This is a genomic window from Amycolatopsis sp. NPDC024027 (genome assembly GCF_040638975.1).
GTDB lineage: Bacteria > Actinomycetota > Actinomycetes > Mycobacteriales > Pseudonocardiaceae > Amycolatopsis.
On record NZ_JBEZYY010000003.1, the window covers coordinates 444,972 to 502,642 of the forward strand.

The window sequence follows — 57,671 nt, forward strand, 5'->3', positions numbered from 1 at the left end:
CTCGACCACGTCGAGGACGAGCGGCTGATCCACGAAGGACTCGACCTCGGCATCACGTCCGTCATGTTCGACGCCGCCGCGCTGCCCTACGCCGAAAACGTGACCAGGACGAAAGCGGTCGTCGAACGCTGCCACGCCGCGAACTGCCGCGTCGAGGCCGAACTCGGCGAGATCGGCGGCAAGAACGGCGCCCACGCACCCGGCGTGCGCACGGACCCCGGCGAGGCCCGCGAATTCGCCGCCGCGACGGGCGTGGACTCGCTGGCGGTGGCCGTCGGCTCGTCGCACGCCATGACCGACCGCAGTGCGGTGCTGGACGAGGGGCTGATCGCCGCGCTCGCGCGGAGCGTCCCGGTTCCACTGGTGCTGCACGGTTCCTCCGGCGTGACCGACGAGGGACTGCGCGGGGCGGTGGCGAGCGGCATCGTCAAGGTCAACATCGGCACGCGGCTGAACCAGGTGCTCACCGAAGCGGTGCGCTCCACGCTCGGGGAACACGCGACGATCACCGACCCCCGCCGCTACCTGGCTCCCGGCCGGGACGCGGTCCGCGACGAAGTGGCGAGGTTGCTCACCCTGCTCGCGAAATGAGCGGGCCGGGACCCGCGGCACCCTTGCTGCGCTGAAACTTTCCCCGCCGTGACCGGGTAACCGGGTGACGGCGGCCGCGTCGAGCGGATCGAAACAAGTGAGTGACCAGCGGTGATCCGCCGACGTGCCGGCGCGGTCGTTCCGCCGGTGCGCGGTCGTTGTTGAAGTCGCGGGGTCGTCTTGTCACGCTGAGGTGAAATGTCCGCGTGGCGCTGGAGGCGAGCATGCAACGAGGCGTGACACCGGCCCGGGCGACCGGAATCGTCGTGGCCATCCTGGCCACGCTGGCCGCGGCCGTGTTCACGGCTTGGCCCGCCCTCGCCCGGCCGGGGGGCAGCACGGCGGACAATCCGTACCAGCGAGGCCCCGATCCGACGGTGGCGATGATCGAATCGAGCACCGGTCCGTTCGCGACGGCGTCGGCGAGCGTGCCGGCGGGCCACGGGTTCAACGGCGGACGGGTGTACTACCCGACCGACACCAGCCTGGGGACCTGGGGTGCGCTGGCGATCGTGCCCGGCTATTCCGCGTTGTTCGCCGACGAGGAAGCGTGGATGGGGCCGTGGCTGTCCTCGTTCGGGTTCGTGGTGATCGGCGTGGAGACCAGCACCCGCACCGACAGCGCCGACGCCCGCGGTACCGAACTGCTGGCCGCGTTGGACTACCTGACGACGCAGAGCCCGGTGCGCGACCGGGTCGACCCGAACCGGCTGGCGGTGCTCGGCCACTCGGCGGGCGGGGCCGGGGCGGTGCTCGCGGCGGAAAACCGGCCCACGCTCAAGGCCGCGATCGGGCTCGCGCCCGGCTCGCCGGTGGGCAACCTGTCGCTGGCCACGGACCGGGTGCCGACGATGGTGCTCGGCGGGCAGAACGACAGCGTGGTCACACCGTCCTACCTCAGCGGTCTCTACGCCACCATGCCCGCCTCGACGCAGAGCGTTTTCGCCCAGATCGCGGGCGCCGACCACGTCTACTACACCCACCCCAACAACGTCGAGATGAAACTGCTGATCCCGTGGCTGAAAACCTTCCTGGACAGCGACACCCGGTACCCGGCTTTCCTGTGCCCGGCGCCACCCGACCCCCGCTCCATCTCGGTCTACACGCCCAAGTGCCCGTACGTGCCCGGCGGCAGCACGCCACCGGGGGACGGGACCACCGGCCCGCTGCACGCGGTGGGCGCGGCCAAGTGCCTTGCCGCGCCCTCGGCCGGCACCCCGGGCACGCAGGTGACCATCGGCGGGTGTGACGGACGGGCCGGGCAGACGTGGACGCGGACCGCCGCCGCCCAGCTGACCGTCACGCCGGCCGGCACGCCGCTGTGCCTGGACGCCTCCGGCCAGGGCACCAGTCCCGGGACCAAGGTGATCGTCTGGTCCTGCAACGGCCAGGCCAACCAGCAGTGGAACGTCAACCCCGACGGCACCGTCACCGCGGCGCGGTCCGGGCTGTGCCTGGACGTCACCGGTGGTTCCACCGCGGAGGGCGCCCCGGTCGAACTGTGGTCCTGCAACGGCGGCAGCAACCAGCGGTGGAGTCTCGGCTGACGCGGCCCCTGCACGGCCCGGCCCAGGCCAGTTTCCACCATCGGCGCCGGGCGGGGCTGAACACCCGCAACCGGTGCCCGCACGAGCCGCAGGCCACCGTGGCTTCGGCGGCGCCGTCTGCCGGCCGCGCCGCCGCTGCGCCGTTTCACGGTGACGCGGGGTCAGCGAGCCGATACGCGATTTCGTACACTGCCCGCGTGGGCATGGGGCGGGTCGTGGCCAACCGGTACCGGTTGGAGGAGGAGCTCGGCCGAGGTGGCATGGGCGTGGTCTGGCGAGCGGTCGATCTGGAGCTCGGCAGGCAGGTGACGCTCAAACGAGCGCTGGGGGAGGACGCCGGGCAGATCCGGCGCGAGGCGCGGATCGGGGCCGGCCTGCTGCACTCGAACGTGGTCACGGTGTTCGACACGGTCACCGACGGGGACGCTCAGTGGCTGGTCACGGAGTACCTGGCCGCCCGGAGCCTCGAAGAGCTCGTCGACGACGGGGGGCCGCTGCCCGAGGACCGCGTCCGGCGGATCGGCACGCAGCTCGCCGCGGCGCTGGCGGACATGCACGCCCGCGGCATCGTCCACCGCGACGTCAAACCGGGCAACGTCCTGGTGACCGCGGACGACGTCGCCAAGCTCACCGACCTGGGCATCGCCCGCTGGACCGAGGTCACCCGCACCGGCGGCGCCCAGCTCACGGGCACGCTCGGGTACGTCGCGCCGGAGGTGGCCGACGGCGCCGAAGCCGGGCCCGCCTCGGACGTCTTCTCGCTGGGGGCCACCCTCTACGCCGCGATCGAAGGCCGGTCGCCGTGGGGCTCGGGCGAGGACGGCCCGTTCGCGCAGATGCGCCGCGCCGCCGCCGGCCGCCCCGCGCCCGCCGAGCGCGCCGGATCGTTCGCGCCGGTGCTCGCCGCGCTGATGGCCCGGCACCCGGCCGACCGGCCCGGCGCCGCCGAGGTGGTCACCCTGCTCACGGCGGATGCGCCCGCGCCTCCACGTCGACCCGGTCGCCGCCTGCGCCGCCGGCTGCTCGCCGGGGCCGCGGTGGTGGCGGTGGCCGCGCTGGTGGCCGGGTTCGTCCTCGCGCGGCCGCTGTGGACGACCACCACCACCGCCGCCCCGGCCGGGCCGAACACCCTCGGCGCCGACCCGGCCGGGACGGACCCGTGCGCGGCGATCTCGCTCAACTCGCTCACCGGGTTCGGCCGGCCGTTCGTGGATCCCGAGGTGCTGAACTTCGGCACCTGCGTCGTCACGACCACGCTGGCCGGCAAGACCGCGCAGGTGCAGACCCGGCTCGACCTGACCGGCCCGCTGCGGTACCCGCCCCGGCCGCCGGTGCCCGGGAAGATGGGCGAAATCGAGTATCCGGAGATCCATGACGGCTCCTGCGAGCGCGCCATCTCGCTGGCCGACGCCAACCGGATCGTCGTCACCTCACGCGCCCTGGACGACGGCGCGAAGGACGCGCCGGTGTGCTCCTTCTCGGAGTCGGTGCTGTCCGGTGTGCTCGCCGCGCTCGCCAACGGGCCCCTGCCGCGGCGCGCCCAGCCGCTCCCGGACTGGTCGCTGGCCCACGTCGACGCCTGCGGCCTGCTCGACGCCGACACGTTGTCGCGGGTGCTGGGCCGGGCCAAGGAGCCGGATCGCGGGTTCGGCGGCTGGCACTGCACCTGGGAGCACGATCCGCGCACGATCAGCGTGGAGTTCAGCCGGGAGTGGCCGATCGAGAAGGACGAGGACGTGCCGGGCGACCGGATCCAGGTCGGGAACCGCACCGCCGTCGTCGCGCCGGTGCCGGGCGGCCACCCGGAGTGCGCCGTCATGGTGGTGCACCGCCTCTACACCCCGGCGCTGCCGGTGCTGAACGGCACCCCTCCGGATCGGGAGGAGGTCGTCAAGGTCTCCGTCGAGGACACCACGGCCGCCGGTGGGGACGCGCTGTGCGCGACCGCGCGCTCGCTGGCGGAGGTCCTCGTCCGGCGGCTGCCGTGAACCGGGGACCGGTCCCCGGCCGCCTCGGCTAGAAAGGGGCAGCCGGCCCGGATCCGCGGGCCGGAGGAGACGGGACGAGAAGTGGCGATACGGGTACTGGCCGGGGTGGCGCTCCTGGCGGCCATGGCCGGTCCGACGGCCGAGGGGGCCGCCGGACCGGTGCCCCGGACCTGGTGGGTCGGGCCGCACGGGGAGTACGCGGGAGTCCAGGCCGCGGCCGACCGGGCCCGTCCGGGGGACACGGTCGCGATCGAGGCCGGCACGTACCCGGGTGGGCTGACCATCCGTCGCGACGGCGCCCCGGGCCGCCCGATCCGGTTCACCGGCACCGGCGGTACCGCGGTGCTGACCGGGACCGGCGGCCCGGCCGGGCTGCTGGCCGTCGGCGGGCACGGCTGGCTGGAGTTCACCGACGTGACCGTGTCCGGCTCGACCGGCTTCGGGGTGTACGCCGAGGGCGCGCACGACCTCGTGTTCGACCGCTTCGGCGTCGACGGCTCCCGGGACGGCGGGCTGGTGCTGGTCGGCACGCGGCGGGTGCGCGTCGCGAACTGCGACATCCGCGGCACCAACTCCCGCGGCACCTCGGCCGACCACGAAGCGCTGACCGTCGCCTCGGGCTCGTCGGACGTCGAGGTGTCCGGCTGCCGCGTGCACGGCAACGGCGAGGAAGGCATCGACGTCAAGTACGACGAAGCCGCCCGCGTGCGGATCCACCACAACGTCGTCACCGGCAACCGAGGACCGGACGTCTACGTCGACTCATCGTCCACTGTGGACGTCTACGCCAACGTCGTCGGCGAGACCCGCGAGGCCACCAAGGCCGGGATCGGCCTCGCCGTCGAGGACTACTCGGAAAACCGCCTTCTCTCGGACATCCGGGTCTTCGACAACCTGTCCACCGGCAACGCGCAGGCCGGGCTGAGCCTCTGGGTCGAGTCGACCGGGACCATGCGCGACCTGAAGATCGTCAACAACACCTTCGCCGGCAACACCCGCGGCTCCCTGCTGATCGACGCGGACCGGTTCACCGGGACGAACACCTTGCGGAACAACGTGTTCGGTGACGGACCGGTCGACGCCGGGCCGTTCGTCGCCGACCACAACTTCGCCGGAAACCCGGGCTTCGCCGATCCGGCCCGCGGCGACTACCACCTCGCCGCGGGCTCGGCCGCGATCGACACGGGCAGCCCGCGGCACGCTCCCGCGTTCGACCTCGACGGCGTTGCCCGGCCCGCCGGCGCGGGCTTCGACATCGGCGCCTACGAACGGAGGTGGCCGTGACCACCCAACGCCTCGACCCGCACCGCCGGCGCAGCCTGCGCCACGGCGTCGCCGACACGGTACCGGGCACGTTGAGCGCGCTCACCGTCACCGGTGGCGTCGCCGTGCCGCCGTCGCCCGGGAGCCGGGTGACCTTCGGGCGCAACCGGCTGGAGGTGGACGTCTGCGTCGGCGAGGAAGACGTGCGGATCAGCCGGGTCCACGGGCTGCTCCTGCGCGAAGGGGACCGATGGTGGCTGCGCAACACCGGCCGCTCGCCGATCCGGCTGTCCGACAGCGTCCTGCTGCACCGCGACAGCGAACCGCTGCCGCTGGCCGGCGGCTACACCGCGCTGTTCCTGCGCGGTACTCGTGAGCACGTGCTGGAGCTGCTCGTCTCGGACGGCGAGACCGGTGTCGCCACGGGCCGCCCGACGCACCCGACGGCGCCGCCGAAACGGTGGCGGCTGTCCCGGGAGGAGCACCTCGTCCTGGCGGTGCTCGGGCAGCGTTACCTCGGCTACGACCCCCAGCCGCTGCCGCTGTCCCGGCAGCAGGCGGCCGCCGAGCTCGCCGACCGGCGGCCGCAGGAGAACTGGACGGTCAAGCGCGTCGAGCACCTCGTTTCCCGGGTCCGGCAACGGCTTTCCGACGCCGGGGTGCAGGGGCTGCGGCGGGAGGAGGTCGGGGAGCCGGTGGGGCTGACCCTGACCGTGAACCTGCTTCGCGAGCTGGTGTTGTCGACGACGCTGGTGCCGATGGACCTGGAATGGCTCGAGCTCCCCGATCCGCCGCTGTCCCCGGGATGACGGCGGCGGCAGTTTCCCGGCCGCCCGGCCTACTCGCGCCGCTGATCCGGCCGCCCGGCCCGGCCGAGCAGGTAACCGATGCCGCGGACCGTGTGGATCACCGGTGGTTCGCCGAGTTTGCCCCGCAACTGGAGGATGAGGACGTCCAGGACGTTGGTGGTGGGGGCGATGAGCTCGTCCCAGCCGGCGGCCAGCAGGTCGGCGCGGCGGACCGGTTCGCCCGGCGTGGCGAGCAGGCGCCGCAGGACGGCGAACTCCTTGCGGGTCAACGTGAGCAGGACGCCGCCGCGGCGCACCTCGTGGCGGCCGGTGTCCAGCTCGAGGTCGGAAAACCGCAGGACGGGGGCGGGGCCGGTGCCGCTGCGCCGGCACAAGCTCCGCACCCGGGCCAGGAACTCGGCCATCGCGAACGGCTTGACCAGGTAGTCGTCGCCCCAGGCCAGCCCGGCGATGCGGTCGGCCACGGTGTCCCGCGCGGTGAGGAACAGGACCGGCACGCCCCAGCCGTTCCGGCGGCGGCCCGTCACGTAGGCCAGCGAATCGCCGGCGGGCAGCATCCGGTCGAACACCACGCAGTCGTAGGCGTTGACGCTCACCGCTTCGTCGGCTTCGGGCAGGTCGGCGGCGACGTCCACCGCGAATCCGGCGCCTCGCAGGGATGCCTCCACGGCCACCCGGAGATTCTCGTCGTCTTCGGTGACCAGCACACGCATGCTGCGCAGCGTAGCGTGATCGGCCACTCAGCCCGCGTCGAGGAGCCAGCCACGATCGGCCGCCTTCACCCCGGCCTGGAACCGGCTTCGCGCGCCGAGCCGGTTCATGATGCCGGAGACCAGCCGGCGCACGGTGCGTACCGAGATACCCAGCCGCACCGCCGCCGACTCGTCGGTGTAGCCGGCCGTGAGCAGCGTGAGCAGCTGCCGTTCCCGATCGCTCAACTCGTCGTGGACACCCATGGCTCACGCGACCTTCCCGGGTTCGCGCCGCCGGATCGTCCACAGTGGAGCGATCGGTGGCGTGCCCGCGGTCGCCGCGGCTTCGCGCAGGGCAGCCGGAAGGCCGTGGCAGCGCCGTACGGTCGCGGCGACGACCGGCTCGTCCGCGACGGCGCCGCGTTCTCCGGCCGCCGCGCGGTACAGCGCCGCCGCCTCGGCCGGGGTCATCGGCCCGAGCCGGACGCGGACCGCGCCGTCGACGTGCAGGGTCTCGGACCGGCCGGTGATCAGCGCCGCGCTCGGGCCGGTCGCGGGCAGCAGCGGCTCCACCTGCGCGGGGTCCGCGACGTCGTCGAAGAGCAGCAGCACGCGCCGGAACGCGAGTTCGGATCGCCACAGCGCGGCCCGTTCGTCCGCGTCGGCCGGGACGAGCGCGGGCGGGATGCCGATGCCGTGCAGCAGCCTGGCCAGTACCGTCGCGACCGGCACCGGCGAGCCCGCCGCGTGCAGAGCGACGGAGAACTGGCCGTCGGGGAACCGTGCGGCCAGCCGGTGCGCCGCGTGCACGGCGAGGGCCGTCTTGCCGGCCCCGGCCGGGCCGGTCACCACGGCGACCCGCGGGTTGCCGGTGCACGCGCGGTCCAGGAGCTCGAGCTCCCGGGCGCGGCCGGTGAACAACGGCGTGTCGCGGGGCAGCTCGCGCCGGGGCGGCCGCTCGGCGGGGCGGGCGCCGCAGTGCATCGCCCGGAGCGCCTCCGCGAGCTCGGGCCCCGGCCGGACGCCCAGCTCGGCGGCCAGTACGCGGCGTGCCTCGTGGTACGCGGCGAGGGCCTGGGCCGGCCGTCCCAGCGCGTGCCACGCGCGGACCAGCCGCGCCCACGCGTCTTCCCGCAGCGGATCGTCGGCGGTGAGGGAACGCAGGGTCGTGACGGCGTCGGCCGTGCGGCCGAGCTCCAGCTGTGCCTCGGCGAGGCACGCCCACAGCTCACGCCGCAGGTCGTCGAGCCTCGCCACGGTGTCGCCGAGGTCGAGGTCCAATCCCTCGAACGGCCGCCCGCACCAGTGCCCCAGCGCTTCGGTGGCCAGTGCGAACGCCGTCTCCGCCGCACCCGCGGCCAGCGCGTGCCGGGCGCTCTCGGCCGCTTCGGCGGCGCAGTGGGCGTCGAGCTCGCCCGGAGCGACCCGCAGCCGGTAGGCGCCGGGCCTGCTCTCGATGCGCGCGCCGTCTTCGTGGCGGGGCAACAGCCGTCGCAGCCGCCACACGTAGGTCTTGAGGTTGGCCTCGGCCGACGCCGGCGCGCCCGGTTCCGGCCAGGTGGCTGCGATCAGCCGGTCCACCGCGATCCACGCATCGGGCTCCACGAGGAGTGCGGCGAGCACCGCGACGGGCTTGCCGCCGCCGAGCCGGCACACGAGACCGTCGTGACCCCGCACCTCGAGTGGTCCCAGGACCTGGAAGAGCACCATGCTCACACCCCCGCTCCGTCTGACGCCCACGATCGCGCGACGCACATGAGGTTCCGATGACAGCCGCGCGGGTGCTGGTGGTGGAGGACGACGAGGACCTGCGGGTGGCGGTGACCACCGAGCTGGCCGCGTCCGGACTGCGGGTCGGCCAGGCGGGTGACCTCGCCGGCGCGCACGCCGAGCTGGCGGCCGCGGACCACGACTGCGCCGTCTTCGACCGCATGCTGCCCGACGGCGACTCGATCGGCTACGTCCACCGGCGGCGCCTGGAGGGCTGGGCGGTGCCGGTGCTGTTCCTCACCGCCCGCGACAGCCTCGACGACCGGGTGGCCGGGTTCGACCACGGCGGCGACGACTACCTGGTGAAACCGTTCGCCGTGGCCGAACTGGCCGCACGGGTGAACGCGCTGTGCCGCCGGTCCGGCTCGGGACGGCCCTCCGTCCTGCGCCACGACGACCTGGAAATGGACTGCGCTCGCCGCGAGGTCCGCCGGGCCGGGACGCTGCTCACCTTGAGCGGCAAGGAGTTCGCCGTGCTCGAAGTCCTGCTGGCCCGGCCCGGGCAAGCTGTCGGGCGCGACGAGCTGATCGAACACTGCTGGGACAGCCGGACCGATCCGATGTCCAATGTGGTCGACGTCGTCGTCCGGCGGCTGCGCCTGAAGCTGCGCGAACCCGAGCTGATCCTCACCGTGCGCGGGCGCGGCTACCGGCTGGCCACCCGGTGAGGCGATCGGCGGCCGACCGGCTGCGCCACCTGCGCCGGGTGCTCACCTGGCTGTTCACCGGGCTCAACGCGGCCGGCCTCATCGTGTTCGCCTGGCTCGCGGTCCAGGCCGACGCGCAGCAGCGCGAGGTGCGCCTGGACGGCCGGACCAGCCGGGTCACCGCGGCGGTCACCCGGCTGGTCAAGGAGGGTGACGAGGTCGTGACCGGGCTGGTCGGCCAGGACCCGGTGAGCGGCCAGTGCCCGCAGTTCGTGGTCCTGCCCGCCGGCGCGGGCCGGTTCGCCGGCTTCACCAGCGCGCGGACGTGCGTCCCGGTGGACCCGGCCAAGCTGCGTGCCTGGGCCAACGAGGCGGTCCGGGGTGAAGCCGTCCTCACCGGCTACGGCAGCGGGACCGGCGGAGAGCTGGTCAGGATCGGCGCGGAACCGTTCCGCAACACCGCCGGCCAGTACGCCGGCGCGGTGGTTGTCGTCGCCGACGCCCGTGGCGAGGAGGCGGACCACGATCGGCTGGTGCTGCTCGTCGGCGGCGGTTGCGTGCTGCTCGTCGCGGCGCTGGGGGTCGCGGGGCACGTCCTGTCCGGGCGCGCGATCCGGCCCGCGACGGCCGCGCTGGAACAGCAGGAGGTCCTGCTCGCGGAAACCGCGCACGACCTGCGCACCCCGGTGGCGGCGCTGCGCGCGCTGGCCGAAACGGCCCTGCGGAACCCGGCCGAACGCGCGGACTTGCTGCCGCGCACGGTCCGGCTGGCCGGGCGGATGGGCAGCATCATCGACGGCCTGCTCGTGCGCGCCCGGCTCGCGGCGGGTGTCGAGTCACTGGCCATCCAGCCGGTCTGGCTCGATCAGCTGGTCACCGGCGTGGTGGACGAAACACCGAAGGAGGACGCCCAGGTGACGGTGACGGTGGCCCCGACGAAGGTGCTCGCCGACCCCGCGCTGGTCCAGCGGGCCATCGGGAACCTGCTGGACAACGCGATGCGCCACGGGCGGCGTCCCGGGGCGGAGGCGATCGTGCACATCACCGTGGCGGGCGGCCGGGTGACGGTGGCGGACCACGGGCCCGGGATCGACGCGGCGGTCGCCGAGGAGACGTTCGACCGGTTCACCAGCGGTGCCGGGTCGAGCGGGCTCGGGCTGTCCATCGTCCGCTGGGTCGCCCAGGCGCACGGCGGTGTCCTGCGCGTCTACAACGCCGAAGTGGGCGGCGCGATCTTCGAACTGAGTTTGCCGGAGGCATGAGTGTCACGTTCAGCGCGCACCCGAGCAGGAAATGTATTCGACCGGGCCGGTTCGTGTACCAGGATTTTCTACGATCGCCGGGTGGGTAAGAGGGGACTCCGCCGGCTTCCGATGACCGCGCTCGTCAGCGTCTGCGCGGTGCTGATCGGGGTGGCCGTGTCCGGGGGCGCTTCGCCGTTGCCGGGGCTGGAGCTCGCGCAGGCCGGGCACTGGATCGCCAGCCCGGCCCTCAACCTGGTGCTGTTCGTCAACGGTTCGGCCAAGAGCGTGGATGCCCAGGTGCCCGTGGCCGGCCTCGAACCGGGCAGCCAGGTGGTGCAGGGCCCGACGAGCGGGTACGTGATCGGCAAGTCCGCCATCATCGAATTCGGCAAGTCGGACCTGTCGGTCGACCGCACGCTGACCCCGCCGTCCGGCGAACGGCCGGCGCTCGTGGAAGCCTCCGGCGGCCCGTACCTGGTGTACCGGGAAGCCGGCCGGGTCGTCCGGCTCGGCAGCGGCTTCACCACGCTGCCCGCGGGTGGTCCGCTCGGTGCCCCGGTGGCCACCCCCGACGGCACGCTCTGGCTGAACCGCCTCGACTCCGGCGCGCTGTGCCGGCTGGCGAAGGACGCGGACACGGTGGCCTGCCGGGACGATCTCGGCGCGGGGCACACCGGCGGGCTCAGCGTCGCCGGCGACCGCGCGGTGTTCGTCGACACGACGACCGACACGATCCGGCAGGTGTCGGGGGACGCGCCGGGCGAACCGGTGGCGATCGGGACCGACCTTTCGCCGGCGGCGCAGATCGCTCCCGCCGACGCCGACGGCCGGATCGCCGTGCTGGAGCCGGAAAAGCGGCAGCTGTACCTGCTCGACGCCGGCGTGCCCGGTGCCGGGCGCGCGCCCGCGCAGCCGATCAAGGTCGGCCTGCCCGACGGCGTCTATTCGAACCCGGCGGCGAGTGCGTCCTCGGTGGTGCTCCTCGATCTGACCCGCCACCAGGTGCTCACCTACGGCGCGGACGGCAATCCGCGTCAGGCCACGGCGATCCCGCCGGAATCGGGCACCCCGCAGCTGGTGCGCGGCGACGACAAGCGCGTCTACGTGGACGGCGGGGAGGGCAAGCACGTCCTGGTCGTCGACCCCGACGGCCAGGTCAGCCAGGTGCCGGTCGCCGCCGACAAGGCTCCTGCCCCCGCCACCTCGGCACCACCGACGTCACCCCCGCCGCCGCCGGCCCAGCAGCCACCGGCCCAGCAACCGCCGAAGGCCAAACCCGACGTGCGGGCGGACGGTCCGAAGCAGCAGTCTCCGCCGGTGCGGAAGACCGACCCGCCGGTGACCCAGCAACAGAAGCCCCTCCCGCCGAGCCCGCCGGGCATCCCGGCCCGGCTCACCGCGCGGCTGCAGGGCGGTGATGCGCAGCTCAGCTGGGGCGCGGCGGCCGACAACCGGGCCGAGGTCACGGCGTACCACGTGGCGTGGCAGCCGTCGTCCGGCACCGGAGCGGGGTCCGCGGATCTGGGGGGCACCGCGCGGTCCGCGGTGATTCCCGGGCTGCGCGCGGGAATCACCTACACGGTCACCGTGGTCGCGGAGAACAGTGCCGGGCGCGGGACGCCGGCCACGGCGAAGGTGGCCGGCCCGGCGGTCCCGAAACCGACGATCACGGTGACCCGGGGGAAGACCGGGACCTACGAGCCGGACCCGGGGGAGTGTTCGGCACCGGACTGCGCCAAGATGCACGTGGTGGTGCGTGGATTCGCACCCAACACCGCGTTCCACTTCACGCCGCACTGCGGGTGCGAGTACTCGAACGGGGGCCGCTCGTTCACCACCGACTCGAACGGTGCGGTCACCTTCGAGGCGTTCGACTTCGGCGCGGTCGGCAAGCAGGCTTGGGTCACCTCGGACAACGGCGTCTCCTCCGCCAAGTACACCTGGCCGCCCGGCTGAGGCCCCGGGACGCCTACTGCGTGCAGCGGGCGTCGCGGATGCCCTGGGGTGCACTTTGGACCGACGTCGAGCCGTCGGTGCCCTGGACGACGAAGCAGTACTTCAGGGACGGCTCCACGTTCACGCGGTGATTCGTCTCGCGCTGCACGTATTCGGTGTGGTTCGGCTTGCCCTCCGGGGCGACGACGACGGCGTAGACGAGCTCCGGCGTGCTGCCGCGCCAGCTGAGGTCCACATAGGTGTCGTGGTCGGCGGGCGTCGCGAAGTCGATCCGCGCGGCCGCCGGCGACGGCGCCGGCCGGCCGGTCGTGGGTGCCGGTGCCGGGGGCACGCTCAGTTCCTCCGGCCGGTTCGTGAGGACGACCACCGCGACGACGGCGAGCGCGGCCGCGCCCGCGGCGGCCGCGACCGTCAGCGCGGTGCGGCGCTTGCGAGGCGTGCCGGTCGTGGGGCCGTACTCGACCACCAGCTCGCCGAGCGGTCGCGGCCGGGCGAGCACGGCCGGGGAAGGGCTTGGTGCGGGGTGGTTCCCGGGGACGGCGGGGCCGATCATCGCGCCGAGCCGGGTGACGACGAGGGCGGCGTCGATCGGCCGCGCGTCCGGGTTGACCGCGAGCAGTGCCGACACCAGATGAGCGAGGCCGGCGGGCAGATCGGCTCGGTTGAGCGGGGGAACGTCGCCGCTGAGGACGCGCAGCGTCACCGCGGCCGCGGGCTCGCCGGGGCGGCCCTGGTGCGGAGGCTGCCCGGACAGCGCGAGGTACAGGACGGCGCCGAGGCCGTACAGGTCGGTGCGCTCGTCGAGCGTCCCGTCGCGCAGGGTTTCGGGCGCGAGGTATTCGACGCCGCTTTCGAGGTCGCGGGGGAAGGCCTGGCGCAGGGTCAAGCCGAAGTCGGCCAGCACCGGGGCGCCGGACGCCCGGAAGAGCACGTTGCCCGGCGTGACACCGCCGTGGACGAGCCCGGCTTGGTGCGCCTGGGCCAGGGTGGTGGCGAGGGCTTCGCCGAGCGCCAACGTGTCGGTGATCGACAGCGGCCCGAAGGCGGCGACCAGTTCCGGCAACGACTGCGCGCACAGCTCCATCCGGATCCCGCAGCGGCCGTCGGCGAGTTCCCGGACCTCGTCCGGTACCAGCGCGGTACCCAGCTCGCGCAATGCGGCGAGCGCGCTCAATTCCTTGTCGAGTTCGGTGCGGGTCCGGCGATCCAGTTTGCCCGGGTACACCTTGAGCGCGAACGCCTCGCCGGTCGTGCCGTGCACCCCCGCCAGCACTCGGGCGACCGGGCCCTCGCCGAGCGGCACCAGTTCGCCGTGTTCCGTGTCCGCCATGGTCTTGCTCGCCCCCGCGCTCGCGCCGATGCCCGGCTTCGTGCGGGCGTGAACTCCCATTCTAGGAATGCCGCTGCCCGCGGCGCGCCCCGCGTGGCAGGTTGTGGCCATCGGCGCGCCACAACGGCGGATTGCGCGGGGAATCGGCCGCGGATGTATCGCTGATGTATTCGTGCTGGACCTCCCCGGGGGATTGTTGCGGCGTGGCGGCGACCGGTCGCCGATGACCAGCGAGGTGAGGGAATGAAGCGGAATCTCAAGCGGGCGGCCGTTTACGGGGTGGCGGGTCTCGCCACCGCGGCGATCGGGGCATCGACGGCGAGCGCACTCGCCGAAGACGGCCAGGAAAACCACGACGTGAAGCCGGTCCCGGCCGCACCTCAGGCGGCCGCGGTTCCGCAGCAGGCTCCTCCCGCCGTCGCCGCTCCGCCGGCCAGGATCGCCGCCCCGCAGCACACGGTCGACGGGCCGAAGCAGCCGGAGCCGCCGCGGCACGTGGTGCCCGCGGCGCCGCACCGCCCGGCCGTCGCGGCGGCGCGGCCGATCCTGCCGAAGCCGCCGGCCGCGAAACACGCCAAGTCGCCGTCGCGGCCCCGCTCGTCGGTGGCGCAGAAGACGGTCGACGCGTCGACCACCCGGTACATCGTGCGGGCCGCGGCCCAGGCCTCCGCGCCGGCCGTCAAGACGCCGGAGGTCCGGCCGAGCCCGGCCGCCACGACCGATCAGGGGCTCGACGAAGCCGTCAAGGCGGTCGGCGTCGCGCACCAGGCCGTCCGGGACGCGGAAAAGACCTTCGACGAGGCGGGCAAGGCGCTCCACCAGGCCAAGGACACGCTCGGCAAGACGAAGGCGGACCTCAAGAGGATCCGCGACGGCCTCAAGACCGGGAAGCGACCGTGCGACGACGCGCCCGTGCGGGTGAAGCGGACTCAGAACAAGCACGGCAAGGTGGTCTCGAAGACCGCCTCCGTCACGTCCGGAGGCGTGTCCGCGTCCTCGACCGCGACGGCGACCAACGGCACCGTCTCCGCCACCGCGTGGTGACGTCATGAGCACGGCATTGGCCGAAGAGCCGGCGCTCGACGACGCTTACTACATCGTGATCCCGGAGCAGGTGTGGCTCGGGCAGAAGGCACCGGTCGAGGAGCGGGACCGCGGCGAGGAGATTTCCGAGACGTACTACCTGCCGCCGCTCGAGCCGAGGGCGCCGCTCGCCCTCGGCGCGGTGACGGGAATCGGTGGCGTGTCGGGCTCCCTGGTGTTCGGCGTCGTCGCCGGCGCGCTCGCCACGTCGCCGCTCGGCCTGGCCGCCGGCGTCGCGGCGGGCATCTTCGGCGGCCTGATGGGCAGTTCGCTGGCCGAGGAAATCCACGACCGTTCAAGGAGGGTTGCGGGTGAATAACGTAATACTGCCGTGCACTACGCGAAATCGACGAACGGGAGCGCCGGTGCTCCCGCAGGCTCCTGCGGGCCAGTACCTCCTTCCGGTAACCCGTGCGGTGTGGCGAGAAGCGACCGTCGGCGAGGTGCTGAGTCCGGGGATCGATCTGCGACGCGCGGTGCTGTATTCGCTTTCGGGCGGTTTGCTGACCGTGGCCTTCGGCATGTTCGGCTGCGCAACAGCACACGCCGCGCCGATGCCGGTGGACGCCGATGGAGTTTCGCACGCACGCTCGGAGCGTGGTTCGCCGCCGCCGGTGAGCAACGGGGGCGTGAAAAAGGAAACCGCCAAGAGTGCCGGGAGCAAGTCGACTTCCAGTGGCAAGCGGCAGGAGGTGGACGGAGGTAACCAGGCACCTGCCAAGCCGTCGCCGAGGGAGGCCGCGAAGGAGCTCCCCGGCTTCGGATTGCTGAAAACCGCGGATTCGGTCAAGAAGGTCGTCGATTCGGCGAAGTCGAACACCGACAAGAAGAGCGACAATCGGAACGGCGACAAACAGAAGGGCGACAACCGGAACGACAAGTCGGACGACAGGCCGAAGAGCGAGAGCTCCCGGGACGGGACGGACCAGAGGAACAAGCCGTCCGGCGAGGACAAGGTCGATGGGAGGGAGGCGTCGTCCAGCGACGCGTCTCTCGTGCCGGGCGGGAAGGCCGCAATGGTGGGGGCGGAGTATTCGCAGCGTGCGGCGAATCGTACGCAACCCGACGATGACGGTGGTGTCGGGGCCGTTCTGCAACCGCTCCTGCAAGCCACCCCTGGTCCGGAGGCTGAGCAGGATCCCCTGCCGATGATGCCGCAGCCGAAGGCCGTCGATTCGGCGAAGTCGAACAACGACAAGAAGAGCGGCAACCGGAACGGCAAGTCGGAGGCCAAGCGGAAGAACGAGAGCTCGCGGGACGGGACGGACAAGAGGAACAAGCAGTTCGGCGTGGACAAGCTCGATGGGAGGGAGGCGCTGTCCGATGTGGCGTCTCTCGTGCCGGGCGGGAAGGGTGCGCAGCTGGCGGTCGCGGCTGCAAAGGTGGGGGCGGAGTATTCGCAGCGTGCGGCGAATCGTACGCAACCCGACGATGACGGCGCGGCCGTCCGGATGCGTACTGATGCGGTGGCGCCATCGGCCGTGAACAAAGGCACGCCCAGCGGGACGAATCAGTTCAGCCAGACGCTGGAAGACATCGACGGCAGCCTCGATGAGGCTTTCGAGGGCGTTGCGAAGTGGGCGCAGGACACGAAAGCCAGCGACGAGGTCGCGAAGGTGGGGCCGCGGCCCCGGTGGCTCGACGATCCGGGCTACGACTTCCGCCTGGCCGGCGCCCGCGCGAAGCAGATAGGTGCGGGGGTGGTCGGTGCGGTGACCGACTCGGTGCGTTTTCTCGGTGCTCTGGACCAGCCGGAACCCCGTGCCGAGATGGAGAAATCGCTCCAGGATGGCGTGAAAAAGGTCACCGCCGACCCGGGTGGCGCGGCCCAGGACGTCGCCGACGGGATCGGTGAAACTGTCAAGGACGTTGCCGCTCATCCCGACTACGCTCTCGGGTATGCGGTGGCCTCGCTGGTGGGTGGTCGCGGCGCCGGTCGGCCCTCGCCCAAGGTGGCGCCCCATGTCGGCAGGCCGAATACGGCCGCACTGCATCCCGCTCCGGCCATTACGCCAACGCGTCCCGGTCCAGGTGTCGAGGTAGCACGTTCCACCGCATCTGGCACGGCCGCCGCACGCCCTGGCGCCAGCACGAAGGTGCTCGGCGCGCTGAAAGGCGCGGTTGCGGCCGGCGCAGCCGTGAAGGGCAGCAGGGCGCTCGGGGAGGTCACCGATGCCTCCAACCTGATCAGCCGCGCGAACGCGGCCGGGCAAGGCGCGGCCGGCGTGGCGGAAGGCGCGAGGGTCCCGGTGGCAGCAGGCGCTCGTGCGGTCCCTGGACCGGGTATCACGTCGGCGCCGTCGGGGTTGGCAAGTGTCGAGGAAGTGGCGGCGGCCGCAGCGAAGGGCACGCCCGGTGGGGGCGCCGGTGTGCTGTCCAGGCCCGCACCGGTCGGAGTCGGCAGGGCAGAGCAGGGCGCGGGCCGGGCTCTCCACGCCGGGGGGACGGGCGGCCGGGTGGGGGGCAACGGTCCGACCCGGCCAGGCGGTGGCCCGGCTTATGGGAAGGCGGCTCCGCTGGTGGCCGGTGTCGCCGGCACCGGGGTGATGGCCGAGATGTCGGCGGATGACAGGGGCGACGCGGAACCGCCGCCGAAGCTACGCTCGCCGCAGCCTGGGGCGCCAGGGGCCCGGACGTCGGATGCGCCGCCGTTCCCGGGCACGGCCGAGCCGCGGATACCCCCATTTGCGGGCCGCTACCCCGCGCCGGGCCGGGGTGAACGTCCGGCGGAGCCGATCCCGGGAGCCAGGCGCGGTCTGGACCCGCAGCTCGCGCCGTGGGCTGTGCCGAAGGGGCCGAGGGGGCCGGGGGATCCGGTCCCGGACAACTGGGGCCGTCCCGATCCGCTGCTCGCGCCGCGAGGCGTGCCGACTGAACCGTCTGCCCCGGGAAGCCCGGAACCTGGTGACTGGGACCTGCCCGATCCGCGGCTCACGCCTTGGGGCGTGCCGACCGAGCCAACCTCGCCAGGCTTGCCTGCTCCCGTGGTGCAGTCGGAATCGAACGATCTTGCGATCGAGGAGGTGATCGCACGGCCGGCACTGGTGCCGCTGCCCACTCTGCTCGGGCCCTCGATCACCGACATTCCGCGAGCCCGGTTCGCTTCGCCGGTCTGGTCTTATGGCGGCCCTGGGCCGGTCGATGACAGGCAGAACCTGGTGGATCCGGCCATTGGGGCGTATCTCCGGGAGCATCAGGCGCAGAACACATGGACACGGCGGAATCACGACCGGGCGGCCGAGGCGGTTCCTGTCGTCCTGCGGGTTGTGCCGGAATTGCAGAAACGTGCAGACGGCGCACGGGAAGACTACTTGAACGGGCCTGGCTTCACTGCCGGCCAGCTCGCGAACCAAGCCAGGATCGAGAAAGAGGCTGATGCCTTGATCCCCTTGCGACAAGCGGAAGAGGTCAAGGTCAAGGCTGGAAAAGGTGATCCGAAAAGGCTGCAGCGGCTGAAAGACAAGGAACACGAGCTGCGTAAGAAGCTTGGGGTCATGCGCAAGGCCAATGCGGGTACGCAGCAGCACATCATTTTCGAGGATTCGGTGATGCGGGACGCGGCGGAAATACTCGGCGAGTTCGCCGATGAATACCGCTTTCGTGTTGAAGTTCCCTTCAATATCAACGGGGAAGCAGTGCCCGACGGCACAGCGCGTGGGAAAGCCAGGAAGACCAAACCGGATCTCGTGCTGGAGCGGCGGGCTCCCGACGGGACGTGGTACCGGGTCCAGGACTTCGACCTGAAGACCGGCAAGAAAGGGATCGAGGGGGGCTGGGACTTCCGCAACCAGCGCAACGCCCGCAGCCTGTTCAAGGTCATAACCCTCAGACCTCGTGTGAAGTGATCATCGCCGGTGCCGCGCCGGAGGGACCGTGCTGCTCCGGCGCGGCACTGCTGGACCGTGCTCGAAGTGCGCCGGCCGTGGCCGGTCCCGGAAGTCGCGGTGCAGAGCAGGATTCCCGGAGAAGCCGGTCACGCGGGCGTAGCTGCTGAGCATGAGGATCGGCGAGTTGTCCCGGCACGGTGAAGCAGTCCTGAACCACGCGCGTAGGTGGTGAACGGGGCGCGCCCGGCAAGAAGCCCGGCAAGAACGAGGCCGAACTGTGTTTCGCGTCAAGGAGCGAAAGGACCGTTCACCACCTGTCGGACCAAGCCTGGTCCGCCGCCTCCCGGATCTTCGGAAAGTCCTTGCCGGGAATCGACTTGGCGAGCGCGGCCTGGAACCCGTCCGCGGCCTGGCGAATCGCGTCGAGTTGCTGCCCGCAGGCGGTGTCGGTCGGCGCCGGGTGGCCCGAGCAGGCCGTACCCATGGTCGCGGACAGCGTGTCGACCCGATAGGTCCAGAAGATGTCGATCGGGCGGGGTGCCACCGGTGCGGTCGAAGGAGCGCGAACCGGCGGGCTCGACTTCGCGGCCGGAGCGGCCGGGGACTCCTCGGCGCCACATCCGGCCAGCGCCAGGCCGGCGAGTAGAGTCCCCGCGACCGCGCTACGAATTCTGGTCTTTTCGCTGCTGTGCATGAACATTTGCCTCGCCAATCCGACAGTCGGGTCGTTCCGCCGCCACCGTCGCACCCGGAACCTGAGGTTTCGATGACAGCGGTGTCTCCTCGGGACCGGTCCCGGGCTACCGGGGCTACGGTCGCCCGGATCCGTACCTCGGACAAGAGGGCTGGTGCGTGCGGTTCGACGAGGTGGGGAGTCACCATGGGTGAGTCGAGGGCCGGCGAGGCCTATGCGTTGATCGCACGGAACATCCAGGGGGTGATCCGCGGTAAGCCCGAGGTGGTCCGGCTCGCCGTCGCCGCGCTGTTCGCCGAGGGGCACCTGCTGATCGAGGACGTGCCCGGCCTCGGCAAGACGACCCTCGCGCGGTGCCTGGCGCGCAGCATCGGCGGCAGCTGGAGCCGGATCCAGTTCACGCCGGACCTGCTTCCCGGCGACATCACCGGCGTGACCGTGTACCACCAGAAGGACGAGCGGTTCGCCTTCCACCCCGGCGGGGTGTTCTCGAACATCGTCGTGGCCGACGAAATCAACCGCGGCACCCCCAAAACGCAGTCCGCGCTGCTGGAGGTGATGTCCGAGCGGCGGGTCACCGCCGACGCCGTTTCCCACGACGTACCGCGGCCCTTCCTCGTCATCGCCACCCAGAACCCGATCGAGATGGAGGGCACCTACCGGCTGCCCGAGGCCCAGCTCGACCGGTTCCTGATGCGCCTGTCCGTCGGGTACCCGGATCTGGACGCCGAGGTCATGGTGATCATGAGCGACTGCGCGGGCGTGTCACCCGACGACCTCCCGGCCGTCGTCGACGTCCCGATGCTGCTCGACGCGATCGCCGAGGTACGGGCTTCCCACCTCGACCGGGCGGTCGTCGAGTACGCGGCACGGCTCGCCGGGGCGACCCGCGAACACGCCGCGGTGCGGTTCGGGGTGAGCCCGCGCGGGAGCATCGCGCTGGTGCGCGCCGCGCAGGCCATGGCCGCCACCGAAGGCCGGGGGTTCGTCACGCCGGACGACCTCAAGGACGTGGCCGTGCCGGTCTTCGCGCACCGGCTGGTGCTCACCACCGAGGCCGAGCTCGGCCGGCTCGGCGCCGCCGACGTCGTGGCCGACGTCCTGGCCGGGACACCGGCACCGGCGATGCACCACGCGGGCCGCTGACCGTGCGGCCGACCCCGCGCGGGGCCGCCGTCCTCGGGGTGTCCGTGCTGCTGGTCGCGGTGGCGGAGTGGGCGGGATACCCGCTGTTGCGCGTGCTCGGCGCGACCGGGCTCGGCGCCCTGCTGGCCGCCGTCGCGGTCACCGCCCGCGGGATGCGGGTCGCGGTGTCCCGGGTCGTCTACCCGGACCGCGTCGAGCGCGGCCGGCCGGCCCTGGCGAAGCTGCGGGTCCGCAATCTCGCCGGCCGGCCCCAGCCGGGCTTCGCCGCGTGGGACCACGCCGGCGGGAGTACCCGGTCGGTCCAGGTGCGCGCGCTGCCCGAGGGGGCGGAAGCGACGTACCAGTACGAGCTTCCGACCGGGACCCGCGGGCCGATGGCCGTCGGGCCGCTGACGCTGCTGCGCGCCGATCCCTTCGGGCTCGCCCGCAACCGGCACCCGGCGGGCGAAACGGCGACGCTGTGGGTGTATCCGCGCACGTACCCGGCGCGCGCCCGGACCGGCGGCTTCCCCCGGCACCACCACGACGGCGCCACCACCGACGACTCGTTGCGGGGCTCGCTGGACCTGCGCGACGTCCGCGAGTACCAGCCCGGCGACGAAGTCCGGCACCTGCACTGGAAGGCGACCGCGCGGACCGGCCGGATGATGGTCCGCGACTACGCCGACCCGGAGCAGCCGCGCTTCACCCTGCTGCTCGACACCCGAGGCAACGCGTTGCCACCGGCCGTCTTCGAGGAAGCCGTCGACCTCGCGGCGTCACTGCTCGCCGCGGCCGCCACGGCCGGGCACCACAGCAGGCTGGTGACCTCGGGCGGTGCCGACCTCGCGACTTCCGGCGGCCCGCTCGCGGTCCGGCAACTGCTCGACGAGCTGTGCCAGGTGCGCCAGGACGCCGGCGCCGAGCAGGCGCTCGTGCCGGGCGCGCTGGCCGCCGTCCGGCACCGGGGTGGCTGCCTGGCGGTCGTGACGTCGGGAGCGGGCGGGCCCGGCACGCTCGGTGGCCTCGCCGGGCTGCGCGCGCGGTATTCGTCGGTTTTCGTCCTGGACCTGGGTTCCGGCGGCGTCCCGCCGGTGATTTCCGGCGCGCGGGTGCTCAGCGCCGAAAGCGCCGCGAGCGCCGTGCGCCGGTGGAACGAGGTGGTCTGATGCCCGGCCGGTCCACCGCACTGTGCGTGCTGCTCGCCACCGTCGTCGCGGGCCTGTTCTTCGTGCCGGTGTTCGGGGTGGCGCCGTTGCTCGCACCGCTCCTGGTCCCCGCCGCGGTGCTGTTCGTGGTCGCCCGGCTGTGCGGGCGCACCGAGGCGCTGACCGCGTGGCGCCCGCTGCTGCTCCTCCTGGCCGGCCTGCTCGCGGTCATCGAGACCGTGCTCTTTCCGACGACCGCGGCCGGGCTGCCCACCGGTGAGACGGTCTCCGCGCTGGCGTCCGGGGTCACCGACTCCTGGCAGCTGACCCTGCAATCCACCTGGCCGGCGCGGCCGTCGCCGGACCAGCTGCTGTTTGTCCCGTTGCTGGCCCTGGCGGCCGGGGTGCTCGGAACCGAACTGGTGCTGCGCGCCCGGAAGCCGATGGTGGCGCTGATCCCGAGTTTCGCGGTGGTCGTCGTGAGCCAGCTCTACGTTGCGCTGTCCGGACTCGCGGCCGTCGCCGCCGGGCTCGGGTACGCGGCGGTCGTGGGAGCGTTGCTCGCCCTGAGCCGTCCGGGCGCGGAGAAGCCGGCGAGCCGGCGCCGCCGGAGAGCACCGGCGTTCGCGTCGGGGGTGCCGGTGGTGGTCCTCGGGCTCGGCGCGGCGGCCGCGGCCGGGATGCTGCTTCCCGCGCCGGGGCCGGCGTTTTCGCTGAAGCAGGACCAGCCGGCGCAGGTGAGCGGGCGCGTGACCGGGCCGTTGGACGACATCGCCGACCGGCTGCAGCACCCCGACGTGCCGCTGTTCTCCGTCCACGGCGACGCGCGTCCCGACCGGTGGCCGCTGGTCGTGCTCGAGACCTTCGACGGAGTCAACTGGACACCGGGCGGCCACTACCGGCGGCTCGGCGCGCAGTTGCCGCGGAGCCCGTTGGTGAGCGTGCCTTCCCAGGAACGGACGGCGACGATCCGGCTCGGCGACCTCGACGGGCCGTGGCTGCCGAGCCAGACCTGGCCTGCCGCGGTCAGCGGCGCCGACCCGCTGGTCGAGGAGTCGCAGGGCTCGCTGTGGCTGCCGCGCCCCGCCGGCGAGTACCGGCTGAGCTGGTGGGAACCGCAGGTCCCGGTCGCCGACCTCGCGGCCGCCGCCATCGACCAGCGGGCCCCGGGCGGGCTCGGCGCGATCGGCGAGCCGCCCGCGGACGTCGAGGCGATGGCGCGGGCCGCGGCCGGCGGCCTGCACCCCGGTTTCCAGGCGGCGCTCACGCTGGAACGGTTCTTCCGCGAGGGGTACCACACCGCGGCGGGCCCCGGCCTGCCGAGCGGCCACGGCTGGCCGCAGCTGCGGAAGTTCCTGATCGAGACGCGGCGCGGCACGAGCGAGCAGTTCGCGGCCGCGTACGTCGCACTGGCGCGGATCGTCGGCATCCCGGCCCGCCTGGTCGTCGGCTTCCGCAGCCCGGCCGGGCCGGCCGCGGGCGGGGGCTACACCGTCCGCAACGGCGATGTCCTGGCCTGGCCCGAGGTGGCGGTCGCCGGGGCCGGCTGGGTGCCGCTGGATCCGACCGGCACCACCCGCCTCGGCGGTGCCGGTGGCCCCGCCGGCCTTTCCGAGGTCACCGCCCAGGCGCGGGCCCAGCTGCCGCCGGCGGCGCAGCAGCACGACGCCCCGGTCGCCCCCGTCAGGAGTTCCGGCGACGCGGGTGGTGCGCACACCGGCGACCGGTCGTTCCCGGTGCTCTGGGTACTCGCCGGGCCGGCGGCGTTCCTGCCGGCTTGGCTCGTGGGGGTGCCGGTGGCCAAGTTCCTGCGTTCGTGGCGTCGACGGCGCAGGGCGGGTGCCGGTGCGGTGCTCGGTGCCTGGCTCGAGGTCCGCGACCGCCTCCGCGACCACAGTGTTCCGTGGACGGCGGGGATGACGGCTCGTGACCTGGCGGCGGCCGCCCGGCGGCTCGGCAATCCGTCCATAGTGGACGGCTTGCACGCACTCGGTGGCACCGTGGATCAGGTGCTGTGGTCCGGCGATGTCCCCGGCGCGCAAGCGGGTCCCGAGGCGTGGGCCGCGGTCCGCACGGTCCGGCGCGGCCTGGCCGCTCGCGGCCCGCGCCTCCGCCTGCGTGCGGCCCTCGACCCCCGCACACTCCGGTACCGGGAATGAACGCGTAGGCACCGTCTCGAACGCCTTCAGCACCGGATGCGGCGGGGGAACCGGCCGTTGTTCCGGGCGGGCCGCAGGTGCTATACCGGCAGCAGCCCGGTGTCGCACCGACGCGATGCCACGAACGACCGGAGTGTCTGGTGGCCAACCGTGCTGTGCGCTCGTCCACCCTGGTCGCGGCCCTGACCGCGCCCGTGCTCCTGCTGGGGACCGCGACCGCGGTGGCCGCTCCCGGTTTTCCGCCCGGGCGCCAGCTGACGATCGAGACCGTGTCGAACCCGCGGCCCGCGCTCGTCAGCGGGGGACAGGTCCTGGTCAGGATCGTCCCGGCGGAAAAGCGGGTCACCGTCAGCGCCAACGGACACGACGTCACCTCGAGCTTCCACGCCCAGCCGGACGGCAGCCTGCTCGGCCTGGTCACCGGCCTGCGTGACGGCGCCAACGACCTGAGCGCCCGGACGAGCCCGGGTCGGTGGGCGCACCTGCGCGTCACCAACCACCCGATCACCGGGCCCGTCTTCTCCGGCGCGCAGCAGCTCCCGTTCTACTGCGAGACCCCGGCGTTCGGCCTGCCCGCCGCGTCGCAGCCGTTCTGTGGCGCGCCGACCCAGGTGAGCTACCAGTATCGGACGACCGCCGGGGCGTTCGCGCCGCTGGCGGATCCGGCGGCCCGGCCCGCGGACCTCGCGACGGCGACGGTCGGCGGGCACGCGGTGCCGTACGTGGTCCGCGTCGAACGCGGCACGATCGACCGCGCCGTCTACGAGATGGCGGCGCTGTATGACGGCGCGCCGTCGCCCGTCGCGCCGGAAGGCGGCTGGAACGGGAAGCTGGTCTACACCTTCGGCGGCGGCTGCAACGCGGGCTACCACCAGGGCAGCTCGACCGGCGGGGTCGTCAACGACCTGTTCCTGGCTCGGGGCTACGCGGTGGCGTCGTCGACCCTGAACGTGCTCGACAACAACTGCAGCCCGATCATCTCGGCCGAGGCGGCGATGATGGTCAAGGAACACTTCGTCGAGACCTACGGCCCGGTCGCGCACACGATCGGCTGGGGTGGCTCGGGCGGCGCGATCCAGCAGTACGACATCGCGGAGAACTACCCCGGCATCGTCGACGGCATCATCCCCGGCGTCTCGTTCCCGGACCCGCTGAGCACCGGCGGCCCGGTGTCGGACTGCCGCTTGCTGGAGCGGTACTTCGCCGGGCCGGGCGCGTCGTTCACCGCGGCGCAGAAGCAGGCCGTGGCGGGCTTCGGCAGCTACGACACCTGCGTCTCCTGGGACAAGACCTTCGCCAGCCGCGCCACCGCGACCGGCAGCTGCAACGCGGCCATCCCGGTCGCGGCGCGGTGGGATCCGGTCACCAACCCGCGCGGGGTGAAGTGCAACTCCAACGAGCAGCTGGTCAACCAGCTCGGGCGGGACCCGAAGACCGGGTTCGTGCGCAGCCCGCTGGACACCACCGGCGTGCAGTACGGCCTGAGCGCGCTGAAAGCCGGGACGATCACCGCCGCGCAGTTCGCCGACCTCAACGCCGCCATCGGGGGCCTCGACTACACCGGAACGCCCGTGCCGCAACGGATCGCGGCCGACCCGAAGGCGCTTGACGCGGTGTACGCCGACGACCTCGTGAACTCCGCGTCGCAAGGCCTGCGGGAAACACCGATCATCGACCAGCGGACCGATCTCGACTTCGCCGGGTTCGGCAACGACATCCACACCACCGAGTGGTCTTACGTCATGCGGCAACGGCTTCTGCGGGCCAACGACACCGCGGGCAACCAGGTCATCATCGAAAACCACGCCACCGCGGCCGAAGCGGGGGCGGCCAGTGCCTACGAGCTCGACGCGATGGACCGCTGGCTGACCGCGATCGACGCCGACCGTTCGCACCGCAGCCGTCAGCAGAAGGTGCTGGCGAACCGGCCGGGCGATCTCGGCGACGGGTGCTACCTCTCGGCCGCGTCGCGGATCACCGAGAAGCTGACGTACCCCGCGAGCGGCCAGTGCGGCGCGCAGTACCCGGTGGCGGCCAACACCCGGATGGTCGCGGGGGAGGGCCTGGCCCTCGACGTGCTGAAGTGCCGGCTCAAGCCGCTGGACTTCCGCGACTACCCGGTCACCTTCACCGCCGCGGACCGGCAGCGGCTGCGGGCGGCGTTCCCCGGCGGCGTGTGCGACTACCGCCGCCCGGGCGTCGGGCAGCGTCCTCCGATCGGGACCTGGCTGAGCTACGGCGACGAACGGACCGGCACCACCCCGCCGACGCCGCCGCGGTGATTGCGGTATACCCGGAGCAGTGGAAGAAATCCGGGCCGAGTTCCTCAGGCCGCTGCTGACGTCGTTGTCCGCGCACCCCGCCGAACGCCCGGCTTTCTCCGACGGGCAGCGGACGCTGACCTACGGTGAGCTGGCCCGCGCCAGTGCGGACCTCGCCGCGGCGCTCGGCGTGTCCCGCGGCGATCGCGTGCTGATCCACGTCGGCAACCGCGTCGAGTTCGTCGTGTCGCTGCTGGCGGTGCTGCGGGCGGCGGCCGTCGGCGTGCCGGTGAGCGTGCGCTCGACCGAGGCCGAGCTCGCCCACTTCGCCGACGACTCGGGGGCGACGCTCCTGATCACCGAGGCCCGGCACGCCGAGCTGGCCCAGCGGCTGCGGCCGGACCTGCGGGCTCTCTACGTCGAGGAGCCGCCGCCGGCGGCGGGACCGCCGCGGGACGACCTCGGGCCGGACGAACCCGCTTGGCTGCTCTACACCTCCGGCACCACCGGACGGCCGAAGGGCGTTCTCCTTTCGCAGCGCGCGGTGCTGTGGTCGACCGCCGCCTGTTACGTCCCCGTGTTCGGGATCGAGGCCGGGGACACCGTGGTGTGGCCGCTGCCGCTCCACCACGCCTATGCCCTGTCGCTCGCCTTCACCACCACGATCGCGCTCGGCGCCCACACCCGGCTCGCCGACGGCTGCTCACCGGAGCTGCTCGCCCGGTACCCGGGTTGCGTGCTCGCCGGGGTGCCGGCCACCTACCTCCGGCTCCGCCAGGAGGCCGACGGCCCGGTCGTCTCGCCGCGGCTGTGCCTGACCGGCGGCGCGCCGTGCACGCCGGCGACCCGCGCCGCGGTCCGGGAGCTGTTCGGCCTGCCCCTCGTCGACGGCTACGGGAGCACCGAGACGGGCGGGAAGGTCGCGGTGGAACGCCCCGGCGAACCGGGACTGGTCCCGGTGCCCGGCATGGAGGTCCGGATCGACGCGGGGGAGGTGCTCGTCCGCGGCCCGGGCCTGATGCTGGGCTACCACGGGCAGACCGAGCCGGCGCTGCGGGACGGCTGGTACCGCACCGGTGACGCCGGCCGGTTCGAAGGCGGCCGGCTGGTGCTGGACGGCCGGGTCGACGACGTGCTCGTGTGCGGGGGCCAGAACGTCCACCCCACCGAGATCGAGGCCGTGCTGGAGGAGTCCCCTTCGGTGCGGGAGGTCCTCGTCACCGGCCGGCCCGACGACGTCGTCGGGCAGGTGCCGGTGGCGTTCGTGGTCGCCGGGCCGGACGGCTTCGACGCCGAGGAGCTGCGCCGCCTCTGCCTCAGCCGGCTCTCGCTGCACAAGGTGCCGGTGGCCTACCTCGAAGTCGACGCGATCCCGCGGACGGCGTCGGGCAAACCGAAGCGGCACGCGATGGCGAGCGCGCCGGAGCAGCCGGACCTCGCCGCGGTGGTGCGGGCCGAGCTGACGGCCCTCTGCGGGCACGACGGCGGCGACGGGTGGCGGGACCGGCCCTTCACCGACCTCGGCTTGTCCTCCTTGGCCGGTGTGCAGTTCCGGCACCGGATCACCGCGCTGACCGGCGTGCCCGTCCCGCACTCGCTGATCTACGACTTCCCCACGCCGGGCGCGGTGATCGCCGAGCTGACGCGCCTGGGCTCGGCGAGCCCGGCGGAGCCGCCGCGCGCGAGCCCGGCGGAGCCGCCGCGCGCGAGCCCGGCGCCGTCCGCGGAACCGATCGCCGTCGTGGCGATGGCGTGCCGGTTCCCCGGCGGGGTGCGCTCGCCGGAGGACCTGTGGCGGCTCGTGGCGGACCGGGTGGACGCGACCGGCGAGTTCCCCGCCGACCGCGGCTGGGACGTGGCGGGGCTGTACGACCCGGATCCGGACCGGCTCGGGCATTCGGTGACCCGCCGCGGCGGGTTCCTGGACGGTTTCGCGGACTTCGACGCCGGGATGTTCGGCATCTCGCCGCGGGAGGCGCTGGCGACCGACCCGCAGCAGCGGCTGCTGCTGGAAACGTCCTGGGAGGCGTTCGAGCGGGCCGGCATCGACGTCGCGACGCTGCGCGGCAGTGCCACGGGCGTGTTCGTCGGCGTCATGAACGAGGACTACGCGAGCCGGTTCACCACCTCCCACGAACTCGAGGCGTGGCTGGGCATCGGCTCCTCGCACGCGGTGGCCTCGGGCCGGCTCTCCTACACCTTCGGGCTCACCGGGCCCGCTCTTACGGTCGACACGGCCTGCTCGTCGTCGCTGGTCGCGCTGCACCTGGCCGTGAGGGCGCTGCGCGCGGGGGAGTGTTCGCTCGCGGTCGCCGGCGGGTCCACGGTGATGGCCACCCCGCGGACCTTCCTGGCCTTCAGCCGGCAGCGCGGCCTCTCCCCGGACGGCCGCTGCCGGTCCTACGCGGCCGGCGCGGACGGCACGGCGTGGTCGGAGGGCGCCGGGGTGATCCTGCTGGAACGGCTGTCCGACGCCCAGCGGCACGGGCACCCGGTGCTGGCCGTGCTGAGCGGCACCGCGGTGAACTCCGACGGCGCGTCGAACGGCCTGACCGCGCCCAGCGGACGCGCCCAGCAGGCGCTGATCGCGGCGGCGCTCGCGGACGCGGGGCTGACCGCGGCGGACGTCGACGCCGTCGAAGGCCACGGGACGGGAACGCCGCTGGGCGACCCGATCGAGGCGGACGCGCTGATGGCGGCGTACGGGCGTGGCCCGCGCCGGGAGCCGCTCTGGCTGGGCTCGGTGAAGTCGAACATCGGCCACACCCAGGCCGCCGCCGGGATCGCGGGGGTGATCAAGGTGGTGTCGGCGTTGCAGCACGAGCAACTGCCGGCGTCGCTGCACGCGGACGAGCCGAGCCCGCACGTCGACTGGGCGTCCGGCGAGGTGCAGCTGCTGGCGGAAGCCCGGCCGTGGCCGCACACGGAGCGGGTCCGCCGGGCCGGGGTGTCGGCCTTCGGGATCGGCGGCACCAACGCGCACGTGATCGTCGAGGAGGCACCGCGGCCGGAATCCCCGGCCCGGCGGCCGTTCCCCGCGGCGCCCTGGCTGCTCAGCGCCGCGGACGGCGACGCGCTCCGGCTCGTCGCGGCCGGTCTGGCCGAAGCCCCTGACACTGTCGACGTCGCTTACACCCTGGCCCGGCGGACGCCGCTCGCGCACCGCGTGCTGGTGCCCGCGGCGAACCGGGCGGCCCTGCGCGCCGTCGCCGACGGGCGCGCGCGTGGCCGGACCGTCCGAAGTGGAACCCGGCTGGCCGTGCTGTTCGGTGGGCAGGGCGCGCAGCGGGCGGGGATGGGCCGGGAGCTCGCCGAGCGGTTCCCGGTGTTCGCCGACGCCTTCGACGAGGCGTGCGAAGCCTTGGGCGGTGGCGTGCGCGAAGTCGCCTTCACCGGCGGGGAAGCACTGGACCGCACCGACCACGCGCAGGCCGCGCTGTTCGCCTTCGGCGTCGCGCAGTACCGGTTGTTCGAGTCGTGGGGCCTGTGCCCCGACGTCCTGCTGGGCCATTCGATCGGCGAGATCACCGCCGCGCACGTCGCCGGCGTGTTGTCGCTCGGGGACGCGGCAACGCTCGTGGCGGCACGCGGCCGGCTCATGGCCGCGTTGCCCGGCGGCGGGGTGATGATCGCCGTCGAGGCCACCGAGGCGGACGTGGCTCTGCTCATGAGTGATGAGCCCGTGGGGGACACCGTGGCCGTCGCCGCGGTCAACGGGCCGCGTTCGGTGGTGCTCTCCGGGGAGAGGGCCGCGACGACGGCGCTCGCCGGCCGCTTCGGCGGCGGGACGCTCCTGCGCGTCAGCCACGCCTTCCATTCGCCGCTGCTGGACCCGATGCTCGACGAGTTCCACGAGGTCGCGGCCGGGCTGAAGCACCACCGGCCCACCCTCCCGCTCGTCTCGTGCGTGACCGGCGAACCGGTCGAGGAGATCGAGCCGGGCCACTGGCGGCGGCACGCCCGCTCGACCGTGCGGTTCGCCGACGCGCTGGCCACGGCGGCGGCGCCGGGCCCGTCAGTCGGCCTCGAGATCGGCCCGGCGCCGGTGCTCGCCCGGTTGACCGCCGACGTCCTGCCGACCGCGCCGGCCACGATGTCGGGCCCCGGGGTGCTGGCCGCGGCGGGCGCGGTGCACACGGCCGGCGTCCGGGTCGCCTGGCCCGCGGTGTTCGCCGGCTCGGGCGCGCGGATCACACCGTTGCCCACGTACCCGTTCAAGCGCACCCGGTACTGGCTGGACCAGCCGTCCCCGGAGCAGACCGGCGGCGACCACGCCGTGCTCGGTCCGCCGCTGGAAGCGCCCGACTCGCCGCGGGTGGTGCACGGCGGCTCGCTCGGCGTCCGCCGCCACCGGTGGCTCGCCGACCACGTCGTCGGCGGATCCGTGCTGGTCCCCGGGACGCTGTTCGCCGAGCTGGCCCTGCACGCCGGCGGCGCGGGCATCGAGGAACTGGCGATCGAAGCCCCGCTGCGCCTGGACACCGAGGACGTCCACGTCCAGGTCGTCGTGGACGAACCGAGGATCGACGTCTACGCCCGGGCCCGCGACGAGAAGCACTGGCGCAGGCACGCCGGGGGGAAGCTGCGCCCGCGCGGCCCGCTCCCGCCCGCTTGGACGGGGGAGTGGCCGCCGGCCGGGGCCGGGGAAGCCGACGTCACCGAGGCCTACCGCGCGCACGCCTACGGGCCCGCTTTCCGGGCGGTGGACCGGTTGTGGCTGCGCGGTGAGGAGTTCTTCGCCGAGGTCGAGCTGCCGCCGGACGTCGGGGGCCGGTTCGAAGTGCACCCGGTCCTGCTGGACGCGGCCGTGCACGCGACCGCGCTGGCCGAGGGGCCGGCGGCCGGGCAGCGGGTGCCGTTCCTCTGGAGCGGTGTCGAGGTCTACGCGCCCGGGGCGCGGCGGGCCCGGGTGCACGGCGTCCGCCTCGGCGTCGGCGCGGTCCGCGTCACGCTGTACGACGAAGCCGGGAACCCGACGGCCGGCATCGAAACGCTGACGACCCGGCCGATGGCGGCGCCCGACACGATGCTTTACCGTCCACAGTGGATTCCGATGCCGCCGGTGGCGGCCTCGGAACCGGTGCGGACCGTCGAAATCGCTCCGGGTGACGTGCGCGCGGCGGCCGGGCACGCGCTTTCCGTGCTCCACGACTGGCAAGGCAGCGGCGACCGGCTGCTCCTGGTCACCCGCAACGCGACCGGCCCCGATCCCGACCCGGCCGCCGCGGCGGCGTGGGGACTGGGCTGCGCGGCCGCGGCGGAGTACCCGGGCCGGATCGGCCTGGTCGACCTCGAGCCGGGGTTCCCGGTGACGCGGGTGGCGGACCTCGCCGGCGGCAGCGCGGAGCCGCAGATCGCCGTCCGCGACGGCGTGCCGCACGTCCTGCGGATCACCCGCGCCGCCCCGGCGCCGGCGCAGCCGATCGACCCGGGCGGGACGGTGCTGATCACCGGCGGGACGGGCGCGCTCGGCGCCGTGCTGGCCCGGCACCTCGTCACCGCGCACGGCGTCCGGCACCTCCTGCTGGTGAGCCGGAGCGGACCGGCGGCGCCCGGCGCCGGGGAACTGCTGGCCTCCCTGCGGGACCTCGGGGCGGACGCGCGGATCGTCGCGGCCGACATCGCGGACCGGGCCACCGTGGTGCGGCTGGTCGGCAGCTGCGATCCGCCGTTGACGGCGGTCGTGCACAGCGCGGCCGTGATCGACGACGGGGTGCTGGCGGCCCAGACGCCGGAGCGCCTGGACGTCGTGCTGCGCCCCAAGGCGGACGCGGCACTGGTCCTCGACGAGGTGACCCGGCACCTGCCGCTGACGGCCTTCGTCCTGTTCTCCTCGATCGCCGGCGTGTTCGGCAAGGCCGGGCAGGCGAACTACGCGGCCGCGAACCGGCTGCTGGACGCCGTGGCGTGCCGCCGCCGCGCGGCCGGGCTGCCCGCGTTGTCGCTGGCGTGGGGGCTGTGGGAGCTCGGCACCGGGCTCGGCGACCGGATCTCGGCCACCGCCCGGCGGCGGATCCACGCGTCCGGCGTCGAGGGGCTGACGGCCGAGCAGGGCCTGGCGCTGTTCGACGCGGCGCTCGGCTCGGCCGAACCGGTGCTGGTGCCGGTCCGGTTCGACCCGGCGGCGTCGATGGCGCCGCCGACCGGTGCTTCGGCCGCGCGCTCGGCCCCGGCGCGTCAGACCTGGCCGGAGAACCCGGCCGAGCCGGAGCTGCGCGAGCTGTTGCGCGCGGAGGTCGCCGCGGTCCTGGGGCACCCGGACCCCGCCGTGATCGCCGACGACCGCCCGTTCCCGGAGCTCGGGTTCGATTCGCTCACCGTGATCGAGCTGCGCACCCGGCTCACCGGGTTGTCGGGCATCGACCTGCCCGCCACCGTCGTCTTCGACCGGCCCACCGTCACCGAGCTGGCCCGCTACTTCCTGGAGCGCCGGGGCGTCACCAGGTGACGGGCAGGCTCGAGACCCCGCGCAGCAACCCGTCCCGGCGCCACTCGACGTCGTCGGCGGAAATCGCGAGGCGCAGGCCCGGCAGGCGGCGAACCAGCGTCGAGAGCAGGACACGCAGCTCCAGCCTCGCCAGCGGCGCGCCGACGCAGTGGTGCACGCCGAAGCCGAACGCGAGGTGGTGGTTGACCTTCCGGCCGAAGTCCAGGTCCCCGGCCGACGGGAACACAGATTCGTCGCGGTTGGCCGAGTCCAGCTGGACCAGGACCGCGTCGCCGGCCCGGATGGCCTGGCCGCCGATCTCCAGGTCCTCCCGGGCGATCCGGGCGAAGTCCGCGACCGTCGCCAGCGGCACGAACCGCAGCAGCTCCTCCACCGCCGCCGGGACCAGCTCGGGACGGGCGACGAGGGTCGTCCACCGTTCGCGGTCGGCCAGCAGCTCGACCAGCATGCTGCCGATGAGGTTCGCCGTGGTCTCGTGGCCACCGGCCAGCAGCGCCACGCCGAGCATGAGCAGTTCGTTGTCCGTCAGGCGGTCTTCCTCGTCGCGGGCCGCGACGAGCGCGGTCAGCAGGTCGCCGGTGGGCGCTTCCCGGCGCTGCGCGATCAGGGTGTGCAGCGCGCCCGCCAGCTTCCCACGGGCTTCCACGACGTCCGCGGGGGTCACGGTCCCGCCCGAGGCGACCAGCGTTTCGGTGCACTCGCGCACCATCCGCCGCTCGCCCGGCGGAACACCGAGCAGCTCGCCGATCACCAGGACGGGCAGCTCCCACGCGACCGCCGAGGCGAAGTCCGCGGGCGGCCCGATGCCGTCGAGGAGCGTGTCGACGATCTCCTGGATCCGGGGCCGCAGCAGCTCCACCCGCCGGGCGGTGAACGCCGTGCCGACGAGCGCCCGGATGCGGTGGTGCTCCGGCGGGTCCATGGCCAGCAGGTTGCCCGCCGGTTCGAAGCCGGGCCGCCCGCGCGGCACATCCGCCCCGGCCGCGGCGGCGCGGGAGAACCGCGGGTCCGACAGCACGAACCGCGTCTGTTCGTAGCGCGTCACCAGCCAGGCATCCCCGCCGTAGGGCATCGTGACGCGGACCGGCGCCCCGGACTTCCGAAGCTCCGCGAACCGCGGGTGGAGCCGCAGCGCCACGGCGTCCCCGAAGGGGTAGGGAACCGGCGGGCCGTCCATCGCCTCATCGTGCGGCAGGGGCGCGCCGCGGTGTACCGCTCAAACGGTGTCGGGGCACCGCCCGCCGGATCGGCTGCAGGGGCGGATCCGCCAGGTGTCAGGCCGGGCGCGCCAGTTCCGCCGCGCCGAAGGAGACGTCGAAGCGGTCGCACCAGAGGCTCACGCTCGTGTAGGCGGTCAGGTCGGTGCCGGCGGGCAGGGGGTAGTTCTGGTTTCCCTTGTTCCCCTTGAGCATGCCCGCGTCGAGGTGCTTGCCGTCGTCGAAGACGTCCCAGCCGTCCTTGCCCGGTTTCACCGGTGCGTCGGTGAGCCAGACGTGCACGTCGGGGCCGCTGCTGGTGGCCAGGTTCTCCAGGCGCAGCACGAGTGACCCGTCGGCCGCGCGCAGGACCCGGACGGTGCCCGTGGTCCGGTGCTCGTGGCTGATCAGGGTGCCGCCCGCGAGTTCGGCGGGCTTGGCCGAAGTGGACGGCGTAAGCGATGTGGACGGCGACGGAGGCGTCGACGGTGGTGCGGGCACCGGCGCGGCGGCCGGCAGTTCCTCCTGGACCGTCTCGTCCACCACCAGCTGCCACGGCTGGAACCAGAACAACCCCGCCGCGACGGCGACCACGCCCGTCACCAGGATGCTCAAGACCCAGGGCCGCCTGACCAGCCGCGTCCGGTTCATCTCGCGCTCCTCCGCCTTCGCTCTCCTGCCGGTTCAGTCAACGGGACGAATCGCCCATTGAGGCCCGGTGCGCGGTTACCGATCTCTTACGGGCGCTGGGCCAGGCCGTCGATTCCTTTCGCGGGCTGCCGCGGTCTCCCTGTCGAAGCCGACCGAGAAGGAGAGCCGATCACCGTGAGCGTTCCCGCCACCATGCGCGCCCTGCAGCAGACCTCGCTGGACGGACCGCAGGACATGCGCCTGATCACCGATGTGCCGGTGCCGAGCCCGGGCCGGGGTGAGGTTCTGATCCGGGTTGCCGCCGCCGGCGTCAACTTCGCCGACCTGTCGAAAGCCCACGGCACCTTCCGGGACGGCCCGAAACCGCCGTACCGGGCGGGTTTCGAGGCGGCCGGCGAGGTCGTGGCGGTGGGGGAGGCGGTGACCGGGCCGCCACCGGGGACGCGCGTGATCGGCGTCGGAGACGGCGCCTTCGCGGAGTACCTGGTCCTGCCGGCGGCGGCCGCGATGCCGGTGCCGGCGGGCTGGAGCGCCGAGCAGGTGCTGGGCCTGGTCGTGAACTGGCCCACCGCGCTCGCCGCGCTCAAGCCGCTCGGACGGGTGACGGCGGGGGAGACCGTGGTCGTCCCCGCCGCCGCGGGCGCGACCGGCCAGGCCGCGGTGACCCTGACCAAGCACTACGGCGCGACCGTCGTCGCCACCGCCGCACCGGGCAAGCACGAGACCGTGCGGGCGCTGGGGGCCGACCACGTCCTGGACTCCCGCGCCGGCGACCTCGCCGCCGAGGTCCGGCGCCTGACCGGCGGGGCCGGCGCCGACCTGGTGCTGGAATCGGCCGGCGGGGCCGCGTTCGCCGCGAGCCTGGCCGCGGCCAAGCCGGTCACCGGCCGGGTCGTCGTCTACGGCCTGGCGGGCGGCGAAGCTTCGCTCACCAACTGGGACCTGGTGTACCGGCACCAGGTCCAGGTCATCGGCCTCAACATCGGCACCCTGATCCAAGCCGCACCCGGCATCTTCGGCGAGGTCATGGGCGAGCTCGCCGCGCTCGTCGCGGCCGGCGTCGTCCCGCCCGCGCGCCCGGCCACCTACGACCTGGCCGACGGCCCCAAGGCCCTCGGCGAACTGGCCGCCCGGGCGACCGTCGGCAAGCTGGCGCTGCTGCCGTGACCGGCACCGCGGACGCGGCCGCCGAGGACGCCGTCCGAACGGCACCACGCCCGCACCCGGCGAAGCAGTACCCGGAGCCGCACCACCGAAGATGCCGTGGCGAACTCCGCGGCCTGATCCTCCGGCTCGACGACGTGTGACCGCGGGTGCCGCCGTTCGCGGAGGGCTGCTGACCTGTGCTTCGATTCCTTTTCCGCGGCGTGCCGGTCGTACCGGAGGAGAGGTCGATCGGTGAGAACGAGGAGCACGCATGGCAGGCAGGCAATCCGCGGCGGCGCCCGCGCGCGACCATGACCGGTTCACCGCCGAAACGGCGGGGTTCCGCCGGGAGCTGCTGGCGCACTGCTACCGCATGGCCGGTTCGGCGCACGACGCCGAGGACCTGGTGCAGGAAACCTACCTGCGGGCGTGGCGGTCCTACGCCGGCTTCGAAGGCCGTGCATCGATCCGGTCGTGGCTCTACGCCATCGCCACCAACGTGTGCCTGACCGCGCTGGAGCCGCGGCGGAACCGGGTGCTGCCCTCCGGGCTGAGCGGTCCGCACGACGGACCCGAGCGCCCGCCGGCCCCGGCCGCGCCGGGCGAAGTCTCCTGGCTGGAGCCGCTGCCCGACCACTGGGTCGCCGATCCGGCGGCGGCCGTGGTGGCGCGCGAGTCCCTGCGGCTCGCGCTCGTCGTCAGCTTGCAGCACCTGCCGGCGCGCCAGCGCGCGATCTTGCTCCTGCGGGAGGTGCTGGCGTTCACCGCACCGGAGACGGCCCGGATCCTCGGCACCACCACGGCGGCGGTGAAGAGCGGCCTGCAACGCGCCCGGGCCCGGCTCGACGACCTCGGAACACCCCCCGAGGACCTGCTCGAACCCACCGACCGGCGGGCGCGGGCGCTGCTCGAGGGGTACATCGCCGCGTTCGAACGCTCCGACGCCGGCCTCCTGGAACGGGTGCTGCGCGCGGACGCCACGCTGGAGGCGGCACCGTTCCGCGACTGGTACGCGGGCCGGGTGAAGTGCCTCCACCTCCTCGAAACGTACGTGCTGGGCCGGCCCGGCGACTGGCGGATGAGCGCCACCACCGCCAACGGCCAGCCCGCCGCCGCCGTCTACCACCGGGACACCGGCGGCGAACTCCGGGCCCACGGCATCGTGGTGCTGACCCCGACGGTCACCGGCATCTCCCACGTGGTCGAGTTCCACGATCCGGCGCTGGTCACCACGTTCGGCTTCCCGGACCGGCGCACGGACTGAGCGGGCATCAGGGTTCGGTACCCCAGGCCAGTGCCGCGGACTGGTAGGCGGTGGCGGTGGCGAGGTCGGTGAAGGACGCCGCGGTGCGGTAGCTGTAGTCGTCGGACTGGTCGAAGGCGGCCCAGTCGGCTTTGGCGACGCGGATCTGGAGCTCGCCGGTGTTCGCGCCGGCGGCCAGGGTGCCGCCGCTGAAGCCGACCTCGACGTAGGCGTCGGCACCCGGGCGCGGCGTACTGAGCTTCACGACGCGCAGGGTGACGTTGGCGCAACCGGGAACCGCGTAGTCGCACCAGACCTGGTAGCCCGGGTTGGCGGCGTCGCCGGTGAACCAATAGCGCGCGGTGACGCTGTTGAGCGGCACGGACGTGCTGCCCCGGTTGACGATCTGGAGGCTGGTCCGGATCTGGTTGGCGGTGGCGGCGGTGCCACCGCGCTGCTGGACCGCGAGCGAGCCGGTGCCGGTGCCGGTGGTCGTGGTGGTGACCGCGACCGGGCTGCTGAGCGGCGACTGGTTGCCGGCGGCGTCGCGAGCGCGGACCGAGAACGTGTACGCGGTGCCGGGCGTGAGGCCGGTGACCTGGTAGCTGGTGCCCGTGGTGCTGCCGATCGTCGCGCCCGCCGAGTCGAGCACGTCGTAGCCGGCGACGCCGACGTCGTCGGTGGCGGCCGTCCAGGTGAGGGTGGCACCGGTGCTGCCGGCGGTGGCGGTGACCCCGGTGGGTGCGGTCGGCGCGGTGGTGTCACCCGTGGACTGCCCCGGCTGGCTGCCCCACACCACCGTGGCGCCCTGCGTGAGCACGAGCTGCGGGTTGTCGGCCGGCGCGCTCCCGCTGGGGGCGAGGCCGGTGTGCGACCAGTCGTTGCCGGGCACCCAGGTGCCGGTGCTGGCGATCCGGAACTGCACCTCCTTGCGGTAACGGGACTGACCGCCGGGGGCGACGCCGCCGGAGCACGGCACCTCGACGTAGTAGACCGCGCCGGAGAACTGGTGCAGCGTGGGCGCGTCGCACTGGTTGTACGCGGAAGTGACCGAGATCTGGCCCGGCGTGGTGCTGCCGTCGAGCGTGAAGTAGTAGCGCAGGGAGCCGGTGAACGTGCGGGCCGGCCACGCCGACTTGTTGATCACGTACGCCTTGACCTCGGTGAACGTGCCGCCGTCGGGCTGGTTGAGCGCGCCTTGCGCCAGGATCTCGGGGCCGTCGGGGGTTTCCTTCGGCGGGAAGGCGGCCAGTGGCGTGCCGCCGTACTCGCCGTAGAGCCGGGCCAAGGCGCCGGTGAAGCCGGCGTTGTAGTCGAGGGCCACCTCGTTCATCGTGTAGTTGGTGCGGTCGTCCGTGTACGCGTCGTTGGGCGAGGACGGGCCGCCGACGAGCGCGCCGTACAGGACGTGCCGGCTCTGCGCCGGTTCGTTGATGTTGTCGGCCCAGGACCCGTGCGCGGTGCGGTGGTGGGGGTTGCGCGGCGGGTTGACGCCGAACCCGACCTCGAAGCTCGCGCCGCGCGGGTTGTCGCCGAGCGCGTAGTTGATCTGCCGCACGCCGAAGTCGTGGTACGTGGTGGCACGGGTGGGATCGGTGGCGCGCAACGAATCCGCGTAGGTGAGCGCGACGAACGCGGTGTTCGCCGCGTAACGCAGCGAGCCCCATTGGTCGAGCACGGCCTGCCCGCCGGGGGAGTAGGGCACGTGCTGGCCGTTGACGCCGGTGGTCCACCAGTCCAGCCAGCGGTTGGCGTCGGCGACGTACTCGGGGTCGTGGGTGAGCTGGGCGAGCAGGACGTAGGCGCCGTAGGACTTGTCGTCCCAGGCCAGCGTCCAGCGGTAGGAGCGGGTGGTGGTCTGCGGTTCGGTGGCCAGCTTCTCGTACTCGGCGCGTGCCTTGGTCAGGTAGCCGGCGTCGCCGGTGGCTTTGTAGAGCCAGATCGCGCTCCACACCAGCTCGTCCTGGTAGCCGCTCCAGGACTTGTAGAAGTTCTGGGCGTCGGTGATGCAGTTCGAGTAGACGCCCCGGTGGTTGTCGGCGAACGAGTACAGCTGCTTGGCGTGGGTGAGCAGGGTCGCCGCGTAGGTGGGGTCGTCGGCCTGGAACACCATCGAGCTCGCGGCCATCTGCGCGGCGGCCTCGCCGGCGAGGTCCGAGCCGGGGCAGGAGTCGTCGATGCGGTAGGCGGGCCGGGCCATCGCCATCGTTTCGGCGGGGCCCCACCACTTGTGGTCGTCGTCGCCCTTGCCGACCTGGCCGTAGAGCACGTCGGGTTGCGGGTGCGCCTTGATCAGCCAGTCGTCACCCCAGCGCAGGTTCGACAGCAGGGCGGACCACTGGCCGGAGTTCTGGTACGAGGTGCGGTTCTCCAGCGCTCCCCAGGCGAGCATGGTCATGCTGAACTCGAACGGCAGCCCGAACTTGACGTGGTCACCGGCGTCGTAGAACCCGCCGGTCAGATCCCGGCCGGCGTCCTTGCCGTCGTCGAGGGCGGACGGGCCGCGCCAGGAGACCCGGTTGCCGGCGGGCAGCGCCCCGGAGCGCTGAGCGTCGTAGAACCAGACGGCCTTCTGCAGCGCCTCGCCGTAGTTGAACTTCCCGGCGGGGGCGCCCGCGGACACTCCCGGAACCGCCAAGGTCAGGCCGAGCACGAGCAGCGCCACGACCGCGCGGGCCACTGCCTTCGTCGTCGAAGTACGCACTCCGCCTCCTCTTCGTCGAGTCTGGGAGCGCTTCCAGACGAAAGAGTAGGAAGCCGCGCTCGCTGTGTAAAGCATCCAGTGCGGCTGCCGATCGTTCTCGAACCGATTCGACGGCGCCTTCGTAGCGGTGTAACTTTCATCCCCCTTCCGGCCCCGCTGTCGAGAGCCGGGTGTCGATTCAGAGGGCCGTGGACGACTAATGCTGTTTTATAGCCACAATTTTAACCGATCGACCGCGGCTGAGTGGAACTCAAACAGTGACCATTGTGGACAGTGGATGCCGGGCGTCATTGACCTACGGCCGACCGGGTTCGTACTATTCCGGCGAGCCGACCGGGCGAACCGGTTCGACGCTCGCGAACCGCAGGAGGAGTCGATGAAGACGAATCTCCGGCTGGGGCGCCTGGCTTCGGTGGCCGCGGCGGTCCTGGTGGTGGCGTTCCCGGTGCTGCCGGCGGCTTCGGGGGAGGCGGCCGCGGGTGAGTCGATGACGGTGGACCTCGCGTCGGCGCGCGGGCCGTCGACCGCGGTCGGTGAGGGGTTCCTGTACGGGATCAGCCAGGACGGCACGCAGCCGGCGGACCAGTACCTGCAGCCGCTGGGCATCACGGCCTTCCGCGGTGGTGGCTGGTTCTCCGGCGGGTGGATCCGGGACAACTACCAGAACGGCAGCGCCACCAAAGCCGACCTGAACTCGATCATCGCGCAGGCGAAGCGGCTGACCCAGCCGCCCTACCACGCCCAGTACCAGGTGCTGGTCAGCGACATCTACGGGGCGAACGGCGGTCAGCCGTCGAACACGATGTACCCGTGCGACAACGGGAACTGCGCGAACTGGATCAGCTTCATCGACGCCACCGTGGGAGCCCTGCAGGGAACGGGCTTGAAGTTCGCCTACGACATCTGGAACGAGCCGGACATCTCCGCGTTCTGGACGCGCGGGGTGTCCAGCCCGCAGTACTTCCAGATGTGGGACACCGCCTACCGGGAGATCCGCCGGCTCGCGCCGGGCGCGCTGATCGTGGGCCCCTCGCTGGCGTTCACGCCGGATCAGAACCCGGGGGAGTGGAACGCGTTCCTGTCGCACACCAAGGCGGCCGGGACCGTGCCGGACGAGATCACCAACCACGACGAGGGCGACGGCGACGACCCGGTGCAGGTCGGCCAGTCGATCACCCGGTACCTCTCGAACAACGGCCTCTCGCCGATCCCCTTGTCCGCCAACGAATACCAGCCGGCCGACCGGCAGACCGCCGGGGTGACGGCCTGGTACCTGGCGCGCTTCGCGCAGTCGAACTACGTCAACGCGATGCGGGGCAACTGGGTCTGCTGCGTGACCCCGAACCTGACCGGAGTCCTCACCCAGAGCGGGGGGACCTGGCTGCCGACCGGCCACTGGTGGGCGCTTCGCGACTACGCGGACATGACCGGCACGCTGGTGAACACCTCCGGCCAGGTCGGCTCCACCGCGATCTCGGCGGCCAAGGACAGTGCGGCCGGCCGGGCCGTCGCCGTCATCGGTGACGAGAAGGGGTACACCGGCCCCGCGTCGGTCGCCTTCACCGGGCTGTCCTCGGTGCCGTGGCTGGCCGGCAACGGCAGCGTCAAGGTCGTGGTGCAGCGGATCCCCGACCAGGCGCCGCTGAACGCACCGCAGGTCGTCTTCAGCCAGAACGTGAACGCCGCCGGCGGCTCGGTGACGATCCCGTTCACCTTCCAGGCCTCGCACGACGCCTTCGCGATCTACCTGACGCCGACGGGTCCGGCGAGCGGCAACACCGTCACCGTCACCAGCCCCGGCGACCAGACCGGGACCGCCGGGACGGCGATCGGCGGCGTGCAGATCCACGCCACCGACTCGGCGGCCGGGCAGAGCCTGGCCTACGCGGCCACCGGCCTCCCGCCGGGGCTGTCGATCAACGCCTCCTCCGGCCTGATCACCGGCACCCCGGCGGCGGGCGGCAGCTACGGCGTGACGGTCTCCGCCACCGACACCACCGGCGCGTCCGGGACGGCGACCTTCACCTGGACGATCTCCGGCGGCACGGGCGGGTTCCCGGGCGGCGACCACACGCTGGTCACCGTCGCCGGCAACCTGTGCCTGGACGTCTACGGCAACTCGAGCACCTCCGGTGCCGTCATCGACCAGTGGACCTGCAACGGGCAAAGCAACCAGCAGTTCCAGTTCGTCGCGGCTTCCGGCGGCTACGGCGAACTGCGGGCGCGGAACTCCGGCCAGGACGTCTCCGTGTCCGGCAGCTCGACGGCGCAAGGCGTCCCGGACATCGTCCAGCAGCCGGCGAACACCTCCGCCGGAAGCCTGTGGCTACCGCAGCAGCAGTCCGACGGCAGCTGGCAGTTCAAGAACCGGAACAGCGGCCTGTGCCTGGACGTCTACGGCGCCAGTGGCACCGCGGGACAGCAGCTGGACCAGTGGCCGTGCAAGAACGCCCCCGGCACCAACCAGGACTTCTCCGCACGATGACCCACCCGCGCGGCAAGGGAAAGGAACCCAGGATGTCCAGCTCACCGCACCGGCTCCCGAGGGAACGGGCGAACCGGCCACTCGCCCTGCTCGCCGTCCTGCTGGCCGTCGTGGCCGGCCTGCTGGTGCCCGCGGCCCGGGCGCAGGCGGCGGTGAACACGTTCACCCTCGGCGCCACGCGGTACGACACCGCCGGCCGCGCGCTGCAGCTGCACGGCATGGGCATCGTGCAGGTCGGGGACACCTGGTACGGCTTCGGCGAGGACAAGACCGGCCAGACCACGGCCAACACCGCCTTCCAGGACATCCCCTGCTACACCTCGACCGATCTGGCGAACTGGACCCACCAGGGGATCGCGCTGGCGAAGCAGAGCAGCGGCGACCTCGGGCCGAACCGCATCGTCGAACGGCCCAAGGTGCTCTACAACGCCGCCACCAAGATGTTCGTGATGTACCTGCACATCGACAACACGAGCTACTCCGACCAGCGCGTCGGCGTGGCGACCAGCCCCACGCCCTGCGGGCCGTACAGCTACCGGGGGAGCTTCCAGCCGCTGGGCAACCAGAGCCGCGACATCGGCGTGTTCCAGGACACCGACGGGTCGGCGTACCTGATGAGCGAGAACGCCGGCCGCAGCCTCCGCATCTACCGGCTGTCCGCGGACTACACGACGGTGGCGAGCGCGGTGGCGACGCTGCCCAACTACGAGTCCCCGGCCGTGATCAAGGTCGGCGGGACGTACTACCTGCTGGCGTCCCACTTGACCGGGTGGGCCACCAACGACAACGTGTACGCGACCGCGTCGTCGATGGCCGGGCCGTGGTCGGCGTTCCGGAACTTCGCGGCGGCGGGCACGAACACCTACAACAGCCAGACCGCGAACATCATCACCGTCCAGGGCAGCTCGGCGACCACCTACATCTACGCGGGCGACCGCTGGACGGGCAACGCCATGGGCAATTCGCCGCTGATCTGGCTGCCGCTCACGATTCGCGGCACGACGGTCAACCTGGGCCAGTACCCGAGCTGGAGCCTCGACACCGGCGCGGGGACGTGGTCGGCGAACTCGGGCCTGCCGAGCGCCGGCACGCACGTGCTGAAGAACGCCAACAGCGGAATGGTCATGGACGCCTCGGGCGCCTCCACGGCGACCGGCGGCAAGATCATCCAGTGGCCGGCGCACGGGGGCACCAACCAGCAATGGCGGCTGACGAAGGTGTCCGACAACGTCTTCACGGTGGTCAACGTCAACAGCGGGCTGTGTCTCGACGTCCCGGACGGGTCCACGGCGAACGGCGTCCAGCTGCAGCAGTGGACCTGCACCGGCGCCGCCGGTCAGCAGTGGGCCGCGGACCTGGTGGGCAGCCTCACCGGCAGTCAGTACGTCCTGGAAAACGTCGGCAGCGGCCTCGTGATCGGGGTGTCCGGGTCGTCCACGGCGAGCGGTGCGCAGGTCAGCCAGCTCGGCGGGTCGGGCGCCTCGAGCCAGGTGTGGACGGTCTCCTGAGCCGGCCGGCGAGCCGCCCGCTCGCGCTTCAGCCGGCTTGAGCGGGCGGCATCGACCGGTACTGGTCCAGGACGGCGGGGTCCTGCAGCGACATCCACTTCGTGACTTCCGCGTAGGTGGCGCAGACCGTCTCGGGTTTGGTGCACACCTCACCCATGAAGCCTTCCGCGGCCCGGGAGAACGCCCCGCCGGCCCAGTCGTTGAAGTGGTTGCCGATGACGAGCGGAGCGCGGTTGCCGTCGAAGGCGGCGCGGTAGGCGCCGCGGTAGGTCTCGAGCGTGGCCTGGGTGTACTGCTCGGCGTGGGACGGGTCGTTCCTGGCGTGGTTGAACTGATACCACAGGTTGTAGTCCATCATGATGACTTTTTTGTGCAGCGCGGGCACCTTCACGTACGGCATCCAGAACTCCCGGATGCCGTCGATCTCGGTGGGCCACTTGACGCCGTCGGACGGCTGGCTGGAGTCGAAGGTGTAGCCGGCGTCGCGCATGGCGGGAAAGGCCGCGGCCCAGTTGCCTTCGAGGCACGGCGTCCGGCCGCCGGTGACGTCCTTGGCGGACAGGTGCAGCCCGAGGCGATCGCGGGCGTCGTCGACGAAGCGGCTGAACTGGCCGATTTCGGCGGCCCAGCCCGCCGCGGTCCAGCGGCCGACGCTCGGCTCGGCGCCGGCGCAGAAGTGCCCGTTGTAGTGCGTGCCGATCTGGTGCCCCGCGGCGACGGCGGTGTTGAGGTCCTGGACCCGGGTGGCGACGTCCCCGGCACTGCCGCCGAAGCCGATCGAGGCCCCGCCCGGCTTGTGGCCGGGCCCGGTGTAGCGCGCCCGCTGCTCGTCGGTCAGCAGGTAGATGCCCGAGAGGAAGCCGCTGAAGTGCGCGTTGACGGATTTCGCGAGGGCGAGGTAGCGGCTCCAGTGTTCGTGCGAGCCCGCCCCGTCGAAGGAGAAGAGCACGAACTGCGGGGGCTTTTCGCCCGGCCGCAACGGGTGCATCCACGCCGGATCCTTGGCGACCGGAGGCGGCGTGGTGGCCGCGGCGGTGGGCGAACCACTGACCGCCCGGCCGGGCGCGGCGGGGCTGTCGTCGAGGGAAATGATCAGGACACCGGCCAGCACGAGGGCGAGGGTGACGGTCAACCAGGTGCCCGGCCGCCGCACCAGTCGTGACGAGCGAAAACCCATCGAAGACCCCTCCCCCTATTACCCACCGTCATAGGCAGGACGCGGGGTGGCCGATCCGGGTGCATCGGAGTGAGATCCGTAACCCACACGCAACCTGTCGATGCACGCAGAGTCGCTAGCCGCGGTCACCGATCGGCGGCCAGCACGGCCGCGAGGCCTTCCTGCAGGTCCTTGACGAAGTACCCGGGAACCTCCAGCGACGGGAAGTGCCCGCCGGTCTCGGGTGACCGCCACCGGACGATCCGCCGGTACCGCTCCTGCGCCCAGGCGCGCGGGTACTTCTCGATGTCGCGGGGGTACATCGTGATCGCCGACGGAACGTCGACCCGGAGCTCGGGGTCCAGCGAGTTGTGGCTCTCGTAGTAGATGCGGGCCGACGACGCGCCGGTCCGCGTCAGCCAGTACAGGGTGACGTCGTCGAGGATGCGGTCCCGGGAAATCGTCTCGAAGGGGCTGTCTTCGGTGTCGGACCACTCGGCGAACTTGTCGAGGATCCAGGCGAGCAGCCCGACCGGTGAGTCGACGAGCGAATAGCCGATGGTCTGCGGCCGGGTGGCCTGCTGCTTCGCGTACGCCGCGCGGTGGTGCCAGAAATCGTGGGTTTCCTCGGTCCACCGGCGCTCGGCCGCCGTCAGCCCGTCCGTGGTCAGCCCGGGCGGCCCCTCCGCGAACGTGGTGTGGATGCCGAGAACGTGCGCCGGGAACCGGCCGCCGAGCACCGTGGTGATGTTGCCGCCCCAGTCGCCGCCGTGGGCGGCGAACCTGCGGTAGCCGAGCCGGTCCATCAGCTCGACCCACGCGACCGCGATCTTTTCGGTTCCCCATCCGGTGGTCGCCGGCTTGTCGCTGTACCCGAAGCCCGGCAGCGACGGGACCACGACGTGGAACGCCGGTGCGCCGGCGTCTTCCGGATCGGCCAGCTCGTCCACGACGTCGACGAACTCGGCGATGCTGCCCGGCCAGCCGTGCGTCAGGATCAGCGGCGTGGCGTCCGCGCGCGGGGACCGGCGGTGCAGGAAGTGGATGCCCAGCCCGTCGATGGTCGTGCGGAACTGGCCGATCCGGTCGAGGCGGTCTTCGAACGACCGCCAGTCGTACCCGGTGCGCCAGTAGTCCACGACGTCGACCAGGTCGGCCAGGGGAACGCCCTGATCCCATCGGGCCGGGCCGGGCGCGGCGTGCCGGACCGTCTCGGCCTCCGGCAGCCGCGCCGCGGCCAGCCGCGCGCGCAGATCGTCGAGGTCGGCGTCGGCGGCGCGGGCTTCGAACGCTTGGACATCGCTGGCGAGCTGGGGCATGAGACCTCCTGATCATTGCGGAACCGGCTAAGACGGTTCTAACACGCCGGCCACCCGGCCGGCAACCGGCTAAGGTGGTTCCATGCGCGCTGGGTTCCCCGACTTCCGCCTCGGTACCGTGCTGGCGACGAGCTTCACGGCGACTCTGACGGAACGCTGTGGCGACGCCGTGGAGCGCATTCCCACGCCGCAGCGGCTCGTCGACTGGCTGGCCGTGAGCGGCCTCGCTGTGGAGTCCTGCACCGCCGCGCAGCTCGGCCTGGCCCGCGAGCTGAGGGAGTCGATCCACGCCGTAGCGACCGCGGCGGCGCTCCAGGACGCCCTTCCGGCGGCCGCGGTCCAGGTCCTCAACGACCGCAGCGTGCGGGGCCGGGCCGCGGCCGTCCTGACGCCCGAAGGTCATCGGCGGTGGCAGCTCGGCTCGGCTTCCGGCGTGGAGGACGCCCTCGGCGTGATCGCCGCCGACGCGATCAGCATCGTCGCGGGCGAACGAGACGGGAAATTGGCCCTGTGCGGGTCACCGACCTGCCGGGCCGCCTTCTTCGACACCAGCCAAAGCCGCACGCGCAAATGGTGTGACATGAACACGTGCGGGAATCGCCAGAAGAAGGCGCGCTTCAACGCCAACCAGCGCAAAAACCCCTGATCGCGATCAACTCACGGGCGCCATCCGGGGGTCGGGCAGCCGGGGGGAATCCGGCGTGGCCGGGCCGGTGGGCCGGCCGGTGAGGAAGGCGCGCCTGGTGCGGGCGAAACCGTGGCGGTCGTCGAAGATGTCGTGGCTCATTTCGGCGAGCTCCCTGATCCGGTAGGTCTCCAAGGGCCTGCGGTGTTCGTCGGCTTCCCGGGTCGCCCGTTTCCGGTCGAGCAGGGCGTGCGCGTGCCCGCCGGCGGCGAGTTCGGTGGCGTAGTCCAGGGCGGCCTCGAGGAAGCTCGTGCGGTCGCCGGCCGCGAGCTGGTCGACGAGCCCGATCCCGGCCGCGCCGGCGGCGGTGATCGGTCCGCAGTCGGTGGTCAGCCGGTGTGCCTGTGCTTCGCCGACCCGGCGGGGCAGCACGTAGGTCCAGTACTCCGAGCCGTACAGGCCCATCGTGCGGTAGTGCGGGTTGAGCAGGACGCCGTCGCGGGCGATCACCTTGTCGGCGCCCAAGGCCAGCATCACCCCGCCGGCGCCGGCGTCGCCGGCGAGCGCGGAGACCACGAGCTGATCGGTGCCGGCGATGATTTCCCGGCAGAGGTCGTCGATCGCGGTGATGTTCCGCCAGGCTTCCGCCGCGGGATCCGGGTGGGCGTCGATGACACCCAGGTGCAGGCCGTTGGAGAACACTTCGCCGCCGGCCAGGACCAGGACGGCGGTGTCCTGCGCGGCGGCGTGGCGCACGGCCGCGGCCAGCCGCCGGCACTGGGTGGTGGACATCGCGCCGTTGTAGAACGCGAAGTCCACCAAGCCGACGTCGCCCGCCCGGCGGTAGCCGATTTCCCCGAGGCCCGGCGGGCCGGCGATCCGGGGGACCTCGCCGAGACGGTCCTCGAGAGCGAGAACCGCGGGCAGCTTGACCGTCGTGCCGGGGGCCTCGGGCGCCAGCCGCCGCGCGTGCCCGATCCACAGGGCGCCGTCGCCGGTCCGGACCAGCACGGCACCCTGCCGTCGTCCGGCGATGGTGCCGGGTTCGCCGGGGGCAGCGTCCCCGGGCCGGGCGTCGAACACCGCGACCGGCACCCCGGCCAGCTCGGTGTGCACCCCGGGGCGGCCGTCCGCGGCGCGAATGCGACGGAGGATGTGGCCGGCCGGGTCACCCCAGGAGAAGGCCCGGTCGGCCTGCCGGACCAAGGGACGGACCGTGCCCACCCGGCGGTCCTGGCGACGCGGGGCGAACCCGGGGTCTTCGGCCTTGGTCACGACCTCGCCGATCAGGCTCAGCGCGGCGTCGGCCACCTCGGTGTTGTAGAGGCTGCTCTTGCGCGGCGGATCGGCCGGCATCCGGAACACCCGCGTGCCCCAGATCGGCCCGCCGTCGAGGTCCCCGGTCGCCTGCAGGGCCGTGACGCCCCAGGTGGGCTCGGCGTCCATGATCGCCCAGTCGAGCGCGGACGGGCCGCGGTCCCCTTCCGGGCCGGGGTGGATGATGATCGTGCGGTAGCGCCGCCAGACCACGTCCGGCACCCGCCGGCGCAGGAATGGGCACACGATCAATTCGGGATCGGTGGCCGCGGCCGCCGCGGCGATTTCCCCCGGATCGCGCACGATCCGGACGGTGACGCGGTGGCCGCGGGCGCACAGGTCCAGCCAAGCGCGCTGGCTGAGTCCGTTGAACGCCGAGCACAACAGCAGGATTTTCAACGGGCCTCCGCTCGTTGACGCTTTTGATGAAGGGCGACGAGACGACCGATTGACGTTACCCGAAGCCGGGTCGGACGCGACGCGGCCAACGGGGTAACCGCATTCGGCCAACCGGGCCGTTCGGGCGGTGCTTGATATCCGGCGTTCATCGAGATCGTGGATCTCCGTTTGAAACAATCCATTACGGTGGATGTCCGGAGATATTTCTCCGGGAAACGTGAAAGCTGTCCTTGAACCGGTCAAAGTGGACAATCAGCGGCAGTGCCCGATCGCTGTCTCCGCCGCCGATCCCCGCGGTGCCCGGCAGCCCGGCGCCGGGAGGTTGCGCGAACCGGGGAACGACCTTATCTTTCGGCTAAGCGCGAAACGTTTTCAGGTTGGTTGACGGTGCTCGAGCGCCGCTGGCAGCGTTCGCGCAGGGCAAGAGTGGCCGCCGGGGAACGCGGTGGCGGCGCACTTTTGGTACTGGGCCGAACTTTTCTGGGGAAGGCGGACGCCCGCATGACGAACCACTGTGGACCGGAAGCGGCGGGACCTCTGATGGCCAGGGGACACGGGTGAGGCGTCGGCTGAGTTTCCGGCCGCACCGCACGCCTGCCGAAGCCCTCGGCTGAGCTCACTCCACCGGCGGCTACGCCGCCCTGTTCGACCACGCCGGCGCGCGCCGCCACCGGGCGGTGCCCCGAACCGCGGCTCGGCCGCGCGCGAGTGCCCCGTGCCCGGCTCCGTCCGGTTCGGGGAACTCCCCGGGTGGTCGTCACACGATCTCGAAAGGTTCGGGCAGGGGATGCTGGAAGCCACTGTCCTCGGTCCCGTCGGCGCGCGGGTCCACGGAACACCGGTCCCGGTCAAGGGACGGCTGGGACGCACGGTCCTCGCCGTGCTGGCGCTGGCCTGCCGGCAGCCGGTGTCGGTGGAACGGCTGATCGACGCCCTGTGGGGCGAGCTGCCACCGGCCACCGCGCGGACCCAGGTGCACATCCAGGTGTCCAAGCTCCGTGCCGCGCTCGACCGGGCGGGCGCCGCCGGAGCCGTGGTCACCGTCGCGAGCGGGTACCTGCTGGACTGCCTCGTCGACGTCGACGAGGTACGGCGGCTGCTCAGCACGGCGCGGGCGGCCGGGGACCCCGCGGACGCGGCCGGCCTGCTGCGGTCCGCGCTCGACCGGTGGGCCGGGACTCCGCTGGGCGGGGTGACCCCGTACCTCGCCGGTGCGGAGCTGCTCCGGCTGGACGAGCTGCGGATGTGCCTGGTCGAGGAGTGGATCGACGCCGAGCTCGCGTGCGGGCGGGCCGCGCGGCTGCTGCCCGAGCTGAGCGCGCTGGTGCAAGCGCACCCCTTGCGCGAGGGCCTGCACCACCGGCGGATGCTGGCGCTGCACCGCGCCGGGCGGCGGGCCGACGCGCTGGCGGCGTTCCACGAGGCCCGGCGCGTGCTGCGGGACGAACTGGGCGTGGATCCGTCCCCGGAGCTGCTGGCGCTGGAGGCGGAGATCCTCGCCGTCGGAACGCCTCCGGCGGTGGCCGTGGTGCCCGCCCAGCTGCCGCCGCGGACCTCCGGGTTCGCCGGGCGCGCGGCGGAGTCGGCCGCGGTCAGGTCGGCGGTGGCGCGCCGGACCGACGCGCCACCGCTGGTGCTGGTCACCGGGATGCCCGGGATCGGGAAGACGGCGCTGGCCGTGCACGCGGGCGCGGCGTCGGTGCACGCCTACCCCGACGGGCAGCTCTACGCCGACCTGCGGGGCGCCGATGCCCGGCCGGCCGCCCCGCACGACGTCCTCGCCGGCTTCCTCCGCGCGCTCGGCGTGCCGGCGCGGTCGATGCCGGCCACCGTCGAGGAGCGCACGGCCGAGTTCCGCAGCCGCACGGCGGGCAAACGGGTGCTCGTGTTGCTCGACAACGCCGCCACCGCCGGGCAGATCGAGCCGCTCCTGGCCGCCGATCCGGCCTGCGCGACGATCGTGACCAGCAGGTCCGTGCTGCCCGAGGTCGAGTCGGCGGTCCGGGTGCCGCTCGGGCCGCTGTCGGACCAGGTGGCCGGGACCGTGCTGGCGAACGTCGCGGGCGCGGCGCGGCTGGACGACGGTGGTGGCAAGGGCACGGTCGCCACGGTGATCGAGGCGTGCGGGGGTGTGCCGCTCGCGTTGCGGATCGCCGGGGCGCAGCTCGCCGCGTACCCCAAGCTCAGCGTGGCGGAGCTGGCCGCGCGGCTGTCCGACGAGTCGAGGCGGATGCGGGAGCTGGTGGCCGGGCAGCGCAGCGTGCGGGACAGTCTCGACACCAGCTTCCGGTTGCTGGACCGGGAAACGCGGGCCGCGATGCTGGCGCTGGCGGCGATCGGATCGGCCACGTTCACCGGCTGGCCGCTCGCGCCCGTGCTCGACGTACCGCTCGCCCGCACCGAGGAGGTGCTGGCGCACCTGTGCGCGATGAACCTCCTCGACCAGGCCGGCCCGGGGCGCGACGGCGTGCCCCGCTACCGGATGCACGACCTCGTCCGGGCCTACTGCCGGACGGTCGGCCCGTCGCTCGACGCGGGCCCCCTGAACCGGCTGGCCGGCTGGGCGGTCGCGCTGACCCGGCACGCCTACGAGGGCATTTTGGGCGCCCCGGTCGGCTACACCGTGCTCGCCGAGACCGCCGCGCCGCTGGGCCGGGACGTGGTGGGGCGCGTGGTGAAGGAGCCGCTGTCGTGGGTGGGCGCGGACGTCGACCTCCTGCTCGCGGTGTTCGCCTTGGCCGTGCGTGGCGGCCTGCTCCGTCCGGCGGCGGCGTTGCTGCTGGTGCTGCGGGCGCCGCTCGTGCGGCTCGACCTGTCCGACCACGGCGCCCGGGCGGCCGCGCGGCTGACGGCCGTGGCCGGCCCCGACCCGGTGGTGCGGGTGACCGCGGCGCTGGTCGCGGCGACCGCGCGGATGCACCGCAGCCGGTACGCCGACGTCGTCGCCATCCTGAACGAGGTGCCGCTGCGAGACGTCGACTTCGCGCTGCGGGCGGAGGTGCTGACCAAGCTGGGCGACGCGTACGAGCGGTGCGGGGACTGGCACCGCGCGATCACCGCCGTGCGCGAGGCGGTCGGGTGCTTCCGGAAGTCCGGCAACCTGGCGGGAATGTCGGGCTGCCACGGTACGCTGGCCGCCCTGTACCGGGACCACCTCGGCGACCTCGGCGCGGCGCGGGTGCACGGCGCGAAGGCCTTGCGGCTGGCCGACGCCGCGGGCGACTGGAAGACCCGCGCCCAGGTGCGGCTCGTGGCCGTGCGCACCGCACTGGCCTGCGGCGACGCGGCGACCGCGGTCGGCCTCGCCGAACAGGCCCGCGGCCTGGCGGAGCAGCACGGCGACCCGATCGGCTGGACCTGGTGCCTGGCCGCCGAAGCCGACGCCCACCGCGCGAACGGCGACCTGCTCGCCGCCCGGAGATGCGCGGACCGCGCGCTGGGCCTGGCCCGCCGGACCCGCCGTCCGGACGCCGAGTCCGCCGCGCTGCTCGCGCTGGCCTCGATCGAGCTGGCCGCCGGTGACCGGGGCGCTGCTCGTCGTCTCGCTTACGCGGCTTTGCGCTTGCAGGATCGGTTTGACAGTCCGGTGGAGCGTGTTGGTGTGGAGCGGGTGCTGGCGGAGATCGGTGGTCAGTTGCCTTCGGGTGCGGCGCGGTGAGGGACGGCGCCGGCGAGGGTGGTGGGGTTGATGTGGCCGAGTTGGTGGGAATCGTTGCTGGCCGCCGGTGACCGGGCCGCTGCTCGTCGTCTCGCTTACGCGGCCTTGCGTCTGCAGGATCGGTTTGACAGTCCGGTGGAGCGTGTTGGTGTGGAGCGGGTGCAGGCGGAGATCGGTGGTCAGTTGCCTTCGGGTGCGGCGCGGTGAGGGACCGCGCCGGCGACGGTGGTGAGGTCGATGTAGCCGAGCTGGCGGGAATCCGCGCTGTGGCCGGTGTTGTCGCCGACGACCACCACGCGGCCGGCCGGGACGACGAGGTGGTCCGTCTCCAGCCAGGCCGGGACCGGATCGCCGGCGACCGCGGCGATCCGTTTGATGCGCCACGCGACGTCGGTGGTTGCGGAGCCCGGCCGGAAGACGATCACGTCCCCGACGCGGTAGTGGGGTCGCCGGGTCGCGACGACCCGCTCGCCGTCGTGGAAGGTCGGGGACATGCTGTGGCCCCAGACGCGGGCCACCACATACCGGCGGCGCAGGACAACCAACAGGACCGGCAGCAGCAGCACCACCGCGACCACCGCGAGCCCGGCCATCACGCCTCCGCCATCGCATATCCCTTGGCCTGCAACGAGAACAGGCGGGCGTATTCGCCACCCGCGGTGAGCAGCTCGTCGTGGGTGCCCTGTTCGAGCACCCGGCCGCCGGCGAGCACGACGATCCGGTCCGCGCCGCGCAGGGCGGACAGGCGGTGGGAGATCAGCACGCTCGTCCGGCCGGCCCGGTGGGCGCGCAGTGCCTCGTGGGTCCGGGTTTCGGCGTCGGCGTCCATGCCGGAGCTGGGTTCGTCGAGGATGAGCAGGTCGGCTTCGTCGCGCATGAGCGAGCGGGCCAGCGCGACCCGCTGCCACTGGCCGCCGGACAGCGCCGCCCCGGCCTTGTCGTCGACGTCCAGGAAGGCCCGGGACAACAGGGTTTCGTAGCCGCGCGGCAACGCCGACAGCGCCGGGTCGATCTCGGCCAGGCGGGCCGCCGCGCGAACGCGGTCGAGATCGCCGAGGCGGCCGACGTCGCCGATGCCGATGTTGTCGGCCGCGGTCAGGTCGTAGCTGGTGAAGTCCTGGAAGGTGGCACCGAGGCGGGCCCGCAACGCGGCCGGGTCGCAGGTGCGGATGTCCACGCCGTCCCACAGGATCCGGCCGCGGTCGGGGTCGTAGAAGCGGCACAGCAGCTTCACGAGCGTCGACTTGCCCGCGCCGTTCACCCCGACCAGCCCGACCGCGGCACCGGCGGGGATGACCAGGTCGACCCCGCGCAGCACCCACGGGCCGGCCGGGTCGTACCGGAACCACACGTCCCGCAGTTCGATGCCGGTCGTCAGCGCGGGCACGGCGGCCGTCCCGGAGACCAGGTCGGGTTCGGTCGTGACGACGTCGAGGTAGTGCCGGAACAAGTCGAGCGAGCCGCCGGCCCGGCCGAGCTGGCCCAGCAGCGCGCCCACCGGTGACTGGATGCCGGCCACCGCGGCGGTGAAGAGGGTGACGTCGCCGATGGACAGCGACCCGCGGGCGGCGCCGGTCGCGGCGACCACGAGAGCGATGCCGGCCACCACCGCCGACACGATCGCGGCGGCGATCCCGGCGGCGGCGATCCGGCGCTGCATGGCGCATTCACTGGCCGTGGCGGTCTGCACGGCGGTCACCATGCGCGACCGGAACAGGTCCGCCAGGCCGAAGAGCCGGGTCTCCTTGGCCGCGCGGATGTCCGAGCACAGCGAACGGAACAGGAACCGCTGGCGCTGGGTGGCCATCATCGCCTCGGCCTCCCGCGCTCGCAGGCGGGACAACGTCAGCTGGGAGATCGCCGCCGCCGCCAGCGACGCGGCGAGCAGCCCGGCCATCGGCGGCCACACGAGCAGGACCGCGCCACCGAACCCGAGCACGGCGACCAGGGTGCGCACCGACTCGACCGTCAGGGCCAGCACCGCGGGCGCCGCTTCCTGCGCGCCCTGCTCGGCCAGCCGCACCTGGTCCAGGAACGCCGGGTCCTCGAGCCGGCGCAACCCGGGGAGCGCCCCGACCGCCCCGACCAGCCGGTCCTCCGCCTCGAGCGCGGACTTGGCCCGCACGATCGCGGTGCAGTAGGAGGCGACGGCGGTGATCGCGGCCGCGATGGCGAGGCCGGCCGCCGAGCCGATGGCCAGCAGCACGATCAGGCCCCGGTCCGGGCCACCGCTGTCCCGGCCGCCGGCCAGCTCGTCGAACAGCAGTTTTCCCAGCCACGCCGACACCGCCGGCACGGCCGAGGCGAGCACCGCCAGCGCGACCGAGCCGCCGGTGGCCACCCGGGACGCGCGCCAGGCGATGCCGAACGCGGGGCCCGCCGCCCGGAACAGGTTCATCGGACGTGCTGCGGGCGCACGGCGTCGAGGTCGTGGCCGGCGGCGGCGATCCGGTGGTCCCGGACGCGGACCAGGGTCGGCGTCACGTCGCCCGCGTTGAAGGCGGCCGACACCGGGCTGCGGTCGCCGACGAAGGCGACGCGCACCGCGGAGCCCAGCCCGGCCGCGTACTCGACGGCCTTGTCCCGGTCACCGCCGTCGATGACGAACGCGACGGTCGGCTCGGTGAGCTGGCCGGCGATGCGCCGGCACGGCCCGCAGGTCGGCGAAAGGAAGGCGACGAGCACGTCGTCCAGCTCGCGGTCGGTGACGGTCCGGCCGTCGGCGTCGGTCACCTCGAACGTCCCGATCTCGGTGCCCACGGCCGGCAGGTCGGGCGTCACGGGCCGGCGTTGCTCGTTCAGCAGCCGGATGATCGCCGAGGACAGCAGGAGGTTGAGCACCGTCAGCACGGCCAGCACCGCGACCACGGCCACCAGGAACGACATGAGTTACCTCTTTCAGCGGTTGGCGGTGTCCGCCCGGCCGACCAGGCCGGCCAGGCTGTCCCAGTTGATCGCGACGAGTGCGGCGAACGCGCCGACGAGCGCGGCGGCCGCGCCGGTGTCGAGACCGAGACCGGGCCCCGGCGGGATGGCGAGAGCCGCGGCGGCCGACCCGGCGAGGAGTGCGTTGCGGACGAGGTGGGCACGGCCGAGAACCGCGCCGGAGCGGCCGAAGCAGCGGCAGGTGACGCGGCGGCCCAGCCGCATCGAACGGGCGATCCCGGCGCAGAACACGAGCATCACCGCCGCCGCCAGCCCGAGTCCGAGCCGGTGGGTGGGGGAGAACCCGACGAGCGCGGCCACGGCCAGCTCGGCGACGGCGGTCCCGGCGGCGATCGGCAGCCAGCCCACCGGCGACCGGCCGAGCGGCGCCAGCGAATCCGCGAACTCCAGCAGGCGCGCCCGCCCGGCGAGCTTGCCGACGGCCGCGACCGCGAACACCAGCCCGATCAGGACCCGGGCGGCGAGCACGAACTGGGCGCCGATCATCGTGAACCCCCTTCGGAACGCCTTTCCCGCCGCAAGGGGCGCGGCGGGAAAGGCGTGGGTGCCGCGGTTACTTGCAGTTGCCGTAGCAGTCGTAGTGCAGGGTCTTGCAGACCTGGCCGTGCTCGGGGATGCACGCGCCGGCCTTGACCTCGCGCAGGAACAGCCCCAGCAGCCGGTCACCCAGGGTGTTGATCATGCGAGCCATGATCACTCCTCTCAGTAGCGGGAATCGACCGGGAGATCGTGGCTCAGCCGCGCTATCCGTTCGCTATCGAGGAACCGGCCGGCCGGATGGGCCGCGGTTCGGCGGGCCCACGTCATACCGACCGGATGGTATGTTGACCGCGTGATCGAAGTGGCGCGCCGGACCTGGCGAATTCTCGAGCCGTACCACGGAATGATCTACTTCGCCCCGGAGGCCGCGGCCGCCTACGCGGAGCTCGGCGTCACCGGTCGCGCCGGCTATTTCGCGTCGCGGTCGGCGGCGCTCGGCGCGGTCCCGGCACCGGTCGTGGTCGCGACCTTCTACAACTTCAACCCGGCCCTCGTCCGGGAGTCGATCGCCGCCGCCTGGTCCACCACCGACCCGGCCGCCGTCCTGGCCGCGCGGCACGCCGCGGCCGACCGGGCGTTGCGCGCCATCCTGGGCGACGCGATCACCGCGCCGGAGATGCGCAAGGCCGCCGCCCTGCTGCGCGAGGCCGCCGAGACGGTCGCCGACGACGTCACCGGCCGCCCGCTCTTCGCCGCCCACGCGGCGCTGCCGTGGCCCACCGAACCTCACCTGGTCCTGTGGCACGCCCAGACCCTGCTCCGGGAGTACCGCGGCGACGCACACGTCGCCGCCCTGCTGACGGCCGGGCTGAGCGGCATCGAAGCCCTCATCACCCACGCGGCTTCGGGTGCGGTCCCCGCCGAGACCCTGCGCACCTCCCGGTCGTGGTCCGAAGAGGACTGGAACCGGGCCGTCGCCGGCCTCCGGGAGCGCGACTGGCTCACCGGCGACACCGACTTGACGTTCACGCCCGCGGGTGCGGCCCGCCGGGCGGAGATCGAGAAGGCGACCGACGAGAACAGTGTCGCCCCCTACGCCCGGATCGGCGAGGCCGCCTGCGTCGAACTGCAGGAGCTGGGCCGTCCGTTCAGCCGGGCGCTCGCGGGGAAGCTGATGCCGTGGGCGCTCAACCGGTCGTAGCGGCGTGGTGCCCGGCCTTGGCGCCGGCGCACGTGATCGGGGCCGCCCGCTCGGAGGGGCCGAGACCTAGCCCGGTGCCGGGAGGGTGGCGCGGTGGGCGCGGTTGGTGGCGATGAGCTGGTCCAGGGAGTCGCGCGTGCGGATCAGCTCGGCGATGTGGTCGGTGAGCCGGTCGCGTTCCTGGACCATCCGCCGCTCGGCCGCGTCGGAGGTCTCCTCGCCGGGGGAGTCGATGCAGGGGAACAGGTCGGCGATCGTACTGCTGGACAGGCCGGCGGCGAACATGCGCTGGATGAACCCGACCCGCTCGACCTCGACGGCGGTGTAGTGCCGTTGGCCGCTCGCGCTGCGGGTGCTGGTGAGCAGCCCTTGCTGCTCGTAGTAGCGCAGGGACCGGACACTCACGCCGGTCCGGGCCGCCAGTTCGCCGATCCGCACATCCGTCTCCTCGCGTGACCGTGCCACGAAGCCTCTGACACTGATGTCAGAGTTTAGCGCGGGCCGCCGGGGTCAGGCGGGTGTAGGCGATTTCCTTGCCCGCCCGCTCCCAGATCACGTCGGCGCAGTCGAGGCCCTCGGCGGACAGCCGCCGCTTGACGACCTTGAACGTCGAGGTCCGCGGGAGCTGCCGGACCGTGCGCACGTACCGGGGCACCTGTTTGGGGCCGAGGTCGGCCTGGCCGGCCAGGAAGCGGCCGAAACCCACCGGCTCCAGTGGCGTGCCGTCGGTGACGATGGCGGCCATCACCTGGTCGCCGGTCACCGGGTCGGGTACCGCGTAGACGGCGGCGTCGGTGATCGCGGGGTGCCGCAGCAGGATGCGTTCGATCGGGGCCGTGCCGAGGTTTTCCCCGTCGACGCGGAGCCAGTCGCCGAGCCGGCCGGCGAAGTAGCAGAAGCCGGCCGCGTCGGCGTAGGCGAGGTCGCCGGTGTGGAAGCGGCCGTCGCGCAGCCGCTCGGCGTCGGCTTGCGGGTCGCGGTAGTACCCGGCGAACCAGCCGGCGCCCGCGGTGTTGACCAGTTCGCCGACGGCCTCCGCCGCGTTGACCAGGTGG

General features: G+C 73.1%; 42 protein-coding genes (2 of these 42 cut by a window edge). 24 read left to right on the forward strand and 18 right to left on the reverse strand.

Features of this window, described 5'->3' with window-relative positions; translation table 11 throughout:
- The 5 genes from AB0F52_RS11400 to AB0F52_RS11420 form a co-directional block, all read left to right on the forward strand.
- On the forward strand, window positions 1-591 hold the 3' portion of the coding sequence (locus tag AB0F52_RS11400; RefSeq protein WP_360167969.1) for a class II fructose-bisphosphate aldolase. Its footprint begins 234 nt before the window's first position; only the last 591 of its 825 coding nucleotides appear in the window; its start codon lies off the left edge, out of view; the stop codon is at window positions 589-591.
- A gap of 224 nt (window positions 592-815) precedes the next feature.
- Complete coding sequence (locus AB0F52_RS11405) at window positions 816-2,138, forward strand: RICIN domain-containing protein (protein WP_360167972.1); 1,323 nt, start codon at window positions 816-818, stop codon at window positions 2,136-2,138.
- A 203-nt stretch (window positions 2,139-2,341) separates the two neighbouring features.
- Window positions 2,342-4,126 carry a protein kinase gene (locus tag AB0F52_RS11410; protein WP_360168296.1) on the forward strand — a complete coding sequence of 595 codons (1,785 nt, stop codon included), beginning with the start codon at window positions 2,342-2,344 and terminating at the stop codon, window positions 4,124-4,126.
- A gap of 81 nt (window positions 4,127-4,207) precedes the next feature.
- On the forward strand, window positions 4,208-5,410 hold the full coding sequence (locus AB0F52_RS11415; protein ID WP_360167975.1) for a right-handed parallel beta-helix repeat-containing protein: 1,203 nt from the start codon (window positions 4,208-4,210) through the stop codon (window positions 5,408-5,410).
- Window positions 5,407-6,198 (forward strand): FHA domain-containing protein, encoded by a 792-nt coding sequence (locus AB0F52_RS11420; protein ID WP_360167978.1) that lies wholly within the window; start codon window positions 5,407-5,409, stop codon window positions 6,196-6,198. The genes AB0F52_RS11415 and AB0F52_RS11420 overlap by 4 nt, the downstream gene beginning before the upstream one ends.
- Window positions 6,199-6,227: 29 nt before the next feature.
- On the opposite strand, the gene AB0F52_RS11425 is transcribed toward AB0F52_RS11420, so the two are convergent.
- Genes AB0F52_RS11425 through AB0F52_RS11435 form a run of 3 tightly spaced genes read right to left on the reverse strand, consistent with a single transcriptional unit; the run spans window position 6,228 to window position 8,600 of the window.
- A complete protein-coding gene (locus AB0F52_RS11425) occupies window positions 6,228-6,911 on the reverse strand; it encodes a response regulator transcription factor (protein WP_360167981.1) in 684 nt (227 codons plus the stop codon).
- Window positions 6,912-6,938: 27 nt separating this feature from the next.
- Complete coding sequence (locus AB0F52_RS11430) at window positions 6,939-7,154, reverse strand: helix-turn-helix transcriptional regulator (RefSeq protein WP_360167984.1); 216 nt, start codon at window positions 7,152-7,154, stop codon at window positions 6,939-6,941.
- A gap of 3 nt (window positions 7,155-7,157) precedes the next feature.
- Window positions 7,158-8,600 (reverse strand): BTAD domain-containing putative transcriptional regulator, encoded by a 1,443-nt coding sequence (locus AB0F52_RS11435; protein WP_360168299.1) that lies wholly within the window; start codon window positions 8,598-8,600, stop codon window positions 7,158-7,160.
- Window positions 8,601-8,656: 56 nt separating this feature from the next.
- Here AB0F52_RS11435 and AB0F52_RS11440 point away from each other — a divergent pair, with 56 nt between their 5' ends.
- From AB0F52_RS11440 to AB0F52_RS11450, 3 genes are all read left to right on the forward strand, one after another.
- Entirely contained in the window at window positions 8,657-9,328 is a 672-nt protein-coding gene (locus tag AB0F52_RS11440) for a response regulator transcription factor (RefSeq protein ID WP_360167987.1), read from the forward strand.
- The gene (locus AB0F52_RS11445) at window positions 9,325-10,569 is read left to right on the forward strand and encodes a HAMP domain-containing sensor histidine kinase (protein WP_360167990.1); all 1,245 of its coding nucleotides are present in this window, start codon (window positions 9,325-9,327) and stop codon (window positions 10,567-10,569) included. The genes AB0F52_RS11440 and AB0F52_RS11445 overlap by 4 nt, the downstream gene beginning before the upstream one ends.
- Window positions 10,570-10,650: 81 nt before the next feature.
- Window positions 10,651-12,507 carry a fibronectin type III domain-containing protein gene (locus AB0F52_RS11450; protein ID WP_360167993.1) on the forward strand — a complete coding sequence of 619 codons (1,857 nt, stop codon included), beginning with the start codon at window positions 10,651-10,653 and terminating at the stop codon, window positions 12,505-12,507.
- 13 nt (window positions 12,508-12,520) lie between these two features.
- On the opposite strand, the gene AB0F52_RS11455 is transcribed toward AB0F52_RS11450, so the two are convergent.
- A complete protein-coding gene (locus tag AB0F52_RS11455; protein WP_360167996.1) occupies window positions 12,521-13,897 on the reverse strand; it encodes a protein kinase in 1,377 nt (458 codons plus the stop codon).
- Between the two features lie 183 nt (window positions 13,898-14,080).
- Here AB0F52_RS11455 and AB0F52_RS11460 point away from each other — a divergent pair, with 183 nt between their 5' ends.
- The 3 genes from AB0F52_RS11460 to AB0F52_RS11470 are packed head-to-tail and all read left to right on the forward strand — an operon-like array spanning window position 14,081 to window position 18,765.
- Window positions 14,081-14,881 carry a hypothetical protein gene (locus AB0F52_RS11460; RefSeq protein ID WP_360167999.1) on the forward strand — a complete coding sequence of 267 codons (801 nt, stop codon included), beginning with the start codon at window positions 14,081-14,083 and terminating at the stop codon, window positions 14,879-14,881.
- 4 nt (window positions 14,882-14,885) lie between these two features.
- Window positions 14,886-15,239: a hypothetical protein gene (locus tag AB0F52_RS11465; RefSeq protein WP_360168002.1), complete on the forward strand. Its 354-nt coding sequence runs from the start codon at window positions 14,886-14,888 to the stop codon at window positions 15,237-15,239.
- 46 nt (window positions 15,240-15,285) lie between these two features.
- Window positions 15,286-18,765 (forward strand): hypothetical protein, encoded by a 3,480-nt coding sequence (locus tag AB0F52_RS11470; RefSeq protein WP_360168005.1) that lies wholly within the window; start codon window positions 15,286-15,288, stop codon window positions 18,763-18,765.
- A gap of 289 nt (window positions 18,766-19,054) precedes the next feature.
- Here the strand turns inward: AB0F52_RS11470 and AB0F52_RS11475 are convergent, their stop codons facing one another.
- Complete coding sequence (locus AB0F52_RS11475) at window positions 19,055-19,441, reverse strand: hypothetical protein (protein ID WP_360168008.1); 387 nt, start codon at window positions 19,439-19,441, stop codon at window positions 19,055-19,057.
- 186 nt (window positions 19,442-19,627) lie between these two features.
- Between AB0F52_RS11475 and AB0F52_RS11480 the strand changes: the two genes are divergently transcribed.
- The 5 genes from AB0F52_RS11480 to AB0F52_RS11500 all read left to right on the forward strand — a co-directional run bounded on the left by AB0F52_RS11480 (window position 19,628) and on the right by AB0F52_RS11500 (window position 32,582).
- Window positions 19,628-20,587: a MoxR family ATPase gene (locus AB0F52_RS11480; protein WP_360168011.1), complete on the forward strand. Its 960-nt coding sequence runs from the start codon at window positions 19,628-19,630 to the stop codon at window positions 20,585-20,587.
- 2 nt (window positions 20,588-20,589) lie between these two features.
- Window positions 20,590-21,735, forward strand: a complete 1,146-nt coding sequence (locus AB0F52_RS11485) for a DUF58 domain-containing protein (protein WP_360168014.1) — start codon at window positions 20,590-20,592, stop codon at window positions 21,733-21,735.
- Window positions 21,735-23,873 carry a transglutaminaseTgpA domain-containing protein gene (locus AB0F52_RS11490; protein ID WP_360168017.1) on the forward strand — a complete coding sequence of 713 codons (2,139 nt, stop codon included), beginning with the start codon at window positions 21,735-21,737 and terminating at the stop codon, window positions 23,871-23,873. Before AB0F52_RS11485 ends, AB0F52_RS11490 begins: the two co-directional genes overlap by 1 nt.
- A gap of 140 nt (window positions 23,874-24,013) precedes the next feature.
- Window positions 24,014-26,155, forward strand: coding sequence for a DUF6351 family protein (locus AB0F52_RS11495; RefSeq protein ID WP_360168020.1), 2,142 nt, complete (start codon window positions 24,014-24,016; stop codon window positions 26,153-26,155).
- Window positions 26,156-26,174: 19 nt separating this feature from the next.
- Entirely contained in the window at window positions 26,175-32,582 is a 6,408-nt protein-coding gene (locus tag AB0F52_RS11500; protein WP_360168023.1) for a type I polyketide synthase, read from the forward strand.
- Here the strand turns inward: AB0F52_RS11500 and AB0F52_RS11505 are convergent.
- Both AB0F52_RS11505 and AB0F52_RS11510 read right to left on the reverse strand, forming a co-directional pair.
- Window positions 32,572-33,759 carry a cytochrome P450 gene (locus AB0F52_RS11505; protein WP_360168026.1) on the reverse strand — a complete coding sequence of 396 codons (1,188 nt, stop codon included), beginning with the start codon at window positions 33,757-33,759 and terminating at the stop codon, window positions 32,572-32,574. The genes AB0F52_RS11500 and AB0F52_RS11505 overlap by 11 nt on opposite strands.
- 97 nt (window positions 33,760-33,856) lie before the next feature.
- Entirely contained in the window at window positions 33,857-34,429 is a 573-nt protein-coding gene (locus tag AB0F52_RS11510) for a DM13 domain-containing protein (protein ID WP_360168029.1), read from the reverse strand.
- Window positions 34,430-34,603: 174 nt separating this feature from the next.
- On the opposite strand from AB0F52_RS11510, the gene AB0F52_RS11515 reads away from it, so the two are divergent.
- The 3 genes from AB0F52_RS11515 (at window position 34,604) to AB0F52_RS11525 (ending at window position 36,839) form a co-directional block, all read left to right on the forward strand.
- Complete coding sequence (locus AB0F52_RS11515) at window positions 34,604-35,596, forward strand: zinc-binding dehydrogenase (protein ID WP_360168032.1); 993 nt, start codon at window positions 34,604-34,606, stop codon at window positions 35,594-35,596.
- Complete coding sequence (locus AB0F52_RS11520; RefSeq protein ID WP_360168035.1) at window positions 35,593-35,736, forward strand: hypothetical protein; 144 nt, start codon at window positions 35,593-35,595, stop codon at window positions 35,734-35,736. Before AB0F52_RS11515 ends, AB0F52_RS11520 begins: the two co-directional genes overlap by 4 nt.
- 110 nt (window positions 35,737-35,846) lie before the next feature.
- Entirely contained in the window at window positions 35,847-36,839 is a 993-nt protein-coding gene (locus AB0F52_RS11525; protein WP_360168038.1) for an RNA polymerase subunit sigma-70, read from the forward strand.
- A 7-nt stretch (window positions 36,840-36,846) separates the two neighbouring features.
- Here AB0F52_RS11525 and AB0F52_RS11530 read toward each other — a convergent pair whose 3' ends face one another.
- Entirely contained in the window at window positions 36,847-39,522 is a 2,676-nt protein-coding gene (locus AB0F52_RS11530) for a glycoside hydrolase family 9 protein (RefSeq protein WP_360168041.1), read from the reverse strand.
- Between the two features lie 376 nt (window positions 39,523-39,898).
- On the opposite strand from AB0F52_RS11530, the gene AB0F52_RS11535 reads away from it, so the two are divergent.
- Window positions 39,899-42,007, forward strand: a complete 2,109-nt coding sequence (locus tag AB0F52_RS11535; RefSeq protein WP_360168044.1) for an RICIN domain-containing protein — start codon at window positions 39,899-39,901, stop codon at window positions 42,005-42,007.
- Window positions 42,008-42,039: 32 nt separating this feature from the next.
- Window positions 42,040-43,515, forward strand: a complete 1,476-nt coding sequence (locus tag AB0F52_RS11540; protein ID WP_360168047.1) for an RICIN domain-containing protein — start codon at window positions 42,040-42,042, stop codon at window positions 43,513-43,515.
- A 28-nt stretch (window positions 43,516-43,543) separates the two neighbouring features.
- Here AB0F52_RS11540 and AB0F52_RS11545 read toward each other — a convergent pair whose 3' ends face one another.
- Both AB0F52_RS11545 and AB0F52_RS11550 read right to left on the reverse strand, forming a co-directional pair.
- A complete protein-coding gene (locus tag AB0F52_RS11545) occupies window positions 43,544-44,692 on the reverse strand; it encodes a polysaccharide deacetylase (protein ID WP_360168050.1) in 1,149 nt (382 codons plus the stop codon).
- Window positions 44,693-44,817: 125 nt separating this feature from the next.
- Window positions 44,818-45,990 carry an epoxide hydrolase gene (locus AB0F52_RS11550; RefSeq protein ID WP_360168053.1) on the reverse strand — a complete coding sequence of 391 codons (1,173 nt, stop codon included), beginning with the start codon at window positions 45,988-45,990 and terminating at the stop codon, window positions 44,818-44,820.
- An 82-nt stretch (window positions 45,991-46,072) separates the two neighbouring features.
- On the opposite strand from AB0F52_RS11550, the gene AB0F52_RS11555 reads away from it, so the two are divergent.
- Window positions 46,073-46,636, forward strand: a complete 564-nt coding sequence (locus tag AB0F52_RS11555) for a CGNR zinc finger domain-containing protein (protein WP_360168056.1) — start codon at window positions 46,073-46,075, stop codon at window positions 46,634-46,636.
- Between the two features lie 6 nt (window positions 46,637-46,642).
- Here AB0F52_RS11555 and AB0F52_RS11560 read toward each other — a convergent pair whose 3' ends face one another.
- Entirely contained in the window at window positions 46,643-48,331 is a 1,689-nt protein-coding gene (locus AB0F52_RS11560) for an enoyl-CoA hydratase-related protein (RefSeq protein WP_360168059.1), read from the reverse strand.
- Window positions 48,332-49,118: 787 nt separating this feature from the next.
- Here AB0F52_RS11560 and AB0F52_RS11565 point away from each other — a divergent pair.
- Entirely contained in the window at window positions 49,119-51,989 is a 2,871-nt protein-coding gene (locus AB0F52_RS11565) for a BTAD domain-containing putative transcriptional regulator (RefSeq protein WP_360168062.1), read from the forward strand.
- Between the two features lie 179 nt (window positions 51,990-52,168).
- Here the strand turns inward: AB0F52_RS11565 and AB0F52_RS11570 are convergent, their stop codons facing one another.
- The 5 genes from AB0F52_RS11570 to AB0F52_RS11590 form a co-directional block, all read right to left on the reverse strand.
- On the reverse strand, window positions 52,169-52,582 hold the full coding sequence (locus tag AB0F52_RS11570) for a S26 family signal peptidase (protein ID WP_360168065.1): 414 nt from the start codon (window positions 52,580-52,582) through the stop codon (window positions 52,169-52,171).
- Window positions 52,582-54,387 carry an ABC transporter ATP-binding protein gene (locus AB0F52_RS11575; RefSeq protein WP_360168068.1) on the reverse strand — a complete coding sequence of 602 codons (1,806 nt, stop codon included), beginning with the start codon at window positions 54,385-54,387 and terminating at the stop codon, window positions 52,582-52,584. Before AB0F52_RS11575 ends, AB0F52_RS11570 begins: the two co-directional genes overlap by 1 nt.
- On the reverse strand, window positions 54,384-54,875 hold the full coding sequence (locus tag AB0F52_RS11580; protein WP_103343198.1) for a hypothetical protein: 492 nt from the start codon (window positions 54,873-54,875) through the stop codon (window positions 54,384-54,386). The genes AB0F52_RS11575 and AB0F52_RS11580 overlap by 4 nt, the downstream gene beginning before the upstream one ends.
- Window positions 54,876-54,887: 12 nt before the next feature.
- Window positions 54,888-55,421, reverse strand: coding sequence for a MauE/DoxX family redox-associated membrane protein (locus AB0F52_RS11585; protein ID WP_360168071.1), 534 nt, complete (start codon window positions 55,419-55,421; stop codon window positions 54,888-54,890).
- Between the two features lie 67 nt (window positions 55,422-55,488).
- Entirely contained in the window at window positions 55,489-55,626 is a 138-nt protein-coding gene (locus AB0F52_RS11590) for a hypothetical protein (protein ID WP_155258927.1), read from the reverse strand.
- A gap of 141 nt (window positions 55,627-55,767) precedes the next feature.
- Here AB0F52_RS11590 and AB0F52_RS11595 point away from each other — a divergent pair, with 141 nt between their 5' ends.
- Complete coding sequence (locus AB0F52_RS11595) at window positions 55,768-56,616, forward strand: hypothetical protein (RefSeq protein WP_360168075.1); 849 nt, start codon at window positions 55,768-55,770, stop codon at window positions 56,614-56,616.
- Window positions 56,617-56,682: 66 nt separating this feature from the next.
- Here the strand turns inward: AB0F52_RS11595 and AB0F52_RS11600 are convergent, their stop codons facing one another.
- The gene (locus tag AB0F52_RS11600) at window positions 56,683-57,054 is read right to left on the reverse strand and encodes a MerR family transcriptional regulator (protein ID WP_360168078.1); all 372 of its coding nucleotides are present in this window, start codon (window positions 57,052-57,054) and stop codon (window positions 56,683-56,685) included.
- 46 nt (window positions 57,055-57,100) lie between these two features.
- Window positions 57,101-57,671 carry the 3' portion of a long-chain-fatty-acid--CoA ligase gene (locus AB0F52_RS11605; RefSeq protein WP_360168081.1) on the reverse strand. It continues 1,010 nt past the right edge of the window, so only the last 571 of its 1,581 coding nucleotides appear in the window; its start codon lies off the right edge, out of view; its stop codon occupies window positions 57,101-57,103.

What these genes read in the sequence shown, in the direction of transcription:
- AB0F52_RS11405 (WP_360167972.1), top strand. Translation starts at nt 816, where the DNA reads ATGCAACGAGGCGTGACACCGGCCCGGGCGACCGGAATCGTCGTGGCC.
- AB0F52_RS11410 (WP_360168296.1), top strand. Translation starts at nt 2,342, where the DNA reads ATGGGGCGGGTCGTGGCCAACCGGTACCGGTTGGAGGAGGAGCTCGGC.
- AB0F52_RS11425 (WP_360167981.1), bottom strand. Translation starts at nt 6,911, where the DNA reads ATGCGTGTGCTGGTCACCGAAGACGACGAGAATCTCCGGGTGGCCGTG.
- AB0F52_RS11430 (WP_360167984.1), bottom strand. Translation starts at nt 7,154, where the DNA reads ATGGGTGTCCACGACGAGTTGAGCGATCGGGAACGGCAGCTGCTCACG.
- AB0F52_RS11435 (WP_360168299.1), bottom strand. Translation starts at nt 8,600, where the DNA reads ATGGTGCTCTTCCAGGTCCTGGGACCACTCGAGGTGCGGGGTCACGAC.
- AB0F52_RS11440 (WP_360167987.1), top strand. Translation starts at nt 8,657, where the DNA reads ATGACAGCCGCGCGGGTGCTGGTGGTGGAGGACGACGAGGACCTGCGG.
- AB0F52_RS11455 (WP_360167996.1), bottom strand. Translation starts at nt 13,897, where the DNA reads ATGGGAGTTCACGCCCGCACGAAGCCGGGCATCGGCGCGAGCGCGGGG.
- AB0F52_RS11460 (WP_360167999.1), top strand. Translation starts at nt 14,081, where the DNA reads ATGAAGCGGAATCTCAAGCGGGCGGCCGTTTACGGGGTGGCGGGTCTC.
- AB0F52_RS11465 (WP_360168002.1), top strand. Translation starts at nt 14,886, where the DNA reads ATGAGCACGGCATTGGCCGAAGAGCCGGCGCTCGACGACGCTTACTAC.
- AB0F52_RS11475 (WP_360168008.1), bottom strand. Translation starts at nt 19,441, where the DNA reads ATGCACAGCAGCGAAAAGACCAGAATTCGTAGCGCGGTCGCGGGGACT.
- AB0F52_RS11480 (WP_360168011.1), top strand. Translation starts at nt 19,628, where the DNA reads ATGGGTGAGTCGAGGGCCGGCGAGGCCTATGCGTTGATCGCACGGAAC.
- AB0F52_RS11490 (WP_360168017.1), top strand. Translation starts at nt 21,735, where the DNA reads ATGCCCGGCCGGTCCACCGCACTGTGCGTGCTGCTCGCCACCGTCGTC.
- AB0F52_RS11505 (WP_360168026.1), bottom strand. Translation starts at nt 33,759, where the DNA reads ATGGACGGCCCGCCGGTTCCCTACCCCTTCGGGGACGCCGTGGCGCTG.
- AB0F52_RS11510 (WP_360168029.1), bottom strand. Translation starts at nt 34,429, where the DNA reads ATGAACCGGACGCGGCTGGTCAGGCGGCCCTGGGTCTTGAGCATCCTG.
- AB0F52_RS11525 (WP_360168038.1), top strand. Translation starts at nt 35,847, where the DNA reads ATGGCAGGCAGGCAATCCGCGGCGGCGCCCGCGCGCGACCATGACCGG.
- AB0F52_RS11535 (WP_360168044.1), top strand. Translation starts at nt 39,899, where the DNA reads ATGAAGACGAATCTCCGGCTGGGGCGCCTGGCTTCGGTGGCCGCGGCG.
- AB0F52_RS11540 (WP_360168047.1), top strand. Translation starts at nt 42,040, where the DNA reads ATGTCCAGCTCACCGCACCGGCTCCCGAGGGAACGGGCGAACCGGCCA.
- AB0F52_RS11545 (WP_360168050.1), bottom strand. Translation starts at nt 44,692, where the DNA reads ATGGGTTTTCGCTCGTCACGACTGGTGCGGCGGCCGGGCACCTGGTTG.
- AB0F52_RS11550 (WP_360168053.1), bottom strand. Translation starts at nt 45,990, where the DNA reads ATGCCCCAGCTCGCCAGCGATGTCCAAGCGTTCGAAGCCCGCGCCGCC.
- AB0F52_RS11555 (WP_360168056.1), top strand. Translation starts at nt 46,073, where the DNA reads ATGCGCGCTGGGTTCCCCGACTTCCGCCTCGGTACCGTGCTGGCGACG.
- AB0F52_RS11565 (WP_360168062.1), top strand. Translation starts at nt 49,119, where the DNA reads ATGCTGGAAGCCACTGTCCTCGGTCCCGTCGGCGCGCGGGTCCACGGA.
- AB0F52_RS11570 (WP_360168065.1), bottom strand. Translation starts at nt 52,582, where the DNA reads ATGGCCGGGCTCGCGGTGGTCGCGGTGGTGCTGCTGCTGCCGGTCCTG.
- AB0F52_RS11575 (WP_360168068.1), bottom strand. Translation starts at nt 54,387, where the DNA reads ATGAACCTGTTCCGGGCGGCGGGCCCCGCGTTCGGCATCGCCTGGCGC.
- AB0F52_RS11580 (WP_103343198.1), bottom strand. Translation starts at nt 54,875, where the DNA reads ATGTCGTTCCTGGTGGCCGTGGTCGCGGTGCTGGCCGTGCTGACGGTG.
- AB0F52_RS11585 (WP_360168071.1), bottom strand. Translation starts at nt 55,421, where the DNA reads ATGATCGGCGCCCAGTTCGTGCTCGCCGCCCGGGTCCTGATCGGGCTG.
- AB0F52_RS11590 (WP_155258927.1), bottom strand. Translation starts at nt 55,626, where the DNA reads ATGGCTCGCATGATCAACACCCTGGGTGACCGGCTGCTGGGGCTGTTC.